Origin of the sequence: Marinitoga sp. 38H-ov, assembly GCF_011057715.1 — a bacterium.
Taxonomy (GTDB): domain Bacteria; phylum Thermotogota; class Thermotogae; order Petrotogales; family Petrotogaceae; genus Marinitoga.
Window position 1 is genome coordinate 1 of record NZ_LNGH01000004.1, and the last position, 42,877, is coordinate 42,877.

Below are 42,877 nucleotides of genomic sequence, written 5' to 3' on the forward strand. Positions count from 1 at the left end.
CATAATATTTGTTTTACTCTTGACTTAATACCGGAGACTTAAAAAGTGGAATCTTATTTTCCTTTATTTTAGATTTCATATGTTTCAAAGAATCTAATACATCATCAATAGAATTACCTAAATTAGAGAAAATAATAGATTCTTCCGGATCTTTAAAAATCCATTCAAATTTTTCATTATCATAATATTCAGGAATATTTATTTTATATATAGTTCCTTTATTATTTGTTTCAACAACTTCAATAGCACCCATTTTTTTTAATGCTTGAGTGCTTTTTTCAATTACAAAATAGTCTATTTCTAAATATCTTGACATTTTTCTGTAAGATATATAATCGGTAAACTTTCTCATTTTACCTATTTTCCACGATGCAGCTAAAGAATTTGCGTATAAATACAAATATATCCTACCAGAATTTGCAGGTCTCACAGTTAATGCGAAAGATATAACATTTTTTGGATACATGATAAACTCTGAATTCAAATAAAACATTATAATTTCCCTCTTTTATACATATTGTTATATATGTTTTCAGGTATTAACAATCCTCCGGTTGCCCAGGATATATGAATACCTTTTTCTTTTATTAAATAAGGCCCTTTTAAAGATGCAGCTGCTGAAGGTTCTAATTTTATATTTTCTGTATCTTTAATCATAGATAATAATTTAAATAACTCATCATCTTCTATAGTATATATCCCATCAATTAACATATCTGCCATTTCTGATACTAGTTTTTAAGGAGAACCAACAGCTAGTCCATCAGCCTCTGTAATATTATCTATTCCATAATCTTTAATATGTATTTTATCATATTTTTTTGTAATCAACCCCAATAACATACACGGAGAATGTGTAGGTTCAACAAAGTAACTATGAACATTATTTCCAAAAATGTGTTTTAGACCAAAGGTAATGCCACCGGGTGCTCCTCCAACTCCACATGGCAAATAAACATATAATGGATTTTCTTTGTTAATAATTATATTTAAATCATCTAATTGTTTTTTTAATCTTAAAGCAGCTACAGCATAACCTAAAAACAAATCAACTGAATTTTCATCATCAATAAAATAGCAGTTTTTATCCTTTATACATTGTTTTCTTCCTTCTTCTACAGCTTTTGTATAATCATCATTATATTCTATTACATTTACTCCTCTGCTTCTTAAAATTTCTTTTTTCCATTCTTTTGCATCATTAGACATATGTACATCAACATGAAACCCTAAAGAAGATGCCATAATTCCTATAGATAATCCTAAATTACCAGTGGAACCTACTGCAATTTTATATTTAGAAAAAAAATCTTTATATTCAGATAATATAGAATAATCATCATATTCTTTTAAAATATTATGCTCAAGAGCTAATTTTTCAGTGTGTTTTAATACTTCGTATATACCACCTCTTGCCTTTATTGAACCAGCAACTTTCAAATAATTATCACATTTAAGTAATAATCTTCCACTTAATTCATGATTATATAACAAATCAAGCTCCTTTTTCATATTGCTTATCTCTATTAAAGGAGATTCAATAATTCCATCTTTAGTTTCGGGAAATAATTTTTTTATTAAAGGAGCAAATCTTTTTAATCTATTTTCTGCATCTAATATATCATCATACGTTATGCTTATTTTATTTAAAGCTATTTCAGAACTTATTTTATTTTGATTTTTCCATAATATAGGTTCTAGTTTCTTTATTTTCTCAATCATAAATACCCCCATTAAATAAATAAAATAATAATTAAATAAAATAATAAATATGTTTTTTTCTATATCTTTTTGCTATATATGCACCAAATATGAATCCACCTATATGTGCCCACCAAGCAACACCTGATCCATATATAGGTCCAATTAAAGACAATACTCCATTAAACACTTGAGATATAAACCATAAACCTATATATATAAATGACGGTATATTTACAAAAAATGGAATCCATAATAATAAAAACAATGTTTCAATTTTTGCAAAAGGAAATAAAACAAAATATATACCAATAATACCTGCTATTGCGCCTGATGCTCCTATTGCAACTATAGAAGAATTTAAATGAAAAATATAATGAGTGAAAGATGCAATAAACCCACTTGATAAGTATATAATTAAAAATTTAAAATGACCTAGTCTATCTTCAACATTGTCTCCAAATAACCATAAAGACCACATATTACCTAAAATATGCATAAAACTTCCATGAAGAAACATACTAGTAAATATTGTAAAAATATTTAAACCAATATATCCTATATCTCCATATGCTATAGCCTTTGTTAGTTCAGATGGAATAAACCCATAATATTGAATAAAAGCTTCTCTTAAATGTGAAGGTAAAAACATTTCAAAAACAAATATTATTACATTTATTGTTATCAATATTATAGTAACGATAGGCTTTTTGCTACTTGGGTTAATATCTCTTAATGGAAACATATATATTCACCACTTTCAAATTTTTTTATATCTTAAAATAACAATATCATTCTCAACATAATAATTAATTAGTTTTAAGTCTATAATAGGTCTATTATCTATAAATAATGGGATGCCTTTACCTAGTATTATAGGTATTATACCTATAATAAATTCATCTATTATATTTTCTTTTAAAAATAGACTAACTAATTTTCTTCCTCCATATACCCAAATATTTTTCCCTAAATTATTTGAAACTATGTCTATTGAATTAATAAATTCAACATTAGACCTTTTTTTTAATTCTCTACTAGTTAAAACGAATATTTTTTTATCTTTCAAAAAAGTGTCAAAGATTCTTCTGGTGTATCTTCATATGCTTTTGCTCCCATTACCACTATATCAATTTCTTTTAAAAAACTATTAAAATCAAATTGTTCTCTTGATTTTATATCAGAATCTTTTCCTCTTATCCATTCAAAACCACCATTTTCATCTGCAATATATCCATCAAGACTCATTGCTAAATTTAATATAAAATTTCCCATATTTTTACCTCACTTTTTTAAAAATATAAAAATCAGCATTTTTAATATATTTAGGAGGTTTCATTGTATTTTTTACTTTCACTAAATCAATTTCTTTTTTTGAAATAAAATATTGTTCTAAACTATTAAAAAATATTTTATTATTATCAATTACACCAATAAGCTCAAATGTGTTATCGAAATAAGCAGAGGTTGCGTCTCCATGACTATCATTAACAAATAAAATTCCATCTTTTTTTAAATATTTTTTACACGCTTGAGAAACAAATCCAGCATATAATGAAATTAAAAGATCAAATGATTTATTCAAATCCATTTCATTCCAATAATCTGAATAAATAAATTCTATATTTAATTTTGATGTGTATTTTTTTTCTTTTTCTATTATTTCATAAACAGTTGATATATTATTTTTGAAAATTGAATTTGCTATTTTATTATTATCAATATATGTAACATCATAAAAAATTATAGATGGAGTAATATCAACATATGAACCTGGATATAATACATTTTTTATATCAAAGTTTTTTGATAATATTTCAAATATCTTTATTCTATATTTAAATTGATGAAAATAACTTTCTAATTTTTCGATATTTTTATTCATAATTTACCTCCATATTATTCTTATCTAATTATATTATTAATATATTTGTTTGTCAAATAAAATAGGTAATCAATAAAATATTGATTACCTAATCATTTATTTTTTAAGAAATGGTGAATAATCATTATTATACCAATTTATTGTAAAAACAGCATTTTTTATACCATTATTTTTATTTGGAGTATCTATTTTTTCACCAAATGGATTTGTATACGACCAAATAATTTCACCGTTGTATGTGATTTCTTCAAATATCCCTTGAGGACCATAACATATCAATGTATTTCCATTTGGTAATCTAACTGCTCCAGATATTCTATCAGAATAATATTTAGAAATATATTTCCAAGAAATTTTAGTTTCTTCAACATTTTTATAAAAATTATTATCAATATTATTTAAGTTTAAATAAGGAGTAATTTCAATTATTTCTGAAAAATTTCCATTAGTTCTTCCTTGACCATTATTAAATATTAAAATGTTACCATAATTTGAAAATTCATTTGGAATCCAATGAGCATTATGAGGGCCGAAAAGTATTTGATCATTTTTATTTCCGAAATCATATGCAGCAGGATTACCCCAACGATATAATATATCTCCACCTTTTCCATATTTTCCACCATTATCAGTTTTTGCTTCTTGAGTAGTTGTACTATGATCTATTACCCATATTTCGCTAAAGTTATGTACAGTTAGTAATATTTGATCTAGTTCTGGATTATAGTCAACATAATTTATATGTAACCAATCAGGATCATTTTTATTTCCTAATGTTTTGTAATTTATATTTATTTTTTCTGGATGATCTTTTATTTCACCATAATTTGGTTTATTAGAATCATAATTCTGAATTATATGATCCCAAGCACTCCATTTCCATACAATTTCAGCATCATTTTTTCCTTTAGGTTTTATTTCAATAATACTTTCACTCCAAATTCCATTATCTGTAATATATTTAGGATCTATTCCTTTTTCTATAGCCTCTTTTTTACTTTTTAATTCCCAAGCTATAATTAAAATATTTCCGTTTGGTAATGGTTCTATATCATGATGTGCTGAAAAATTTTTTGAAGAATATTTAAATTCCCAAACTAAATTCCCATCCCAGTCAAACTCTTGTATTATACCACCTAAGCCACCACCGTGTTCAAAGGTTAGATTCCTTACCTTCCCAGTTCTTAATATATGGCCATTTTCTAAAAGATATGTATTTTGGCCAGGATAGTATTCACTATCCCATGAATGTACAATTTCCTTTTCTTTATTTATTAAAAATGTTTTTGTTGAAGAAAGAGGACTAAATAAGATATATCCTTCTTTTTTATTTTCTTCATTTTTTACCATAGTTTCTTCAGAATTAGAACTAATATTTTTTTCTGAGTAAACATTATTTTGTTTCTCGGAAACGTCTCGTACTAACCTTACGAAATTATATATTCTTATTACATCACCTTGTGGGCCTCTACCATATTCAAAATTATCTGGATTACCAATTTTTGGGTCTGATCTTTGAGCCCCAGCTCCATGAACATCCATAATCTCTTTGTTTCCAAAACGATCAGTCATCCATCCTAAAGCTCTACCAAATGAAATATAAACCGCATTTTGCGCTCCATGAAGAGATACATGAGTTGTACTTGTCCAATAATATCCATAATCTTCTTTATTTTCTTCATTTGTTATTGTGGTACATTGAAAAACCGAATCAATTGCTGCAGAATTTGAAGTATCTGGAGATTTTGTGTAATCAACTATTGATTGTAATTCTTTTGCATTTGGTAATCTCCAATCATTATAACCTAAATAATTTTCTTCATTTTTTTCTTGCACCCATTCCAAAGCTTCTTCCCATGTCATTGCAACACCACTATCATTTTTAGACCACATTAATCCTGTAGCGTTATCTATTATAGTTCCATCATTATTATCAACAAAATTATTTTTCCCATATTCAGGATTTCCTCTTACATAAATTACATAAAACTGTTTATCTTCTTTTCTTCCGGGCATTGGGCCAGTTGGATATCCTTTGATTCTGCCATCAGCAAAATTTACTCCAAATACTGTTTCAGCATCTTTCATAGTAGTTGATACATATTTAGTAGATGAAAGATATTGTGCATCTATTATTCTTTCATTAGAATTTATATCGCCATATGCAAAATCGAAATAATTAGTATCAATAAATGGTGTAAGTTTGCTAGTATCATTTCCATCATATCCACTAGGATCAACACCACTAAATTTTATCAAAGAATATAATTCCTTTATTGTAGGTAATCTCCAATCATTATAACCTAAATAATCTTCTTTATTTAGTTTTTTCACATATTCAATTGCTTCGTTATAGGACATTTTATCGTTATAATTAATAATCCCGTTTTTATCCCAGTCTGGGCTTTTTATCCACATCAATCCTGTGGTTAAATCACTAACAGTACCATCACCATTATCATTAAATTTTGATTCATATCCTGTATATTGTGCATCTTGTCCATAAAATTTTTCCCCAGGCTCAGGGCAATCAATTTCTTTGAAATTATCATAACATTTTTTTTGATCAGTGTCAGTTATAGTATAGGAATAAGGGATAGAGTCAGAAAATATGTTTCCTACAATTAATACTGGAAAGAAAGCAAAAATAATTTTTAATACTTTGTTGATATTCATAATGCACCTCCATATATAAATATTATTTAAACAATTTTATAATATTTACCTTAAAAATAACTTAGAAAAAACATTTATGATCGAACCAAAAAATGAAATAAAAAAACAATAGAAAGTATTCAGATGATTTTAAAGAAGAGGTTGTAAGTACATAATTTAAAGAAAAATTACTTTATCAAATAGCAAAGAAGTGCTCAATAGATAAAGCAATATTAAAAAAATGAAAAAACAGAAGGGAAGACAAGTAAAAAGTAAAAGAAATCAAAAAATGGAAGTATAGAAAAAATAAGAATAATAGATAGATTAATATATATATAAACTTTATTATATAAAACATTATTATACAAATACCTTGATAATGAATATAGAAGATTATATTCAAAAAAGCATTTAAAAATAATCATTCATAAAAAAGTTTAAAAACCAAGATAAATTATGGCCCCAGCAGATTACTGGAGCCATGTTGGGTAAATTTATTACGTTTTTTAATTACCATCTTTCAGAGAGCACATTATTTTGAGATTTTAATTTTTATTAATTCAATAAATATTGAATTTAATATATATACAAAAAATGTAGATAATACAATAATTAGTCCTACTAATATTAATCCAGGTGCATCATCTATTTCTCCTAAATAATAAAACATCGGCATTAACAGCGTATAAATTATCCCAATTACAAAAAACGATTTTTTAATTTTGTTTAATGATTGTACCGTTTTTTCAGAATAAAATTCATTGTTATTCACATATCCAAATATTTTAATAACTTGTATGTTTGAATAAATAAAAGGAATTATTGTTAAATATATTCCTGAAAAAAATATTATAATAGGGATTTTTGAATAAAACTCCATACCTTCCCTAATCAGAGAGGGAATAACAAAAATGGAAATAATTATTGTAAAAATAATAATTCCAAAAATAAAAGATTTTAAATATATAATCTTAAATTTCATATTATCTACCTTCTATATATTTTTTTATATCATTTAAATCCTCCAATATCATTTTTTTAGTAGAGTTACGCATAATTTTACTAAAAATAAAAGACATAATTTTTCCAAAAAATGATGTGGCTTCACCATAAAAATTCATTGTTAATTTAATTTTCCCATTTTCTTCAGCTATTCTTAATTCTGATATATAAATCATTCTATGACTTTCAGCTCTAGTTTTATAATATTCATTTTCAACTGCCTCGATAATCCACATTGTTTCAGTTGATTCTTTGCCGAACATTGTTCTTGTTTCTTTCCATTTTAATCCTATCAATCCCTCATTATGTTTTTCCAAAATTTCAATTTTATTTATACCTGAAATAAAGTTAGGTGAATTTTCAATATTAGATATCACCTTCCATACTTCTTCTTTTGTTGAATCAATAAAAACTGATGCAGATACATTCATTTTATCCCCGCCTAAATAATTTATTTTTTCTTTCTAAGTTTAGCTACTGATTCGAGATGTTTAGTATGTGGAAACATATCAACAAAAACAAACTTTTCAATTTCATATATCTCTTTCAAATAAATCATGTCTCTTGCAAAATTTGAAGGATTACATGAAACATATACAACATTTTCAAATTTGTTTTCTAAAATAAAATCTATTACATTCTTATGTAAGCCTGCTCTAGGTGGATCTACTACAATTGTGTCTAACTTTTCATCCAATTGTTTCACAACATCCTTTGCGTCACCTAAATAAAACTCAACATTATCCGTTTTGTTATTTTTTGCATTTTCTTTTGCAGCTTCAACAGCTTCTTTTACAATTTCAATACCAATTACCTTTTCTAATTTTTTTGCCATTAATAATGTTATTGTTCCTGCCCCACAATATAAATCAAATCCTGTTTTAGCATTTTCATCTATATAATCTAAAACTTTTGAATATAACACCTCTGAACCTAATGTATTTGTTTGTAAAAATGAAAAAGGTCCAACTTTAAATTTGATTCCTAATATTTCTTCTTCAAAAAAATCCTTTCCATATAACTTTCTTAATTCATCTGGTTTAACTACAGTAGATTTAGCATCTGTTATAGTATGATATATACTAACTATTTTACCTTCTAATTCTAAATTTAAAACTTCATTAGCCCATTTTTCAACATATGAGTGATAATCTTCAGATGAAGTAGATATGTTTAATAATATTTCATTAGTTTTAAATCCTTTTCTCATAACTAAATGTCTTAAATATCCTGTATGTTTTCTATAATTTCTAAAAGAAATATCTTTAAAAAACTTTTCTGAAAATTCTATTATTTTCCCAAAATCCGTGGGAGCAATTTTACATGTTTTTGCTGAATACACGTCATAGAACTTACCTCTACCTCTTAATCCAATAGTTAAAGGTCCATCTTTAATTTCATTTCCAAATGAATATTCCATTTTGTTCCTATAATAATATTTAAGAGGAGATGATAAAACCCCTTCATAATTTTTTATTTCTATCATACTATCTTTTATAACCTTTAAAATCTCTTCTGTTTTATTTTTTAATTGCAAATCATAATCAATATCTAAATAAGTACATCCTCCACATTTACCAAAAACATCACATTTTAACATTATTTACCTCCGATATTTTCTTTAATTTTATTTAATACTTCTTCTGCATGTCCTTTTACTTTGACTTTTTCCCATACATAATTAATTTTCCCTTCAGGATCTATCAACACTGTAGTTCTTACTACTCCATAATACTCTTTTCCAAACATTTTTTTCATCTGCCATACTCCAAATTTTTCCAACAATTCTTTGTTCTCATCTGAACCTAATTTTACTTTTAAATCATGTTTTTCTATAAATTTTTTATGTTTATCAATATTATCTGGGCTAATACCTATTACTTCAGCATTATATTTTTTAAATTCATCTATCAATAATGTAAAATCTTTTGCTTCAACTGTACATCCAGGGGTATTATCTTTTGGATAAAAATATAAAACTACCCATTTACCTTTTAAGTCTTTACTCTTTATTTTCTCGCCATTTGTTTCATTAATTTCAAAATCAACATTCTCGCCAATATTATATTTTAAATATCCCATAACATCACTCCCTTTATAATTTTTCTATCTTTATTTTAGAAAGAAGCTTTTCAACATCATTTTTTTTGCATAGTTCAGTCCCAGGCGTTAATACTGCTGCATTACCTGCTGCATTAGCTAATTTAAATGCTTCTAATTTATTTTCTTTATACTTCATAACATATCCTGCTAAAAATGAATCTCCCGCACCTACAGCACTTTTTACTTCTAATTTTATAGGATAGGAATAATAAGCCTCATCCCAATTTGCATATACACTTCCATATTTTCCCATAGATACTAAAATTTCATTTAAATTATATTTTTCCAAAGTTTCTTTAGCATATTTAGCAATTAAATTTTTATCTTTCTCATCTATATCTTTATTTATTAATCTTGAAAGTTCATGCGTATTTGGTTTTATACAATATGGTTCAGCTTCAAGACCGGCTTTTAAATTATTACCATCAGCATCAAAAAAAACAGTTGCTCCCCATTGTTTTAAAGAAAAAATTAAACCTGTATAATAGTCAGGATCTACTCCCTTAGGTAAACTACCTGAAATTACTACAGTATCTCCTTCCCGAACTAATAAATGTAAAACATCAAATACCTTTTGTAATTTTTCTCTTTTAACTTTTTCGCCAGGCATACTCATTCTATATTGTGTTTTTTCTTCTAATATAATATTCATACGAGTTTCAAAAGATATTCTTATTGATGAATATATAACCCCTTCTTCATCAAGCATTTCTTCTATTCTTCTTCCATTATGGCCACCTAAAAGCGCTACTGCTACAGAAACTCCTCCAAGTTCTTTAATAACTCTTGAAACATCTATTCCTTTTCCAGCAGGATAATCAACAATTTTTTTTGCTCTTATAGTATCATCTGGTATTAATTCATCTATATATATATACCTATCAAGACAAGGATTCATAGTTAATGTAAATATCATATTATCCCCCCAAAGAAATTATAAAATCTTTTAATCTACTAATATACCTTTCGATAGTTTCATTTAAACTTTCTAATCTTTCTTTTTCTATTAATACATTTTCTTCATAATTAGAAAATAAGGTATTTATATCATTATATATTAATTCTACTACGCCATATAAATTTGATTCTAAATTATTTTTTATTATTTCTTCACCTTCATCAAAACTTTTTTCAATTTTCTTTAAAATAGTATTTTTTCTTAAAGCTGCAAACACAGTTCCAGTCATTACACCTAACCCAGTTATTATTCCTCCAGAAATATCAAAAATAGATATCTGCGTAGACATCATTAAAATTATGCCTAATGCTGATAATCCAGTACCGCTAAACACAGCTGAATTAACAGATTTTAATTTTTCTTCTTTTATTAAATCAATAAATTTTTCATTTTTTATATACTCATCTATTTTTGAAATAGTATTTTCAATCATTTTTTTTCTTTGTTCTCCAAAATCATAGAAAATATTTTTTAAATCTATTGTTTTTTCTAGTTTTTTTAATTCATCAATATTTTTATTTAACATATCTTTTATATTTTCTATAAATTTTGAAGATCTTTCTGCAGAAATTTCCTTGGTGGTATTTAACAATTCAGATATATATATATTCTTTATCTCATCTTCTAAAGCCCTAATATTTTCTTTTTTAGAAAAAGATCTTCTTAATAATTTCCATACTGTTATCTCTTCCTCTAATTTATTTTTAACTCTTTTAGATATATTTCTATAGTTTTCTAAAATAATATTAATCCATAATTCTATTTCATTAATAGAATTTTTTTTCGATATATCTATGTTTCTTTCTATATCTTCAATAATTTCGATTTGATCTAATAAGTTCTTTTTCTTGTTATATATATCCTCCTTTATATCATATAATAAAGCTACAATTTGATTAGCCAATGATTCTAATTTTCCAAATTCTTTTTTTACCCCTGTAACTGTATTAATTATAAAATTTCTAACTTCATCAAAACCTGAGTCTTTACCTTCAAATTCCATATCGGAAGATACAACAAATACAGGTACATCTTTCCCTTTATCTTTAGCTCTAATTTTAGCATTTTCTAAATTTATTTTTATTTGTTCTTCTTTAGCAATATCTTTCATAGTTAATACTATTATTACATTTTTTTGATATTTTTGAACAATCTTTTCAAAAAATCTCCAAGCAGATCCTGCCTCTATATTGTTCGCAGGGAAAATAAATATTATTAAATCCGCATTTGGAATAAAAGATTCGGTAATTTTTTCATGTTCTATTACCATACTATTTGTTCCAGGTGTATCAACAATTCTAATGTTTTTTAATATTTCATATGGTCTTCCAATATATTTAGTATATTTATCTATTAAATCTTTTTCATTAGGTTTATCTGAATACTCTATAACATTAATTTTATCTGTACAAGTTTGAGGTGAAACTTTGGCTAATTCTTTGCTTTTTAGAAGTGCATTTACAAAACTGCTTTTTCCAGAATTAACTTCACCAACAATCATAAATGTATATGGTTCGTTAATCCTTTTTTTAATATCAATTATATTTTCTTCTCTTTTAATATCCTTTAATATATACGACAGATCATCAATAATATTATTAATTTCATTTCTTTTTAATATAACCTCCTGGTCAATAATTCCCAAGTTAATACCCCCTTAATAATTTATCATTATATTATATCATTTTATTATAACAAATATTTATAACAAATATTTTGGAATTTATATGTTATTGACAAAAATAAAAAAAAGAGATATAATAAACTTGAGTTTAATAATTTAAACAAAAGTTTAGGTGATTATATGACAAATAGAGAAAAAGAAATATTAGAACTTATTAAATTAAACCCTTTTATTACTCAAGAGGAAATTGCTTCTAAGTTAAAAATTGCTAGATCTTCAGTAGCAATACACATAACAAATTTAATTAAAAAAGGGTATATTATGGGAAGAGGTTATATATTAAACGAAAATAAATATGTCGTAGTTATTGGAGGATCAAATATAGACATTACTGGATATCCTAGAAATAAATTATTACATAAAGATTCTAATCCTGGATATGTAAATTTATCTCTAGGAGGAGTAGGCAGGAATATAGCAGAAAATATTGCAAAATTAGATATTAACGTAAAATTAATTACTGCTTTAGGAAATGATATATATGGTAAGAAAATAATTAATCATTCAAAAAATATTGGAATTGATATTAGTAATTCGTTATTTTCTTCAAAAAACCAAACATCTACCTATTTAGCAATATTAAATGAAAATAGAGATATGGAAATAGCTATTTCTCATATGGATATATGTGAAGAAATTAATCCTGAATTTTTACAATCAAAAAATAATATCCTTCAAAATAGTAGTTTAATAGTATTAGATACAAATATTCCAAAAAATAGTATTATATATATACTAGAAAATTACAATAATCCTGTTTTTTTAGATCCCGTTTCAACTTCAAAAACAAAAAAAATTAAAGATATTATTGGTAAATTTCATACAATTAAACCTAATTTGTTAGAAGCAGAAATTTTAACAGATATGAAAATATCTAATGAAAGCGATGCCAAAATAGCCTGTAAAAAATTAATATCCAAAGGTGTTAAGCAAGTTTTTTTAACAATGGGAGAAAAGGGAGTTATATGTGCAAATGAAAATGAAATTATTAAATTAGAATCTCCAAAAATAGAAATAAAAAATGCTACGGGAGCCGGAGATGCTTTTGCTGCAGCCTTAGTATATTCTTATATAAACAACTTTGATTTATTTAAGTCTGCATCATTTGCAATAGCTGCTTCAATAATAACCTTAAAATCAGAAGAGACAAACTCTAAAGAGCTTAATATTGACAATATATATAAAACAATAAAGGAGATGAAATTATGTTAAATGAATATTTAGTATTATCTAATGAGGTAAAAGAAGCTTTAAATAATAATAAACCTGTTGTAGCTTTAGAATCAACAATAATTTCCCATGGAATGCCATATCCTCAAAATGTCGAAACGGCATTAAATGTTGAGCAAATAATTAGAGAAAATGGTGCAGTTCCAGCAACAATAGCTATTATTAATGGAAAACTAAAAGCTGGACTTTCTAAAAAAGAAATAGAGTATTTAGGAAAAAAAGGAACTGATGTTATAAAAGTTAGTAGAAGAGATATTCCATATGTTGTATCCAAAAAATTAGATGGTGCTACTACTGTTGCAGGAACAATGATAATTGCATCTTTAGCAGGAATAAAAGTTTTTGCTACTGGTGGAATAGGTGGAGTTCATAGAAATGCACAAGAAACTTTTGATATTTCTGCAGATTTACAAGAATTAGCACATACTAATGTTGCAGTAGTATGTGCAGGTGCTAAATCGATTTTAGATCTTGGATTAACTTTAGAATATTTAGAAACATTTGGAGTTCCAGTAATTGGTTATCAAACAGAAGAATTACCAGCGTTTTATACTAGAAAAAGTGGATTTAAAGTTAACTTTAAATTAGATACCCCACAAGAAATCGCAGAATTCTTAAAAACAAAATGGAATTTAAACTTAAAAGGTGGTGCTGTAATCGCAAACCCTATCCCTGAAGAATATCAAATGGATTATGAAGAAATAAATCTTGCAATTGAAAATGCTTTAAAAGAAGCTGATAAATTGGGAATAAATGGAAAAGAAACTACTCCTTTCTTATTAGCTAAAATTAAAGAAATTACAAAAGGGAAAAGTTTAGAATCAAATATTCAATTAGTATATAACAATGCAAAACTTGCTGCACAAATTTCTAGATATTTATAGTGTAGGTAAAAACATGGAATTTAAAATTTTAACAGAAAATGATATTCACGAAAATTTATTAGACGATTTTAATAGATATCAAGAAACCACTTTAGTATATAGAGATGAAAAAATTATTGAAGATCATTTTATTGATAATTGGACATTAGAAGACAAAAGAAATAGAGCAATATCTTTAAAAGAAACTGTTAAAAATGGCGGGATTGTTGTAGGTGTTTTTGAAAATAATAAATTGATAGGGTTTGGAAAAATACCAAATAAATGTTTTGCAAAAGATTATTTAGAATTAGATTCTTTTCATATAACTAAAGAGTATCGAAATAAAGGAATAGGAAAAAAATTATTTTATTTATTAGCTAAACTAGCAAAAGAAAAGGGAGCAAAAAAATTATATATTGGAGCTCATCCATCTGTAGAAACTCAATCATTTTATAGAAAAATAGGTTGTTTCCCTTCAAAAGAAATAATTAGGGAGATTTATGAAAGAGAACCTTTAGATATTCAACTAGAATTTGATTTATCAAATTTGAATAAATTTTTTAACTGTGGTATAATAGAATTGTAAAATATAAATCAGGGAGGGATATATATGGCTAAATACATAGCTGATAGGGTTGATCTAGACTTAATATTAATTAAACCCGTTGAAGAATTAAGGGTTGAAAAAATTACATTAGAAGAATTAAAACATGGAATAAAAGAAGGATTTGAAAGCCATGTGAGATGTGAGAAAAAAGCAAATGAAATAAGTGAAAAAATTGGTGTAGAAGTGAAAGTAAATGAGAATCCATATAAATTAGATAAAGAAGATACATTATATGTTGTAGGAAATGAAGGTTTCTATAGGTTAAAATATATTTACTAATAAGAACTCCGTATTTTATTTATATGAAAAACAAAAAATAAAAAAATACACCCCTGAAAGAGATAAATATAAAGTAGGGGGTGTTTTTTTTATGGCAAAGGAAATCACATTTTGTTTAATCAATTACTTCCGACTTTAGTAAGCGTACATTACCTCATTAAATCTTTCTTTTTTTAAATCGAATTTTCATTTTTATATAAAAATTACTTATTTTTTGTAGAAGATTATCATTTTATTTATTATTATATATCAATACAGAAATAATATCTCACATGTTTAATTATAAAAACAAAAAATTAAAATAAAAATATTTTGTAAATATAAAAATATATAGTATAATTAGTATAACTAACAAAAAAGGAGGATTATTATGATTGTAACGGATGAAAGAATAGAAAAAAAACCAAGAAAATATTTTAAAAACGCTATTAATTTGAATAGTTGGGAAGAAGTTAAAGATGAATTAGAAAAACTCTTAAATGAAGAAATAAACTCTGTCGAAGATTTATTGATTTTTTTAGAAAAATGGACCGAATTAGAAAATATATTATCTGAAGAAATGGCATGGAGATATATCAGAATGACATGTGATACAAAGGAAGAAAATTCTAAAGCATTTAATGAATTTTATGCTAATGTAGTATCTCCAGCACAAGAATATGATTTCTTGCTAAAAAAGAAATTTTATGAATCTCCATTTAGAAATGAATTAAAAGGTGAAAGTTATGAACATTTAAATAGAATTATTTCTAGAGATATTGAATTATTTAGAAAAGAAAACTTACCATTAATGGTAAAAGAACAACAATTAAGTTCCAAATATGGTGAAATAATTTCTAAAATAACAGTTAATTATAAAGGTGAAGAAAAAACATTATCTCAAATGGGGATTTACTTGAAAAATCCTGATAGAAAAGTTCGTGAAGAAGCTTGGAAATTGGTAAATAATGCTGTTATTGAGCATCATGAGGAATTAGAGAAATTATTTGACGAATTAAAAGAAATAAGAATTCTAATTGCAAAAAATGCAGGATATGATAATTATAGAGATTATATGCATGATGCTAAAAGAAGATATGATTTTAAACCAGAAGATTTATATGAATTCCATAATGCCGTTGAAAAAGCTGTAGTTCCAGCATTAACAAAATTAAATGCTGAAAGAAAGGAAAAGTTGGGTATAGATTCATTGAGACCTTGGGACACTGAAGTTGATGTAGATGGAAAAATATTAAAACCTTTTGAAAAAGAAGAAGAATTTGTAGAGAAAGCTATAAAAATATTATCAAAAGTTGATAGAAGTTTTGCAGAAAATTTAGAAAAAATGAAAAATACAGGATTTTTAGATTTAATTAACAGAAAAGGGAAAGCACCAGGTGGATATAATTATCCATTAAATGAAACAGGTGCAGCATTTATATTTATGAACGCAATAGGAATTCATGGTGATGTTAGAACATTATTACATGAATCAGGACATGCACAACATACATTTTATTCAAAAGACATTCCTATTTCTCACTTAAAAGATTTCCCTAGCGAAATAGCAGAGTTAGCTTCTATGTCAATGGAATTATTAACTTTGGAATATTTAGGTGAATATTATAATGATCCAGAAGATTTGAAAAAAGCAAAAAAAGAACAATTAGTTGGAACATTAAAGATTTTACCTTGGGTAATGATTGTTGATGCTTTTCAACATTGGATATATTTAAATCCAGATCATACAGCTGAAGAAAGAGATGATTATTTTGCTAGTTTAATGGACAGATTTAATACTGGAATTGATTGGAAAGGACTAGATAAAGAAAAAAGAATTAGATGGTTAAGACAATTGCATATTTTTGAAGTTCCATTTTATTATATTGAATATGCAATGTCACAATTAGGTGCTATTGCAGTTTATAAAAATTATAAAGAAAATGGTAAAAAGGCAATTGAACAGTATAAAGAATTTTTGAGTTCCGGCTTCAAATATCCAGTAAAAAAATTATACGAAATTGCTGGTATTAAATTTGATTTTTCAGAAAAGTACATATCAGAATTAGTAGAGTTTATAATGTCTGAAATAGAATCATTATAACAGAAAAGGCGGGATTCCCGCCTTTTAATAAATTAATATAAAAAATTTGGGGTGGATTGCATGAAAAAAATTATTATTATTTTATCTATAGTAATTTTATTATTTAGTAGTTGTTCTTATTTTCAAAACAACAAGGGTACTGCTATCAATGATAAATACAATTATGTTACTATAATAGTTTCTGTTCCTGATTATACGCCAAATGATTCAAATATATATATAGCAGGTAATTTTAATAATTGGAATCCAGTTGATGAATTATACAAATTAAAAAAAGAAAAAGATAAGTATATAATAACTTTAAAAGCTGATCCTGGTTTTACCATGGAGTATAAAATAACTAGAGGAAATTGGGAAACGGTTGAAAAGGGAAAAGAAGGTGAAGAAATATCAAATAGAGTATATACATTTGATAATAAAAACAACACTATTGAAATTACTGTATATAATTGGAGGGATTTTGTAGAAAAAGGAGAGGGAAATGTGAAACATACATTAACAGGAAATATAAAAATAATAAATGACTTTTATTTAAAGGAATTAAATAAAAAAAGAAGAATATGGATATATTTGCCACCTGATTATGAAACATCAAATAAAAAATATCCAGTTTTATATATGCATGATGGTCAAAATGTTTTTGATGCTGCAACTTCATTTGTTGGTGAATGGGAAGTAGATGAAACATTAGAAAAGTTGTTTAATGAAGGAAAAACAAATGGTGTAATTATTGTTGCGATAGATAATGGGGGAAATGATAGATTAAATGAATATTCTCCATGGAAATGGGATAATACAAATATTCAAATTGCTAAAGGTCAAGGTGGAGAAGGAGATAAATACGTTGACTCAATAGTATATTCTCTTAAACCATATATTGATAGCAACTTTAGAACTATTCAAGAAGATACTGGGATTATGGGAAGTTCAATGGGTGGATTAATATCATTATATGCAGCAATAAAATATCCTGAGATATTCAAAAAAGTTGGAGCATTATCTTCAGCTTTTTGGTTTGCTGATAACAAAATTACAGAATATGCAAAAGATAGAGGATACGTTGGAGATATAAAAGTATTTTTATATGTAGGGGGTAAAGAAGGTAGTGATCCTGACAAGTATAAAAATGATACAATAGAAATGGCAGAATTATTGAAAAATTTAGGGTATAAAAATGTAAATTTATTAATAGATGAAAATGGGGTTCACAACGAATCTTATTGGGCAAAGCATTTTGAAGAAATATTCTTATGGCTATATAGCAAATAGGAGGGAATATGAAAAAAGCACAGTTAATATTCGGATTTAGTAGTTTTTTTATTTTTGGATTCTCATTAATATTAAATAGTACTTTAATTCCCATTATAGAAAAAGCATACTCAATTGATCATTCTTTGGTGGGACTAGTATTGTCTTTAGGTTCAGTAGCTTTTTTAATATCCTCATTATTATATGGATATTTATTAGAAAAAATGAACGCTTTTTATGTTATAGTTAGTGGTGTATTTGTTTTATTATTTGGTAATCTTACTATGTTTTTTATGAATTCATATATTATGCTTATTATTGGAATGTTTCTTATTAATTTTGGTGGTGGTGCTTTAGAAGTTTCTGTTCCTTTTTTAATAGGAGTTTCTGGCGATGGTAAAAAAGGTAAGATTTTAAATTTATTACATGCCTCATTTGCAATGGGTGCTGTAATTAGCCCTATAATTTCTTCATTAGTATTAAGATATACTCCCTATTGGAAATCGTCATACTTGTTAGCTGTATTAATTAATTTAATTCCATTAATATCTGTATATATGATAAAACATGATATATTAAATTTACATGCTGATTATTTAGAAGATAGTAAAGGTTCGTTGAGAGAAGTATTGAATTCTTCATTGATAATATTAGTTTTAGCATTATCATTTTATGTTGGATATGAAATGAATTTTACATCATGGATATCTACTTTTTTATATGAAGTAAGGAACTTTGATGTATCAAATGCAGCAATTTTTCCATCTTTTCTATGGCTTGGATTATTTTTAGGTAGATCGCTATTATCTGGAATGCCAGAAAAATTTGGTTATAAAAAATGGTTATTTATTGTAGTTTTCTTTTCTGTTGTATTTTCTACCTTTACTATATTATTAGGAAAGAACATTATATTATCAGCTATAGGGACTATATTAACAGGATTATCATATGCAACAACATATCCAACTATTCAGGCCATTATAGTTGAAAAGTATAAACGTAATAAAGGTATAGCTTTAAGTATATCTTCTGCAGCAACATCTATTATTTCTGGTGGTTTTTCATATGTTATTGGTTTAGTTGGAACATTGTATGGACTTTTTGCAGGATTAATAATTATTATAGTTGTTAATATTATTGAATTACTTTTTATTTCGTTATTGAAGGAAAATTAATGTTGGAGGGGATAGGATGGATTTAATGAATTTAACAATTAAAAAAGTAAATGAATATTTTGAAAAAAGATTATCTTCTGTTGAATTGGTTGAGTTTTATTTAGAAAGAATATCTAAATATAAATATTTGAATGCAATTTTAGAAATTAATCCTGATGCACTTTTTATTGCAAGACAAATGGATATTGAAAGGAAAAGTAGTAATGTTAGAAGTAAATTACATGGTGTTCCTATTATAATTAAAGGAAATATAGATACTTTTGATAAAATGCAAACAACTGCTGGAGCAAAGTCATTAGAGGGAAATTATGCAAAAGAAGATGCCTTTTTAGTAAAAAAATTAAGAAAATCTGGAGCTATTATATTAGCAAAAGCAAACTTAACTGAATTTGCTAATTTTGTATCTTTTAATATGCCCAACGGATATAGTACATTAGGTGGACAGACAAAAAATCCATATGGTGATTTTGATACAGGTGGGTCAAGTTCAGGTTCGGCAGTAGCTGTTGCTGCAGATTTGTGTTTAGCTGCAATTGGAACAGAAACATCTGGTTCTATTTTATCTCCTGCAAGCTCAAATTTTTGTGTTGGCCTAAAACCAACAACTGGAACAATTAGTAGAAGTGGTATAATTCCAATATCTTATACTCAAGATACTGCTGGACCAATTGCTAGAACAGTTGAAGATGTATATGAAATATATAAAGTTTTAATTGGATATGATGATAAAGATCCTGCATCTTATTTATCAAAAGAATATAATGCAGATTTAGAAAAATTGGATAATTTTAATGGATTAAAATTTGGAGTGTCAAAAAATCATTTAAATTGGTTATCAGAAGATCAGAAAAATATATTTTATGAATCATTAGAAAGAGTGAAAAAACTTGGAGGAGAAATAATAGAATTTGAATTTGAGCATTTAGATAAAATAAATAATATTAATGTATTGTATTATGAGTTTAAGCATGGTATTAATAATTATTTGAAAGACAAAAATTTAAAAGTTAAAACATTAAATGATATTATTAAATTCAATATTCATAATAGAGAAGCAATAAAATATGGTCAAAATATATTGATAAAATCTGATGGAACCAATTTAAAAGATAAAGAATATATTGAAAGTTTAATTAATGATAGAAAATATTCTAGGAAATTCGGTATTGATAAGGTTATGGAAGAATATGACTTATTTGCATTAATATTCCCAGCAAATTATGGAGCTGGAATATCAGCAAAATCTGGATATCCATCTGTAACAGTTCCTGCAGGTTATACTAAAGATGGTCCTTTTGGAATAACTTTTACAGCTAAAGCATTAGAAGAGGGGAAAATATTATCATTAGCAAAATGTTTTGAAGAAAGATATCCAATAAGAGAAATTCCAGAAATTTAAAAAATATTGAATATAATTATTTTGGTTGCTATTAGCAGCCAATTTTTAATGGAATATGGATAATATGTTATAATTAAATATATTAAAATATAGAAGTTGGTGATAATATGAAAATATTAATTATTGAAGATGAAGAAAGTATTAGAGATTTAATTAGAATGAATTTAATATTAGAAAACTTTGATGTCATTACTGCTGAAAATGGTAATGATGGCATAGAATTATTCAAAAAAGAAAACCCAGAACTAGTTATTTTAGATTTAATGTTGCCAGATAAAGATGGATTTGAAGTTTTAAAGGAATTACAGAGTATGAATTATAAAATTCCAATAATTATTTTAACTGCAAAAAATAATCAAAATGATAAATTATTGGGTTTAGAACTAGGTGCAGATGATTATATTACAAAACCATTTGATAGTAAGGAATTAATTTTAAGAATTAGAAATATAATTAGAAGAATGAAAAAATCTAATATAACTTTAAATAAAAATATTGTTGGTTCAATGTATTTAGATAAAAACACTAGGAAATTTTTTGTTAATGATAAAGAAGTGTATTTGACTAAAAACGAATTTGAATTAATGGAACTATTAATAAATAATCACAAACAAGTATTATCTAGAGATGTTTTATTGGAAAAAATATGGGGATATGACGAAAATATAGATACAAGAGCTTTGGATATGACAATTCAAAGATTAAGGAAAAAAATGGGAGAATGTGGTAAATATATAAAATCAATATATGGAATAGGGTATATATTAGAGGTGCCCGATGAAGAATAATATTAGAAACGAAATTCTAATATTAAATATTTCAACCACATTAATTCTACTTATATTGATTTTCTTTATTACCTTAAACTCTTTTCAAAAAAATATATTAAATAATACTTTAAAAAAAATGACTGAATATAGCCAAGAAAGTCAAATATATTTTATGAATGTTTTAAAAGGGTATAAATACGAAAATATTTTTGAAGAACTAGAAAGAATGTCTCCTTTTATTTCAGATTATTTATCACAAAAATATAATTTACATATTGAAATATATGATATAAGAAAGAATATTTTAGCAAATACTAATCCTAAAACAAAATATTATGTATATCAAGATATTCATTATGCAATAAATAGTATGAAAAATTATATTTTAAAAAAGGATAATAATAAGATCATACTATTTTTCTCAAGTCCTATATTTTTTCAAAATAGCGTAATAGGAGCAATTCGGTTTATATATCCTATGGACAATGAATATCAATTAATATATAATGTTAGAAACACTTTATTAATAATAGGAATAATATCAATATTATTAATCATTATTTTAAATTACATATTATCTAATTCAATAATTATACCTATAAACAAATTAAAAAAAGAAACTGAAATTATTTCTAAAGGGAATTTCACTAATAGAATAAATATAAAAAGTAATGACGATATAAATTCTTTAGTAAACTCATTTAATATAATGATTGATAAAATAGAACATTATATTAAATCTTTAAAAGAGGAAAAAGAAAGACAAAAAGTTTTTATTGACAATATGACTCATGAATTTAAAACTCCTATTACCTCTATTTTAGGGCATGTTGAATTATTGAGAAGGTTAAAATCTGAAAAGGATAAAGAAGTATCTATAAAACATATAATCAATGAAGGTAATAGATTATTAAAATTAGTAGAAGAGTTATTGTATTTATCTAAAATAAACAAAAACTCTTTTAAATTTGAGTATGGAGAATACAATATTAAAAATTTAGTTGATGAATGTTTGAGTATTTTAAAACCACGTCTAGAAAAATTTAATATTGAAATATATACTAATATACAATCAAAAACATTATTTTTTGATTATGAGAAAATAAAAGAAGTAGTTTTAAATATTTTAGATAATGCTATAAAACATAGTAAATGTACTGAATTGCATATTTATTCAGAAATATCAGAAAATTATTATTTTTTAGTGATAGAAGATAACGGAATAGGTATAGAAAATACTAATGATATATTTAAACCATTTTTCTCAGCTAAAGGGAGAAAAAATAATGGTTTAGGATTATGTATATCTCAAGAAATTGTTAAAAATCATAATGGAGAGATATTGGTAGAATCTGAAATAAATAAAGGCTCTAAATTTATTATCAAACTATATGAAGGAGAAAAAATATGATAAAAGATAGATTGAAAATATATTTAATTATTTTAATATTATTTTCGGCTGGTTTGATATTAGTTGGAATATATTTGAATAATAAAGACTACAATAAGGTATTTTTTATTAAAGATAATGAAGAATTAATGAAAAAATATACATCTTCAACACCTGTTAAAATAGAAGTCATGGCAAATTATTTACCTACATACGTTTTAAGTAATCCAGCAGAAATAATTGATATTTGGAAAAAAATAATTGATTTACCTAAATATAATGTTATTTCAACTAATTCTAGTAAACCATTAATATATGGATATATATATTTTCTTGATGGTATGAAAACTCATTATGAAATTTCAAATGATTTAATTATAAATAATTTAACATACGGATCTGGTAATGATGAAGAAATAATATATGTTAAAGAAAAACTAATGAAAAAAATATTTTCACTAGAAAATATATCTAAAGCTTTAATAAATCAAAATAATAAAATAATTATTTTTAACCAAAATAATGGAGTACATTTAAAAGAATCCAATATGATAAATAATTTATATAATATCTTACAAAAATCAACTTTCATAAATTCTCCAGAGGAAATTGGAAGGATTTTAGCGAGTGAAATTCTATATACAATAAAAATACTAAGTGATGATGTAGAATTTATAGCAATAAATGTATTTGATGAAAACTATTTTTCTGTATATTATTTAAACAACTTCTTATACCTTCAAAGAGGAGACATCTTACCTTTTTTAAGAACTTCATTTTAATGCCTCTATTTGTATATCATTTATCGTTACATTCCTAATACATTTCTGATGAAATTTCAATTCATTTCTCTATTATTATAATAATGTAACTAAATTTTATATGAGGGGTATTGAAATGAAAAAGATTTTGTTAATTTCATTGATGTTATTGGCATTAGTTATTTCATTTTCAGAATTGATTATTTATAGTAGTGTTGATGAAGCAAACGCAAGAAAAATTTTAAATGCTTTTTCAAAAGAAACAGGTATTCAAGTAAAATACGTTTTCTTATCTTCTGGACCAGCTTTAGCTAGATTAGAAGCTGAAAAAGGCAACCCTCAAGCAGATGTATGGTTTGGAGCTCCTATGCCAAATCATATTATAGCAAAAAAAAATGGTTTAACTGAGTCATATAAAACAACTAGTGTATATGGTATTTCTCCTAATTTCTATGATATAGATGGTTTTTATCATGCTTTCTATATGAATCCATTAGGTGTAGGTGTTAACTTAAAAGTTTTAGAACAACTTAAAGTTGATATGCCAAAAAGTTGGATGGATTTATTAAAACCAGAATATAAAAATATGATTCAATATCCAAGCCCACAAACTTCAGGTACTGCATATGCATTTATGATAGGATTATTAAATATATATGGCGAAGATGGAGCTTTTGATTACTTAAAAAAATTAGCTAAAAATGTACAAGCATATACACAAAGTGGTACAGGACCATCAAAAGCAGTTGGGCCTGGTCAAGCTGGAATAGGTATTCAATTTACTCCTGCATTTTTCCAATTTAAAGAACAAGGATATCCTGTAGAAGTAGTATTTCCTGTAGAAGGCGTTCCATACGAATCAGCATGTGTTTCTATTGTAAAAGGTGCAAAGAACAAATATGAAGCAAAAGTATTAGTTGATTGGTTATTATCTAAAAAAGGACAACAAGTAATTGTTGATGAAAAGACATTCTTCTATCCAGTAAGATCAGATGTTGATTTTGGGACATTACAACCATTATCAACAATTAAATTAATTACTGTTGATGAAAATTGGGCAGCTCAAAATAAAAAGAGATTAGTTGATAGATGGATAAAAGAAGTTTTACCAGTTAAATAATAGGAAGGGGGATTATCCCCCTTTTTTTGGAGGAATAAAAATGGAGATATCAAATAAAGAATTTTCTAATAAATTTAAAAAATTATTGAAAACCCCATCCTTATTAATACTCCTCATATTAATATTTATTTCCTTATTTATATTTATTATTTTTCCATTATACAAAGTATTTTTAATTAGTTTTACAAATTCAGAGAATAAATTTTCTTTAGATGTCTATAAGGAAATATTGTCAAATGATTATATGAAACAAGGATTCAAAAATAGTATTTTAATAGCTACATTAACAGCTGTTATAGGTACTTTTGTAGGCTTTTTATACGCATATACATTAAATAGAGCAAATATACCATTTAAAAGTTTTTTTAGAACAATTGCAATAATTCCAATGGTTTTCCCTCCGTTTATAGGTGCTATGTCTATAATAATGTTATTTGGATTTAATGGTCTTCTTACAGCAAAATTATTTGGTATAAGAAGTTTTCCTATATATGGACTATGGGGATTAATGATCGCTCAAGTAATAACTTTTTTCCCAGTAGCTTTTATTACTTTAGATGGAGTAATATCAACAATATCTCCAACGCTTGAAGATGCTGCTTTTAATTTAAAAGCTTCAAGGTGGCAGGTGTTTACAAAAATTATACTGCCATTATCTGTACCGGGTATTGCTAGCACAATGTTAGTTTTATTTATTGAATCTCTAGCAGATTTTGGTAATCCATTGATTTTAGCAGGCTCTAGATTTCCAGTTTTATCTGTACAAGCATACTTGCAAATAACAGGTATGTTTAATTTAAAAAGTGGTGCAGCTTTAGCTGTTTGGTTATTATTACCTTCATTGATAGCTTTTATTATTCAAAAATATTGGATTGGAAAGAAAAAATATATTACCATTACTGGTAAGCCTAATACATCTCAATTGAAAAGCGTTAATAAATTTGCAAAATGGTTTTTATTTTCTTTGGTATTAATAATTTCCCTATTTATATTATTAATATATGTAATTATATTCTGGGGAGCATTTACCAAACTATGGGGAATGAATAATGAATTTACATTAGAAAACTTTAAATATGTTTTTGATGTTGGAAAAGAAGCTATAAAAGATACATTGACAATTGCATTAACATCAACTCCAGCATCTGCAGTTTTAGGTATGATTATAGCATTTTTAATTGTAAGAAAGACTTTTCCTGGTAAAAAAACACTTGAATTTGTATCGTTGTTAAATTTTTCTGTTCCTGGAACTGTAGTAGGTATAGGATATATTTTAGCATTTAATGAAAAGCCCTTGTTATTAACAGGAACTTTTGCAATATTGGTATTAAATTTTATTTTTAGATATATACCTGTAGGTATTCAAAGTGGAATAGCATTACTAAATCAAATTGACCCTGCCATTGAAGAAGCGGCATATACATTAGGCGCTGATGATAAGACTGTATTTAGTAAAATTACTTTACCATTAATAGTTCCGGCCTTTTTTTCTGCTTTAGTATATTCTTTTGTTAGAGCTATGACGGCTATTAGTGCTGCTATATTCTTAGTATCTGCTAATTGGAATTTAATGACAGTACAGATTTTAAGTCAGACAGATTCAGGGAGATTATCAGAAGCATGTGCCTTTTCTGTTGTTTTAATAATATTAATATTAGCTTTTGTATTTATTTTAAAAATATTCTTGAAAAATAAAATATCTTTAGTAAATAATAATTACGATTCTGAATAGGAATGGTGGTTTGTATGAGTTTGCAACTAAAAAATATATATAAAATTTTTAAAAGTGAAAACACAGATACAGTAGCGGTAAAAGATTTTTCTTTAAATATTGAAAAAGGTAAATTAGTTACATTTTTAGGCCCTTCGGGTTGTGGGAAAACTACAACGCTTAGAATGATAGCAGGATTTGAAACTCCAACAAATGGACAAATATTATTGGAAGGAAAAGATATTACTAATGATCCTCCTAATAAACGTGATATATCTATGATGTTTCAAAGTTATGCATTATTTCCACATATGACTATTAAGGAAAATATAGAATTTGGATTGAAATTGAAAAAAATACCAAAAAATTTTATTGAAGAAAAGGTAAGAAAAATAATTAGTTTAACTGGATTAGAAGGAATGGAAAATAGAAGGCCAGATCAAATTTCTGGTGGGCAGCAACAAAGAGTTGCTTTAGCAAGAAGTTTGGTAATGGAACCTAAAGTGTTATTATTTGATGAACCTTTATCTAATTTAGATGCAAAATTGAGAGAATCTATGAGAACAGAAATTAGAAGAATTCAAAAAGAGTTAAATATAACAAGTGTTTATGTAACCCATGATCAAATAGAAGCAATGAGTATTTCAGATATTATTGTAGTAATGAATAAAGGTGAAATAATGCAAGTAGGAACACCATTTGAAATATATGCAAAACCACAGAATAAGTTTGTAGCAGATTTTATTGGTAGAGTTAATTTTATTGAAGGAAAAGTTGTAGAAATAAATGAAGAGAATATTACTATTTTTAATGAAGAACTAAATAGTAAATTTTATGGAAAAAGCAATATGGATATGAAATTGAATGATGAAGTTTTACTTGTAGTTAGGCCAGAATCTCTTGGATATAATGAAAAGAAAAATTGCATTTCTGGGATTATTGAAAAAACAGCATTTTTAGGATCTCATGTTGAATATGAAGTGAGGTTAAATAATAATTATCTAATTAATGGAGTTATGTATAATCCTATAGAAAATAGAATACCTAATCAAGGTGAAAACATTAAATTGTATTTTAGTGAAAAAGCTTCTTGGATTATTAAAAAATAAGTTCATTTTATATTATGGGGGTGTAAGTATGAAAAAGTTGGCATTTTTAGTAACATTGTTGTTGATAGGTATTTTTGCATTTTCAGCAGGTGAGGTTGTAAAGGCATATACAACATTAGAAGAACCACTTGCAAAAGAATTATTTGATAGATTTGAACAAGAAACAGGAATTAAAGTAGAATGGGTAAGATTATCAACAGGTGAAACAGTTGCTAGATTAGAAGCAGAAAGAGAAAATCCACAAGCTTCTATTTGGGTTGGAGGCGTTGGTTTAGGTCATGTTGAAGCAAAACAAAAAGGATTAACAACTCCATATAAATCACCTTTAGCAGCAAATACTCCTGCACAATTTAGAGATCCAGAAAACTATTGGATTGGATTATATGTTGGCGTTTTAGCATTTGCAACAAATGAAGATAGAGCAAAAGAATTAGGTTTAGAAGCACCAAAAGGTTGGTTTGATATTATTGATTCAAAATATGCAGGTTTAGTAAGAGTTGCAAATCCAAATACTTCAGGTACTGCATATAATGTTATCACAACAGTTCTTCACATGTTCCATGAAGATGAAGAATTAACATTTACGTTCTTACATCAATTAGATGAAAGTATAGACCAATATACTAAATCAGGTTCTGCTGGTGGGAAACAAGCTGCTATAGGAGAAATTCCTTTTGCTATAGGGTACGCACATGATATGTTCAAATTAATTGCAAATGGAGCACCTTTGAAAGTTACAGTTCCCATGGAAGGTACAGGATATGAATTAGCCTCAATGTCATTAGTAAAAAATGGTCCAAATCCTGTTAATGCAAAAAAATTATACAATTGGATGTTACAAAGAGAAGCTCAAGAAATGATTTCAAAATGGTTTGTATTACCTGTGTCAAAAATTGCTCCTAAAGATAAAGCACCATTAAATATTGAAGAATTAAGAATAGTTAATCAAGATTTCGTTTGGGATGCAGCTAATAGAGAAAGATTAGTTGAAAGATGGAATAAAGAAATAGGTGCAAGATAATTTTTTAGGCGGCTTTTAGCCGCCTTAAATTAGAAACGGGAGTTGAAAAAATGTTTACAAAAAAGAAAGTTATATATTTTTTTATATTATTATTATTAGTTTCTGTATTAGATTTTTGGATTTTTTCAAATATTAAAACTTCATATAATGAAGTTTTAAATGAAAACCTTTTGAAGACAAGTCAGATAATTTCTAGATCTATTCCTAAAAGTAATTTTGATTATAATAAATGGATTAAAAAATATGAAAAAGAAAATGAAAATCTAAAAATAATATATATTAATGGACTTCCAGGTTTTTTTGAAACAACAGATTATTTTAATGAAGAAAATATATATAATTTTTTTAATAATAATCTAAAATCAAAAGATTTTCAAAAAGGTATTGAAAGTGCAGTATATAGTGAATTCTATTTTTCAAAAAGTGATTATATTATAAATAATTCTAAATATAGAATTATTTTTGCTCCTATATTAAGTGATGAATATGATGTTTTAGGTGTAGGGGTACTTTTCTTTAAAATGGATAAATATATGGAATTTTATAGAATAGTAAATATTTTTATGTATGCAGTAATAATAATATTTATATTACTATATGGAATTATAAACTTCTCTAGAGATCCAGTAATGAACTTTATAATTTTAGGTATTTTTGTAATAGTAGCTATTTTTACTGCTTATCCATTATTTGAAGCAGTAAGATTAACTTTTATAAAAAATGGAGAATTTTCATTGGATATATGGAAAAAAATATTAACAACTAAACAATATTTAAATGCATTTTGGGGAAGTATTAAACTAGGAATTTCAACCGCAACATTATCAACTTTAGTAGGATTTTTATTTGCATTTGTTTTAGCAAGAACTGGAATCAAAGGAAAAAAAATTTTTAGTACCATGGCAACATTACCAGTTATTTCTCCTCCATTTTCATTAACTTTATCTATATTATTACTTTTTGGGAATAATGGTTTAATAACAAAAAAAATACTTGGACTAGAAAATTTTAGTATATATGGGTTGGGTGGTTTAACATTAGTACAAACTATAGGGATGTTTCCAATAGCTTATTTAACTATGGTTGGTGTATTACATTCAATTGACTCCACTCTTGAGGATGCGTCTTTAGATTTAAATGCATCAAAATTAGAGACATTTTTAAAAGTAACATTACCTTTATCTATGCCAGGGATTTTAAGTGCATGGTTATTAGTATTTACTAATTCATTAGCAGACTTTGCTAATCCATTGATATTGTCTGGGAATTACAGAGTGTTATCAGTTGAAGCTTATCTTGAAGTTACTGGAATGAATAGATTAGGTAATGGTGCGGCACTATCAATATTATTATTATTGCCTACAATCACTGCTTTTTTAGTACAAAGATTTTGGGTTTCAAAAAAATCATTTGTGACAGTTACAGGAAAACCTTCTCCAAGAATTACGGAATTAGTTTCTAAACCAGTTAAAACAATATTGGTTTCTTTAATAGTTTTGATTATTATATTTTTAATTTCATTATATGGAACAATTGTAGCTGGATGTTTTGTAAGAAATTGGGGTATTGATTATACATTTACTTTAGAAAATATAACTGAAGCACTTCAAAGAGGTAAAGATGCAATAATGGATACTGTAACATTAGCATCTGCAGCTACTCCTATTGCTGGAATATTAGCTATGATGACAGCATTAATATTGGTTAGAAAGAAATTTAGCGGGAAAAGATTATTTGAAATATTAATAATGGCACCATTTGCAATACCAGGTACTTTAATAGGTATTAGTTATATTTTAGCTTTTAATAAAGCTCCATTAATTTTAGTAGGTACGGGGGCTATTATTGTAATAAACTATATTATTAGAGAATTACCAGTTGGTGTTGAAGGAGGGGTTGCAGCTTTAAGACAAATAGATCCTTCCATAGAAGAAGCAGCACAAGATTTAGGTGCTGATGCTCCAACGGTATTTAAAACTATTGTATTACCTTTATTAAGACCAGCTTTTATATCTAGTTTATCCTATACTTTTGTTAGATCAATGACTGCTGTTAGTGCTGTTATTTTCCTTATATCAGCAAAATGGTATCATATAACAGTTTTAATATATAATTTCTCTGAAAATTTAAGATTTGGCTTAGCAAGTGTATTAGCTACTACTTTAATAATAATTGTGTTAGCTGCTTTTGGATTAATGAGATTATTAGTTAAAGAAAGTGAAACATTAGAAAAATCAGTTTCTCAATGAGAGGTGGAATTATGACAAAAAAACAAGTATCTTTAAGATTAGAAAATGTTACTAAGATATTTTATGACAAAAAATATAATACAGAAGTAATTGCAGTAAATAATTCTAATTTTGAAATAAAGCCAGGAGAATTAATTACATTATTAGGTCCATCAGGATGTGGAAAAACTACAACTTTAAGAATGGTAGCAGGATTTGAATTACCAACTAAAGGTAAAATATATATTGGAAATGATGATATAACTTATCTTCCTCCTAACAAAAGAGATACAGCAACTGTTTTTCAAAGTTATGGACTATTTCCACATATGACGGTGTTTGATAATGTGGCCTATGGATTGAAATTAAGAAAAATATCTAAAGAAGAAATAGGAAAAAAAGTCTTAAACACTTTAGAAATGGTAGGGTTGAAAGATTTAGCAAATAGAGCTCCTTCAAGGTTGTCTGGGGGACAGCAACAAAGAGTTGCATTAGCTAGATCTATAATAGTAGAACCATCAATATTATTGCTAGATGAACCATTATCTAATTTGGATGCATTATTGAGAGAGCAAATGAGAATAGAAATAAGAAGAATTCAAAAATCTTTAGGTATAACTGCCATTTATGTTACTCATGATAGGGTTGAAGCAATGAGTTTATCAGATAGAATAATAGTTATGAAAGATGGGAAAATTGTTCAAATAGGCACCCCTAACGATATTTATGAAAATCCTAATTCAAAATTTGTAGCTGGTTTTGTTGGGAAAGTTGCATTTTTTGATGTCGAGGTTAAAGATATTTTGGAAGATAAATGTATAGCTGTTTTTAGAGGTAAAATATTAGAAATACCTAAATTTGAATCAAATATAGAAATAGGAAAAGGAAATGTTTTAATGGCAAGACCGGAATCATTGGTATTAAAAGATTCTAAAGAAGGATTAATAAATGGAAGAGTTAAAATAAATGTATATTTAGGAAATTCAGTAGAATCATTTATTGAAACTGAATTTGGTGAAATAATGGTTCAAATAGATAATCCTAGTTTAAAAAAAGTTTTTGATGAAGGTCAAGAAGTATCAATTGATATTGTTCCGGAATTATGCAAGATTTTAAAAAACGAGGAATAATTTTTTACACATGGGTATTAGATTCTAATACCCATTTTTATTTTAATACCTTATTGAAAATTTTCTTTTATTATAATATATCTTGTATGAAATAAGCTTATAATAATCAAAAAATTTTATAGCTACACCCTCTATTGTTATTTTATTTTTTATATTTAAATTCCCAGTATGTCTTATATTTATCATGGTTTTATAAATGTTATTACAATCATCTTTTACATATACATATTTCATATATTTAGAATTATTTATATCTTCTATTTTCTCAATTGATCCTGTAATAACTTCAAGTTTTTTATTGTACTTACTTAAAGTTATATTGTTTTCTAAATTATTCATATATCCACCTCCATGTATTATTTCTAACTTAATAATAATAAACTTATCTTAAAAATTCCTTAGAATTAACTTAAAATATACTTAGAAATAGTGTGTGATTTTAGTCACGTATTTATATTATTTATTTTAGTATAATATTATAGAATTAGTATAATAAAAAGGTGGTATTTATTATAAAGAAAAAGACGACTGTAAAAACTATTTTTATGTACATATCTGATATATTATTTTTTATATTGTTTTTTATACTATTAAAAAATCATAGTTTAATAAAATGGATATTTGTATTTATCACTGTACTTTTACTTTCTCCTTTAATAGGAAGATTTTATTGTGGATGGATATGTCCAATTAATACAGTATTTAAACCTATAAACTTTATATATAATAAAATTAATATAAAAAGAATTAAAATTCCAAAATTTCTGGAATCTAATATACTCAGATATATACTTCTTTTTGCTTTTATAGCTTTATTTATTACAACTAAAATATTAAAGATAAAATTGAATATTTTATTATATGTTATTGGCATTGCAACAATAATAACATTATTTTTTGAAGAGACGTTTTGGCATAAGAAATTATGTCCATATAGAACATTGCTAAATATATGTGAAAAAGGTTCTCCAATAAAATTAAAAATAGACAAATGCATTGGTTGTGGATTATGTCAAGAAGTTTGCCCTAATAATACTATTATTACATTAAGTAATAAAAAAAAGAAAAATTATTAATGAAGAATGCTTAATGTGTTTTGAATGCCAAAGAGTCTGTCCAGTAAATGCTATTTCATTAAAAAATAAATAATTAATAATAATAACAATTAATAATAATAACGCCTTGCTTTTTTAGCAAGGCGTTATTATTAATTTTCTTTAACTCTTTTTGCCATTTCTTTAGCTAATTGTCTCAATTTTTCATAGTGTTCTTCATGAGCAGAGAATTGTACTTCAACAGGGTCACAAACCATTTCCCAATTATTTTTCTTAATATAGTCTACAATTCCTTTTACTCCGCCACCGCTCCAACCATATGTTCCAAATACTCCAAATACTCTATTTTTAATACCTTTGTGTTCTAAATTTATAATTAAATTTTCCATTCTTGGGAAAATTCCATTATTATAAGTATTTGTACCTAATAAAACACCTTTAAATCTCCAAATTTCATTGATAATAAACGATTCGTGTACTTCAGAAGAATTCATTATTCTTATATTTTTAATACCTTCATCTGCTAAACATCTTGCTATAAAGTCGGCCATCTTTTCTGTGTTTCCATACATAGAACCATATGCAATAACTACTCCTTCTTCTGTTTCATATTTGCTCCATTTATCATATAATGAAATAATTCTACCAGGATTTGTTCTCCATACAGGTCCATGTGTTGAAGCAATAATATTTATTTCTAATCCAGATAATTTTGCCATAGCTCTTTGTACCATTGGTCCAAATTTACCAACAATATTAGAATAATATCTTCTTATTTCATTTTCATAGTATTCAATATCAACTTCGTCATCAAAAACTCCACCATCTAAAGTTCCAAATCCGCCAAAAGCATCTCCTGCAAATAATATCTTTTCAGTTTCATCATATGTCATCATTGTTTCTGGCCAATGCACCATAGGTGTTAAATAGAATTTTAATTTGTGTTTCCCTAAATCTAATTCATCACCATCTTTTACTTCATATAAGTTTGTATCAATTCCATATAAAGCATATAAAAATTCAAAAGTTTTTTTATTTCCTACTATTTTTATTTCTGGATATGCTCTTAAAATTTCAGCTATTGATCCAGAATGATCTGGTTCCATATGATTAATAACTAAGTAATCTAATTTTTTACCTTCTAAAATTTTATCTATTTTATCTAAAAATATGTGTGTTTTTGTAGTTTTTACTGTGTCAAATAATACAGTTTTTTCATCTTTAATAATATATGAGTTATAAGAAACTCCTTTAGGTAAAGGCCACATATTTTCAAATAAATGAGTATCCCTGTCATTAACCCCTACATAATATACTGAATCTGTAATGTTTAAAATATTGTCCATAATATCCCTCCTAATTTGTATTAATTTCAAATTTAATATAATTATACCATATAATGTGAAAAAAAGAATAAAAATAAAGTTAAAATCCTTTAATTTTATTATACCATGATATAATTAATTGAGGTGAGATGATGAAAATAGAAGCTAAAAATATTAATGAATTTATTGAAAAATGTGGCGATAGAAAAGATGATATTATCTTTTTAGATAATTATATAATGAGTGTTTTACCAAAAATAAAAAGATATTTATATGTATCAAGCAGTATAAACATGTTAGCATATGGAGAAGTTCCATATAAAACTAAAGGTTATGATGGAATGTTTCCATTAATAGGGCTAACTCCACAAAAAAATAATATAAGCCTATATATTACAGTTTGGAGAGAAGGAAAAACAATACCTGAATTATATGGGAAGAAAATTGGAAAGGTTAATATAGGAAAAAGTTGTGTAAGATTTAAAAAAGCAAATAATTTAGATTTAGATATTTTAAAAATAGCATTATTAGAAGCTGTCGAATGGTCTAAGGAGCAAAAAAATGAATGAATTTTTTTTAGATATTTTTATACAAAAAAATATATTCAACTATTAATAATGTAAAAAAGCCCAAAATATTAGATTTGGGATGTGGATCTGGAAATCAAACAATAGTATTATCAGAATTGTCAGAAGGAATTAAATATGCTGTTGATTACTATAATCAATATTTAGAAAAACTTAAAAGGAAAATAGATTTAATGAATATAAAAAATATTATTACTCTTCAAGGAGATATGAAAAATTTAGAATTTGAAAAAGAATATTTGGATATTGTATGGTCTGAGGGAGCAATATATATAATGGGGGTTGAAAATGGGTTTAAAAAGTATAAAAAATATTTAAAAAAGGCGGATATATGGCTGTATCTCATTTAAGCTGGTTAAAAAGGGATAAACCTAAAGAAATAATTGAATACTGGAGAAAAAACTATCCCGAAATTAGGCATATTAATGAAAATAAAAAAATAATTAAAGATCAAGGATAAAATTTTTGAAAAAGAAATATAATAACAATTCTAATTTTGATAATATAGTAAATGAAATATTGTTAGAAATAAAAACGTATGAAAAATATTCTGAATATTATGGATATGTATTCTACATATGCAGAAAACTATAATATAGCTTTCCATAATATTTTATTTTTATTATAAGTTATATCAATTTTATTTTCTTCTTTTAAATAACTTAAAAAAGCTAGTATTGTCGTATTGTATAAATAATATAATGTTGCATTTTTAATTTCTATTCCATAAGAATATAATAAATAGGTAATTAATTCTTCTGTAGAATGTTCTTTAATAATATAATCTAAAATTTTATTTTCTATTTCTATAATTCTATCAAGATTAGTTTTCGCTAAGCTAACAATATTTTCTAGTAAATCACCATGTGAAGGAACATAATAAGAATAATTAGATTCAATAAGTTTTAATAATGTTTTTTTTGTATTTCTTATATTTATATTAACTGGTATTTTATGTTTTTCTAATAATTCTTCTGATATTAATGAATCTCCACAAAATAATACATTATCAAATAAAATTCCTTTATGAAATTCAGTATGTCCATTAAGAGGTATTAGTTTAATATTATTGTTTTCTATATTTATTTCTTTTTCTTCATCACTTATTATATCTGTAACTTTTGATGGCTCGGCTAATAAAAATTTATTTCTTAATTCTTTAATTGGATAAGCACCAGAATATAATAAATACGGCATAAATAATGGATTTTCAATAAAACTAATTTCAGATCTAAATGAAAATATTTTTACATCAGGGCAATTTTTTTGAATATAATTATTTCCACCAATATGATCTGCATGCATATGTGTGTTAATGATATATTTTACTGTATATCCATTTTCTTTTAGTTTTTTAACTATTCGTCTTCCTTTAGAACTATCACTACCAGTATCTATTATTAACACGTCATTATTTTCATTAATTTTTATAACTCCTATATTGGTATTATCTTTGATATAAAAAACATTTTTGGTAATATTTTTAAATTCCATAATATTCCTCCTAAAAAGTAAATTATGAATATCATATCTTAAAAGTAGCGGGTGTTATTATGAAGGAATGCAAATGGTTTTTTATATGTCCAATGAAAAAATATTATGAAAAAAGGTTGATTAGTAAAAAGTGGATAGATAGCTATTGTAAAAGCAATTGGAAAAAATGTATTAGATATCAAAAAGAAGAACAAGGAATATATCATGAGGATTGGATGTTACCAGATGGAACTTTGGATATGACTTTAAAAAATCATTAATTTTTTATCCAATCTAATAGTTTCTTAATTCACTTAATACTAATTTATAATCAAAAAAATCCAACCATATTCCGTGGATTTTTTTTATATTCATTTTTTTTTGAAATGGAATTAATATTCTGTGATATATTTTTTGTACATATGCTTTTTTTACTTGTATTTTTATTCCTTGAGGTAGTATGCCAACAGAAATATCTATTCCTAACACATCAAATAATCCATCTAAAAAAATTTGATACTGATTTACATTTTTAAAATTACACACTGAAACCAACAAATCGTTAATTTTATAAAATTTTAGATCTTTTAATGAATCTAAAAAATCATATTGATTGATTTTTTTTGTATAAATAATATTTATAATATCTTCAAGCTTATAATTTCTGATAAATTTAGAAAAATAAAAAAATTCTTTTTCCCTTGCAGTTCTTAACATTAAAGTATCAGTATATAATCCAATTGCAAAAGATAATAATATTTTATCTTTTAATGATATAAGATTTTTTATAGAAAGTTCATATAAATTAATAACATTTGCGCTTGATTTGTTTATATATGAATAAACTGAGTTTGCAATAAATTCTTTATCTACTCTTCCATGATGGTCAAAAACAATATATTCTTTATTTTCAAAATTTAAAAATTCAACATCTTCATAATTTGAAGTATCATAAATAAAATACACATCATACAAATTAAAATTAATTTCTTTTTCAGGAATTAATTTAAGATATTCTAGCAATCCTTCACCAGTTCGTAACTCCGGAAAAGGTATATAATAATCTCCACCAAAAATATTCATTCCCCAAAAAACTGAGGCAATTCCATCACAATCAGATAAAATATGAGTTGTATGAAGAACATTCTTTCCTTTAATATAATTTTTAATATCAAAAATGTTCATTATTATCTCCTATGAAAATTACCATATCCCTTTTAAAATTTTTTGTCTTTCCTCTTCAGGATATTTTTCAATAGCATATCTTAACATTGTTCTAGGCATAGTTTTATAATATTTTTTTAAAAATTCATCTTCGACTTTTTTATTTCTTTTACCAATCTCACGTAACATCCATCCAACAGCTTTATGAATTAAATCATGATTATGATTTAATAAAATTTCGCTAATTTTTAAAGAGTCATTAAAATCATTGTTTTTTATAAAATAAAATGTAGATATAATAGCTATTCTTTGTTTCCACAAATTATTTGATTTAGCTAGATCATATAATATACTTCTATCTTTATTTTCTAAATATGGTCCAAGTAAATAAGGCGCTGAAGAATCTACTAAATCCCAATTATTAACTCTTTCTAAATTCCTTAAATAAATTTCAATAACTTCTTCTTTTTTGTTTTTAAAGTTTTGAATTAAAATAAATAAAGCGGTTAATCTGTGTTCATGATATTTTGATTGTAAAAGTTTTTCTACGTCTTCCAAAGGCATATTTTTGTATTTCTTAGCTATTTTTCTTTGAAAGGGGACTGTTAAACCTAAAAATTCATCGCCCTCTCCATAACCACCAGGATGAGTTTGATAGAATTTATAATTTCCTTTAGCTTTTTTTTCATTATAATTTTCTTCCATTTCTTTTATAATATTTTGTAACAAATCACTCATATTATCCCTCCATTTTATTAAATATATTATATCATATAAAATGATATAATATAGAAAAATAAGAAAGGGGAATATTATGGAAAAAAAATTAAAAGTTAGTTATGATAAATTAGCTGTTCATTATGCAAAAGATGTTGACACAAAAACTTTTAACGCTTATTATGAAAGACCTGCAATGATAAAAGCTATTGATACTATTAAAGATTTAGTAGTATTAGATGCAGGATGTGGAGCAGGTTTTTATACTGAATGGCTCATAAATAATAAAGCAAAAGAGGTATTTGCTATAGATTTTTCAGAAAAAATGGTTGAATATACTAAAAATAGAGTTGTGGATAAAGCTAAAGTATTATTAGAAAATTTAAATGAAAAACTTTCTTTTGAAAATAATTATTTTGATCTAATAATATCTTCATTAACTTTACATTATGTAAGAGATTTAGATTTTACTTTAAAGGAATTAAGTAGAATATTAAAACCCAATGGGAAACTAATATTTTCTATTCATCATCCAATTATGACATACCTATATTTTAGTTTAGAGAATTACTTTGAAGATATTCTACTTGAAGATGTTATTAATAAAGTTCCTGTTTATTTTTATCATAGATCATTTGATACTATTTCTAATAGTTTATATAATAATAATTTTTTAATTGAAAGAATTATCGAGCCTAAACCAATCTATAAATTTAAAGAAGAAGATGAGAAAAATTATAAAAAATTAAATAAAAAACCTCATTTTATAATATTTAAAACAATAAAAAGAGCTTTTTAAACCGTATGAAAATTTTTAAAATAATCTTATATTAAATGTTTTTAATCCTTCCATATCTTCATAAACCAAGAAATAATATATGCATTTCAAAACTCATTGAATGAAAATAAGAATAATACAAAACTAATAATTGTAGATCATATGTTGGAAGATAAAAAATTTTCACTGATAAAAAGATGGAGTTTTTTCATTAAAGGATTTGCTTATAATGCTTAAAGATAGAGAATTTTATTCTGAACATATATTTTATTTCTCAAAATTCCACAAACTAACTTAATGATATATATAAATGAATTCACTATATATGAAATCATTTCTAAAGAAAAATTTTTATTTATCAAAAAAAATTGAGAATGTAAATGAACTAATAAAAAAGTTGATATTAGTACTTTGATAAATTAAGATTAATATATAAATATTGAAAGTAGAAAAAATATGTGATTTTTTCCAAAAATGGTTTTATATACAAACTGATAAATATGAAAAATTCTAATAATGATTTATTCTTATTTACTCCGAAAGATATGGAAAGTATATACAATATATAATATAATATATGATATAATCGAAGCATAATAATGAAAATAAAAAAATAATACTCTGGCAGTTTAAACTGGCCAGGGTTATTTTAATTTTTATACACTCAAAAATTTTTCAATAATAGAATCAAAAAGTTCTCGTTCATTATCTTCAAAAGAGTAATATCCTAAAGCGACGCGTTTATAACCAAGACCGTATTTAATTGCAAAATTTTTGATTTTGCCTTTAGGATAAGGAGTAATAGGCCATTTAATATCATAACGAACACAATTTCTCAAAAACACATCAAATATCCTCATTTCCTCATCACTGAGCTCAAAATAATGAAGAATAAATTCCTTAAAATTCCTCACATTTTTAAAAAGCTCAGTGATGAGTTTTTTTCTTGATACGAAAAATGGAGATACATCAGATTTTATCTCTTCAAAATCATCAGGATTCATTATCCTTTTCTCAATTTCTTTAACCTCAAATTCAGAAAGCATTAAGTTAAAAAAATACATCTTCTCATAATCCCTTGAAAAGTATTTAATGATTTTATCTTTATCTCCTTCAAAAATCAATCTTAAAATACGACTCTTTGTAAAATATGGTTTTTCTATTAATGCTGTATATGTTGAGAAAAATAATTTAGGAATTTTATTTCTTGCAATTGTTTTGAATTTTGCTATATTATTGTTGAAATTATTTTTAAGATGAATCTTATAAATTTCATTATTTATAGCAAAAGGATAATTAGAATTAAATGAAAGATTATAATCATCAATAATCTTTTTTAATTCAGAGGATTTTTTTGATGAATGATAACATTCTTTTTGAATTTTTTTTGATATAAAATCATTCAAATTTTTTGTTAATTCGTAAGTTTTTATATTATCAATAAAAATAAATTTGTTGAATTTATTACCAATCTTAAAATCAGGATATTTATTATGTAATTTATAAATATTGTCAGTTATATCAAAAATTCCTATATTATTGTTCATAAAATAAATCTCAAAAATAGTATCAAATTGATTATACATTTTTTGTAAATCTTCAAAATAATAACCAAGATAATATTCTAACAAATTCGCTATATATAATGATTTCTTTTTATCAATATTTTTTACCCACCACGCAGCATTATTTAATCCAGAACACATCATTGTAGGATGAGAAAATTCTTTAGCTAAAATATATCCTTCAATAGCTTTCTTATATGCTTCATCATATTTCTTTTCATCTCTAAACTTCCTTGCTTCAGAATATTTCAATAATGACATCTGAACATAACTTTTATTATATTTATTGCTGCATATATTTATATCACCTAAATCATCATTATAAATGGAAATTAAATGTTTTAAACCTGGAAGAATTAAATTTCTAGCATACTCTGGAATAAGAGAAAAATTTTTTTTCAAATAAAAGTACTCTTTTTTAGCGTAATCTCTTTTATCTAGAATAATAAGAATTTTTATCTTTTCGAATCTTGTAAGTTCTTTTAGTATTGTTGTTGTTGTTGTTGAAATAATAATATTTGCATATTTAAGAGCAAGATTATGTTTATTTTTCCATTTAGCTTTTAATAATTCAATATATAAATTTAAATGACTTTTTTTATCTAAAATTCCCATAATATAATTAAGGATAGGAAGAGAATATTTACCGTATTCAACAATACTAATAATTTTTTTTAAAGAAATTGCATCCATTTTTAATCACCTTGTATGATTTTATTAACATAAACGTTTCACAAGAATCCAAAATGAATTAAAACTAAAAATCAAGGAAAAATCCAAAATGAAAAAACATGAAAAATTTTTTGAATTTATTAATATAAGAGAAATACAAAAAATATTACATAACTGTAAAAGAAAACGAATTAATTAAAAATTAAAAAAAACTCGGTTTCTAAAGTATTGATAAATAGCGGATTTTTATTTTAGATTTTGTTTAATAAAACCACAAAATTTCATTGCTAAAATAAAAATTGTGGAGGTGAAAAAGTGAAAAAAATCATATTGTTAATATTGATAATGTTTTTGTTTTCTATAATTATTTTTAGTGACGAAAATAATGACGATATTTACTCCACTGATTCTATAAACCCTAAAATTCAATCTGAATTTTCTGAATAATTAAAAAATAACTCATGAATGGCATATCAAAAAAGATATTATATTCAATTATTCTGGGGATATAGTTAAATTATAGCACATGAATTTTTATAAAATTATAAGTTCTATAAACTAAAATTTCAAATTATTTTATAGTATCTTCGAAACCAGATTCCAATTAAATTAATATTTAACTAAAATAGTTGTATACCAGGAAGATAAAGGCTTTTTTCAGAATGAGTAAACATTTGATAAACAAATGCTTTTGGAATTTCGAAAGATACTATAACAATTGAAATAGAGAGGAGGTGTATATATGTTAAAAGGTTTTTATTCCGTAAATAAAAGTAGCACGCCGTTATTGCTATGTTCTTTTTGTCAAAGTGCAATAGTTGTTTGTGGTGTTGTATGGTAATAAAAATTATAACAAATTTTTGTGTTTGATAAAAGACAAATGAAGCACTTTCTAATATTTATATAAGATGATTTTTATGAAGGTGCTTCTATGGTGTTGATAAATAAGTATTTTATAGAATTCTTTAAAAACTAAAAATATTATAAATAATATTAAAGTCTCCGGTATTAAGTCAAGAGGAAAATAAAAAAACAATAAAAATTAATAAAGAATTAAAATAGAGAGTATTTAGAATAAAAAAGAGTAAAACAAATATTATGCACAGAGTGCAAAAATTGAATTATTAAACTGTTTAGTTAGCTATTATTGATATTATCTTTTACTCATCATCCTTCAAAAACACTACGTTTTTAGAAGGAAGAGATAATTCAATAGGATTATATGATGTATTAAGCATATAGTAAATACTTCTAACTAGTTTTCTGGCAGTCAAAACAACAGCAGCTTTGTGAGATTTACCTTGATCTCTTTTCTTTTTGTAATAAGATTTAAGAACAGGATCATATCTAATAGCATAAGAAGCTGCTTGATATAGATAGTATCTATTTATTACCTTTTTTGGATAAATTTTTGTGATTATCAGTTTTT

General features: G+C 25.2%; 41 protein-coding genes and 3 pseudogenes. 25 read left to right on the forward strand and 19 right to left on the reverse strand.

Going from position 1 to position 42,877, the window contains the following annotated elements; genetic code table 11:
- Positions 1-13 precede the first annotated feature (13 nt).
- From AS160_RS01145 to AS160_RS01200, 12 genes and pseudogenes are all read right to left on the reverse strand, one after another.
- A complete protein-coding gene (locus AS160_RS01145) occupies positions 14-493 on the reverse strand; it encodes a hypothetical protein (protein WP_165144152.1) in 480 nt (159 codons plus the stop codon).
- Positions 493-1,734: pseudogene (locus tag AS160_RS01150) on the reverse strand (D-serine ammonia-lyase). The gene AS160_RS01145 and the pseudogene AS160_RS01150 overlap by 1 nt, the downstream one beginning before the upstream one ends.
- 19 nt (positions 1,735-1,753) lie before the next feature.
- Positions 1,754-2,446 (reverse strand): rhomboid family intramembrane serine protease, encoded by a 693-nt coding sequence (locus tag AS160_RS01155; protein ID WP_165144153.1) that lies wholly within the window; start codon positions 2,444-2,446, stop codon positions 1,754-1,756.
- Positions 2,447-2,461: 15 nt separating this feature from the next.
- Positions 2,462-2,976, reverse strand: a pseudogene (locus AS160_RS11575) (dihydrofolate reductase family protein).
- 4 nt (positions 2,977-2,980) lie between these two features.
- Complete coding sequence (locus AS160_RS01165) at positions 2,981-3,586, reverse strand: hypothetical protein (protein ID WP_165144154.1); 606 nt, start codon at positions 3,584-3,586, stop codon at positions 2,981-2,983.
- Positions 3,587-3,682: 96 nt separating this feature from the next.
- Complete coding sequence (locus AS160_RS01170; RefSeq protein ID WP_165144155.1) at positions 3,683-6,262, reverse strand: DUF1566 domain-containing protein; 2,580 nt, start codon at positions 6,260-6,262, stop codon at positions 3,683-3,685.
- 511 nt (positions 6,263-6,773) lie between these two features.
- On the reverse strand, positions 6,774-7,223 hold the full coding sequence (locus AS160_RS01175) for a DUF2975 domain-containing protein (protein ID WP_206528025.1): 450 nt from the start codon (positions 7,221-7,223) through the stop codon (positions 6,774-6,776).
- A gap of 1 nt (position 7,224) precedes the next feature.
- Complete coding sequence (locus AS160_RS01180) at positions 7,225-7,674, reverse strand: SRPBCC family protein (RefSeq protein ID WP_165144157.1); 450 nt, start codon at positions 7,672-7,674, stop codon at positions 7,225-7,227.
- 20 nt (positions 7,675-7,694) lie between these two features.
- Complete coding sequence (gene rlmD / locus AS160_RS01185) at positions 7,695-8,843, reverse strand: 23S rRNA (uracil(1939)-C(5))-methyltransferase RlmD (protein WP_241244196.1); 1,149 nt, start codon at positions 8,841-8,843, stop codon at positions 7,695-7,697.
- On the reverse strand, positions 8,843-9,325 hold the full coding sequence (bcp, locus tag AS160_RS01190) for a thioredoxin-dependent thiol peroxidase (protein ID WP_165144158.1): 483 nt from the start codon (positions 9,323-9,325) through the stop codon (positions 8,843-8,845). The genes rlmD and bcp overlap by 1 nt, the downstream gene beginning before the upstream one ends.
- Before the next feature lie 13 nt (positions 9,326-9,338).
- Complete coding sequence (locus AS160_RS01195) at positions 9,339-10,262, reverse strand: 1-phosphofructokinase family hexose kinase (RefSeq protein ID WP_165144159.1); 924 nt, start codon at positions 10,260-10,262, stop codon at positions 9,339-9,341.
- Position 10,263: 1 nt separating this feature from the next.
- On the reverse strand, positions 10,264-11,949 hold the full coding sequence (locus AS160_RS01200; RefSeq protein ID WP_165144160.1) for a dynamin family protein: 1,686 nt from the start codon (positions 11,947-11,949) through the stop codon (positions 10,264-10,266).
- A gap of 159 nt (positions 11,950-12,108) precedes the next feature.
- Here AS160_RS01200 and AS160_RS01205 point away from each other — a divergent pair, with 159 nt between their 5' ends.
- The 17 genes from AS160_RS01205 (at position 12,109) to AS160_RS01285 (ending at position 32,112) form a co-directional block, all read left to right on the forward strand.
- Entirely contained in the window at positions 12,109-13,200 is a 1,092-nt protein-coding gene (locus tag AS160_RS01205; RefSeq protein ID WP_165144161.1) for a PfkB family carbohydrate kinase, read from the forward strand.
- Positions 13,194-14,102, forward strand: coding sequence for a pseudouridine-5'-phosphate glycosidase (locus AS160_RS01210; RefSeq protein WP_165144162.1), 909 nt, complete (start codon positions 13,194-13,196; stop codon positions 14,100-14,102). Before AS160_RS01205 ends, AS160_RS01210 begins: the two co-directional genes overlap by 7 nt.
- A gap of 13 nt (positions 14,103-14,115) precedes the next feature.
- Complete coding sequence (locus AS160_RS01215; protein WP_165144163.1) at positions 14,116-14,667, forward strand: GNAT family N-acetyltransferase; 552 nt, start codon at positions 14,116-14,118, stop codon at positions 14,665-14,667.
- Between the two features lie 24 nt (positions 14,668-14,691).
- Positions 14,692-14,967, forward strand: a complete 276-nt coding sequence (locus tag AS160_RS01220) for a hypothetical protein (protein WP_165144164.1) — start codon at positions 14,692-14,694, stop codon at positions 14,965-14,967.
- A gap of 370 nt (positions 14,968-15,337) precedes the next feature.
- Positions 15,338-17,050, forward strand: a complete 1,713-nt coding sequence (locus AS160_RS01225; RefSeq protein WP_165144165.1) for a M3 family oligoendopeptidase — start codon at positions 15,338-15,340, stop codon at positions 17,048-17,050.
- 60 nt (positions 17,051-17,110) lie between these two features.
- On the forward strand, positions 17,111-18,319 hold the full coding sequence (locus AS160_RS01230) for an alpha/beta hydrolase-fold protein (RefSeq protein ID WP_165144166.1): 1,209 nt from the start codon (positions 17,111-17,113) through the stop codon (positions 18,317-18,319).
- Positions 18,320-18,327: 8 nt separating this feature from the next.
- Positions 18,328-19,473, forward strand: a complete 1,146-nt coding sequence (locus tag AS160_RS01235) for an MFS transporter (protein ID WP_165144167.1) — start codon at positions 18,328-18,330, stop codon at positions 19,471-19,473.
- A gap of 16 nt (positions 19,474-19,489) precedes the next feature.
- A complete protein-coding gene (locus AS160_RS01240; protein WP_165144168.1) occupies positions 19,490-20,872 on the forward strand; it encodes an amidase family protein in 1,383 nt (460 codons plus the stop codon).
- A 107-nt stretch (positions 20,873-20,979) separates the two neighbouring features.
- Complete coding sequence (locus tag AS160_RS01245; protein WP_165144169.1) at positions 20,980-21,660, forward strand: response regulator transcription factor; 681 nt, start codon at positions 20,980-20,982, stop codon at positions 21,658-21,660.
- Positions 21,650-23,053, forward strand: a complete 1,404-nt coding sequence (locus tag AS160_RS01250) for a HAMP domain-containing sensor histidine kinase (protein WP_165144170.1) — start codon at positions 21,650-21,652, stop codon at positions 23,051-23,053. Before AS160_RS01245 ends, AS160_RS01250 begins: the two co-directional genes overlap by 11 nt.
- Positions 23,050-23,814 (forward strand): DUF3919 family protein, encoded by a 765-nt coding sequence (locus AS160_RS01255; RefSeq protein ID WP_165144171.1) that lies wholly within the window; start codon positions 23,050-23,052, stop codon positions 23,812-23,814. Before AS160_RS01250 ends, AS160_RS01255 begins: the two co-directional genes overlap by 4 nt.
- A 115-nt stretch (positions 23,815-23,929) precedes the next feature.
- Positions 23,930-24,913 (forward strand): ABC transporter substrate-binding protein, encoded by a 984-nt coding sequence (locus AS160_RS01260; RefSeq protein WP_165144172.1) that lies wholly within the window; start codon positions 23,930-23,932, stop codon positions 24,911-24,913.
- A 40-nt stretch (positions 24,914-24,953) separates the two neighbouring features.
- Positions 24,954-26,645 (forward strand): iron ABC transporter permease, encoded by a 1,692-nt coding sequence (locus AS160_RS01265; protein WP_165144173.1) that lies wholly within the window; start codon positions 24,954-24,956, stop codon positions 26,643-26,645.
- A 14-nt stretch (positions 26,646-26,659) separates the two neighbouring features.
- Positions 26,660-27,733, forward strand: coding sequence for an ABC transporter ATP-binding protein (locus AS160_RS01270; RefSeq protein ID WP_165144174.1), 1,074 nt, complete (start codon positions 26,660-26,662; stop codon positions 27,731-27,733).
- Between the two features lie 28 nt (positions 27,734-27,761).
- A complete protein-coding gene (locus AS160_RS01275; protein ID WP_165144175.1) occupies positions 27,762-28,754 on the forward strand; it encodes an ABC transporter substrate-binding protein in 993 nt (330 codons plus the stop codon).
- Between the two features lie 50 nt (positions 28,755-28,804).
- Entirely contained in the window at positions 28,805-31,003 is a 2,199-nt protein-coding gene (locus AS160_RS01280; RefSeq protein WP_165144176.1) for an iron ABC transporter permease, read from the forward strand.
- A gap of 11 nt (positions 31,004-31,014) precedes the next feature.
- Positions 31,015-32,112: an ABC transporter ATP-binding protein gene (locus AS160_RS01285; protein WP_165144177.1), complete on the forward strand. Its 1,098-nt coding sequence runs from the start codon at positions 31,015-31,017 to the stop codon at positions 32,110-32,112.
- 42 nt (positions 32,113-32,154) lie between these two features.
- Here the strand turns inward: AS160_RS01285 and AS160_RS01290 are convergent, their stop codons facing one another.
- Positions 32,155-32,451: a hypothetical protein gene (locus tag AS160_RS01290; protein WP_165144178.1), complete on the reverse strand. Its 297-nt coding sequence runs from the start codon at positions 32,449-32,451 to the stop codon at positions 32,155-32,157.
- A 206-nt stretch (positions 32,452-32,657) separates the two neighbouring features.
- Here AS160_RS01290 and AS160_RS01295 point away from each other — a divergent pair, with 206 nt between their 5' ends.
- The gene (locus AS160_RS01295; protein ID WP_165144179.1) at positions 32,658-33,188 is read left to right on the forward strand and encodes a 4Fe-4S binding protein; all 531 of its coding nucleotides are present in this window, start codon (positions 32,658-32,660) and stop codon (positions 33,186-33,188) included.
- A gap of 131 nt (positions 33,189-33,319) precedes the next feature.
- Here AS160_RS01295 and AS160_RS01305 read toward each other — a convergent pair whose 3' ends face one another.
- The gene (locus tag AS160_RS01305) at positions 33,320-34,513 is read right to left on the reverse strand and encodes an FprA family A-type flavoprotein (protein WP_165144180.1); all 1,194 of its coding nucleotides are present in this window, start codon (positions 34,511-34,513) and stop codon (positions 33,320-33,322) included.
- 131 nt (positions 34,514-34,644) lie between these two features.
- Between AS160_RS01305 and AS160_RS01310 the strand changes: the two genes are divergently transcribed.
- The 4 genes from AS160_RS01310 to AS160_RS11435 are packed head-to-tail and all read left to right on the forward strand — an operon-like array spanning position 34,645 to position 35,673.
- Positions 34,645-35,061 (forward strand): DUF1801 domain-containing protein, encoded by a 417-nt coding sequence (locus tag AS160_RS01310; RefSeq protein WP_165144181.1) that lies wholly within the window; start codon positions 34,645-34,647, stop codon positions 35,059-35,061.
- A gap of 29 nt (positions 35,062-35,090) precedes the next feature.
- Positions 35,091-35,429 (forward strand): class I SAM-dependent methyltransferase, encoded by a 339-nt coding sequence (locus tag AS160_RS01315; protein ID WP_277601260.1) that lies wholly within the window; start codon positions 35,091-35,093, stop codon positions 35,427-35,429.
- Positions 35,411-35,539: a hypothetical protein gene (locus AS160_RS11430; RefSeq protein WP_277601257.1), complete on the forward strand. Its 129-nt coding sequence runs from the start codon at positions 35,411-35,413 to the stop codon at positions 35,537-35,539. Before AS160_RS01315 ends, AS160_RS11430 begins: the two co-directional genes overlap by 19 nt.
- Before the next feature lie 5 nt (positions 35,540-35,544).
- On the forward strand, positions 35,545-35,673 hold the full coding sequence (locus tag AS160_RS11435; protein WP_165144183.1) for a methyltransferase type 11: 129 nt from the start codon (positions 35,545-35,547) through the stop codon (positions 35,671-35,673).
- On the opposite strand, the gene AS160_RS01325 is transcribed toward AS160_RS11435, so the two are convergent.
- Positions 35,668-36,573 carry an MBL fold metallo-hydrolase gene (locus AS160_RS01325; protein ID WP_165144184.1) on the reverse strand — a complete coding sequence of 302 codons (906 nt, stop codon included), beginning with the start codon at positions 36,571-36,573 and terminating at the stop codon, positions 35,668-35,670. The two genes, AS160_RS11435 and AS160_RS01325, sit on opposite strands and share 6 nt — an antisense overlap.
- A gap of 59 nt (positions 36,574-36,632) precedes the next feature.
- Between AS160_RS01325 and AS160_RS01330 the strand changes: the two genes are divergently transcribed.
- On the forward strand, positions 36,633-36,833 hold the full coding sequence (locus tag AS160_RS01330; protein WP_165144185.1) for a uracil-DNA glycosylase: 201 nt from the start codon (positions 36,633-36,635) through the stop codon (positions 36,831-36,833).
- 13 nt (positions 36,834-36,846) lie between these two features.
- Here AS160_RS01330 and AS160_RS01335 read toward each other — a convergent pair whose 3' ends face one another.
- Positions 36,847-37,737 carry a phosphoesterase gene (locus AS160_RS01335; protein ID WP_165144186.1) on the reverse strand — a complete coding sequence of 297 codons (891 nt, stop codon included), beginning with the start codon at positions 37,735-37,737 and terminating at the stop codon, positions 36,847-36,849.
- 18 nt (positions 37,738-37,755) lie between these two features.
- Positions 37,756-38,454, reverse strand: a complete 699-nt coding sequence (locus tag AS160_RS01340; protein WP_206528026.1) for a DNA alkylation repair protein — start codon at positions 38,452-38,454, stop codon at positions 37,756-37,758.
- Positions 38,455-38,530: 76 nt separating this feature from the next.
- Here AS160_RS01340 and AS160_RS01345 point away from each other — a divergent pair, with 76 nt between their 5' ends.
- Positions 38,531-39,232 (forward strand): class I SAM-dependent methyltransferase, encoded by a 702-nt coding sequence (locus AS160_RS01345; RefSeq protein ID WP_165144187.1) that lies wholly within the window; start codon positions 38,531-38,533, stop codon positions 39,230-39,232.
- Positions 39,233-39,867: 635 nt separating this feature from the next.
- Here the strand turns inward: AS160_RS01345 and AS160_RS01350 are convergent.
- Positions 39,868-41,469, reverse strand: a complete 1,602-nt coding sequence (locus tag AS160_RS01350) for a hypothetical protein (RefSeq protein WP_165144188.1) — start codon at positions 41,467-41,469, stop codon at positions 39,868-39,870.
- A 294-nt stretch (positions 41,470-41,763) separates the two neighbouring features.
- Between AS160_RS01350 and AS160_RS11440 the strand changes: the two genes are divergently transcribed.
- Entirely contained in the window at positions 41,764-41,895 is a 132-nt protein-coding gene (locus tag AS160_RS11440) for a hypothetical protein (protein ID WP_277601259.1), read from the forward strand.
- Positions 41,896-42,608: 713 nt separating this feature from the next.
- On the opposite strand, the pseudogene AS160_RS01355 reads toward AS160_RS11440, so the two are convergent.
- Positions 42,609-42,877, reverse strand: a pseudogene (locus tag AS160_RS01355) (hypothetical protein); the annotation flags it as partial.

What these genes read in the sequence shown, in the direction of transcription:
- AS160_RS01280 (WP_165144176.1), top strand. Translation starts at nt 28,805, where the DNA reads ATGTTTACAAAAAAGAAAGTTATATATTTTTTTATATTATTATTATTA.
- AS160_RS01175 (WP_206528025.1), bottom strand. Translation starts at nt 7,223, where the DNA reads ATGAAATTTAAGATTATATATTTAAAATCTTTTATTTTTGGAATTATT.
- AS160_RS01350 (WP_165144188.1), bottom strand. Translation starts at nt 41,469, where the DNA reads ATGGATGCAATTTCTTTAAAAAAAATTATTAGTATTGTTGAATACGGT.
- AS160_RS01275 (WP_165144175.1), top strand. Translation starts at nt 27,762, where the DNA reads ATGAAAAAGTTGGCATTTTTAGTAACATTGTTGTTGATAGGTATTTTT.
- AS160_RS01335 (WP_165144186.1), bottom strand. Translation starts at nt 37,737, where the DNA reads ATGAACATTTTTGATATTAAAAATTATATTAAAGGAAAGAATGTTCTT.
- AS160_RS01210 (WP_165144162.1), top strand. Translation starts at nt 13,194, where the DNA reads ATGTTAAATGAATATTTAGTATTATCTAATGAGGTAAAAGAAGCTTTA.
- AS160_RS01310 (WP_165144181.1), top strand. Translation starts at nt 34,645, where the DNA reads ATGAAAATAGAAGCTAAAAATATTAATGAATTTATTGAAAAATGTGGC.
- AS160_RS01230 (WP_165144166.1), top strand. Translation starts at nt 17,111, where the DNA reads ATGAAAAAAATTATTATTATTTTATCTATAGTAATTTTATTATTTAGT.
- AS160_RS01330 (WP_165144185.1), top strand. Translation starts at nt 36,633, where the DNA reads ATGAAGGAATGCAAATGGTTTTTTATATGTCCAATGAAAAAATATTAT.
- AS160_RS01245 (WP_165144169.1), top strand. Translation starts at nt 20,980, where the DNA reads ATGAAAATATTAATTATTGAAGATGAAGAAAGTATTAGAGATTTAATT.
- rlmD (WP_241244196.1), bottom strand. Translation starts at nt 8,843, where the DNA reads ATGTTAAAATGTGATGTTTTTGGTAAATGTGGAGGATGTACTTATTTA.
- AS160_RS01205 (WP_165144161.1), top strand. Translation starts at nt 12,109, where the DNA reads ATGACAAATAGAGAAAAAGAAATATTAGAACTTATTAAATTAAACCCT.
- AS160_RS11430 (WP_277601257.1), top strand. Translation starts at nt 35,411, where the DNA reads ATGGCTGTATCTCATTTAAGCTGGTTAAAAAGGGATAAACCTAAAGAA.
- AS160_RS01180 (WP_165144157.1), bottom strand. Translation starts at nt 7,674, where the DNA reads ATGAATGTATCTGCATCAGTTTTTATTGATTCAACAAAAGAAGAAGTA.
- AS160_RS01285 (WP_165144177.1), top strand. Translation starts at nt 31,015, where the DNA reads ATGACAAAAAAACAAGTATCTTTAAGATTAGAAAATGTTACTAAGATA.
- AS160_RS01155 (WP_165144153.1), bottom strand. Translation starts at nt 2,446, where the DNA reads ATGTTTCCATTAAGAGATATTAACCCAAGTAGCAAAAAGCCTATCGTT.
- AS160_RS01325 (WP_165144184.1), bottom strand. Translation starts at nt 36,573, where the DNA reads ATGGAATTTAAAAATATTACCAAAAATGTTTTTTATATCAAAGATAAT.
- bcp (WP_165144158.1), bottom strand. Translation starts at nt 9,325, where the DNA reads ATGGGATATTTAAAATATAATATTGGCGAGAATGTTGATTTTGAAATT.
- AS160_RS01225 (WP_165144165.1), top strand. Translation starts at nt 15,338, where the DNA reads ATGATTGTAACGGATGAAAGAATAGAAAAAAAACCAAGAAAATATTTT.
- AS160_RS01345 (WP_165144187.1), top strand. Translation starts at nt 38,531, where the DNA reads ATGGAAAAAAAATTAAAAGTTAGTTATGATAAATTAGCTGTTCATTAT.
- AS160_RS01295 (WP_165144179.1), top strand. Translation starts at nt 32,658, where the DNA reads ATGTACATATCTGATATATTATTTTTTATATTGTTTTTTATACTATTA.
- AS160_RS01220 (WP_165144164.1), top strand. Translation starts at nt 14,692, where the DNA reads ATGGCTAAATACATAGCTGATAGGGTTGATCTAGACTTAATATTAATT.
- AS160_RS01250 (WP_165144170.1), top strand. Translation starts at nt 21,650, where the DNA reads ATGAAGAATAATATTAGAAACGAAATTCTAATATTAAATATTTCAACC.
- AS160_RS01235 (WP_165144167.1), top strand. Translation starts at nt 18,328, where the DNA reads ATGAAAAAAGCACAGTTAATATTCGGATTTAGTAGTTTTTTTATTTTT.
- AS160_RS01260 (WP_165144172.1), top strand. Translation starts at nt 23,930, where the DNA reads ATGAAAAAGATTTTGTTAATTTCATTGATGTTATTGGCATTAGTTATT.
- AS160_RS01170 (WP_165144155.1), bottom strand. Translation starts at nt 6,262, where the DNA reads ATGAATATCAACAAAGTATTAAAAATTATTTTTGCTTTCTTTCCAGTA.
- AS160_RS01215 (WP_165144163.1), top strand. Translation starts at nt 14,116, where the DNA reads ATGGAATTTAAAATTTTAACAGAAAATGATATTCACGAAAATTTATTA.
- AS160_RS01240 (WP_165144168.1), top strand. Translation starts at nt 19,490, where the DNA reads ATGGATTTAATGAATTTAACAATTAAAAAAGTAAATGAATATTTTGAA.
- AS160_RS01255 (WP_165144171.1), top strand. Translation starts at nt 23,050, where the DNA reads ATGATAAAAGATAGATTGAAAATATATTTAATTATTTTAATATTATTT.
- AS160_RS01290 (WP_165144178.1), bottom strand. Translation starts at nt 32,451, where the DNA reads ATGAATAATTTAGAAAACAATATAACTTTAAGTAAGTACAATAAAAAA.
- AS160_RS01265 (WP_165144173.1), top strand. Translation starts at nt 24,954, where the DNA reads ATGGAGATATCAAATAAAGAATTTTCTAATAAATTTAAAAAATTATTG.
- AS160_RS01305 (WP_165144180.1), bottom strand. Translation starts at nt 34,513, where the DNA reads ATGGACAATATTTTAAACATTACAGATTCAGTATATTATGTAGGGGTT.
- AS160_RS01195 (WP_165144159.1), bottom strand. Translation starts at nt 10,262, where the DNA reads ATGATATTTACATTAACTATGAATCCTTGTCTTGATAGGTATATATAT.
- AS160_RS01270 (WP_165144174.1), top strand. Translation starts at nt 26,660, where the DNA reads ATGAGTTTGCAACTAAAAAATATATATAAAATTTTTAAAAGTGAAAAC.
- AS160_RS01145 (WP_165144152.1), bottom strand. Translation starts at nt 493, where the DNA reads ATGTTTTATTTGAATTCAGAGTTTATCATGTATCCAAAAAATGTTATA.
- AS160_RS01340 (WP_206528026.1), bottom strand. Translation starts at nt 38,454, where the DNA reads ATGAGTGATTTGTTACAAAATATTATAAAAGAAATGGAAGAAAATTAT.
- AS160_RS01165 (WP_165144154.1), bottom strand. Translation starts at nt 3,586, where the DNA reads ATGAATAAAAATATCGAAAAATTAGAAAGTTATTTTCATCAATTTAAA.